55 protein-coding genes (2 of these 55 only partly in view) are annotated in these 55,890 nt (G+C 70.7%); 29 read left to right on the top strand and 26 right to left on the bottom strand.

What is annotated here, in order from left to right:
• Positions 1-270, bottom strand: partial view of an ATP-dependent Clp protease adapter ClpS gene (clpS, locus tag KBO27_RS23050; protein ID WP_132625503.1) — the 5' portion only. The gene continues 24 nt to the left of window position 1, outside the view; 270 of the gene's 294 nt are visible here — the first part of the coding sequence; its start codon is at positions 268-270; its stop codon lies beyond the left edge, outside the window.
• A gap of 108 nt (positions 271-378) precedes the next feature.
• Between clpS and KBO27_RS23045 the strand changes: the two genes are divergently transcribed.
• The 8 genes from KBO27_RS23045 (at position 379) to KBO27_RS23010 (ending at position 8,798) form a co-directional block, all read left to right on the top strand.
• Complete coding sequence (locus tag KBO27_RS23045; protein ID WP_372448867.1) at positions 379-1,671, top strand: nicotinate phosphoribosyltransferase; 1,293 nt, start codon at positions 379-381, stop codon at positions 1,669-1,671.
• 45 nt (positions 1,672-1,716) lie between these two features.
• Positions 1,717-2,289 carry an isochorismatase family protein gene (locus KBO27_RS23040; protein ID WP_210971958.1) on the top strand — a complete coding sequence of 191 codons (573 nt, stop codon included), beginning with the start codon at positions 1,717-1,719 and terminating at the stop codon, positions 2,287-2,289.
• A gap of 203 nt (positions 2,290-2,492) precedes the next feature.
• A complete protein-coding gene (locus KBO27_RS23035) occupies positions 2,493-4,472 on the top strand; it encodes an ATP-dependent DNA helicase (RefSeq protein WP_210972049.1) in 1,980 nt (659 codons plus the stop codon).
• Positions 4,473-4,564: 92 nt separating this feature from the next.
• Positions 4,565-5,143, top strand: a complete 579-nt coding sequence (locus KBO27_RS23030; RefSeq protein ID WP_307870558.1) for a biotin transporter BioY — start codon at positions 4,565-4,567, stop codon at positions 5,141-5,143.
• Entirely contained in the window at positions 5,115-6,419 is a 1,305-nt protein-coding gene (locus KBO27_RS23025; protein WP_210971957.1) for a class I adenylate-forming enzyme family protein, read from the top strand. The genes KBO27_RS23030 and KBO27_RS23025 overlap by 29 nt, the downstream gene beginning before the upstream one ends.
• A gap of 5 nt (positions 6,420-6,424) precedes the next feature.
• Positions 6,425-7,525: a thiolase family protein gene (locus KBO27_RS23020; protein WP_372448870.1), complete on the top strand. Its 1,101-nt coding sequence runs from the start codon at positions 6,425-6,427 to the stop codon at positions 7,523-7,525.
• Complete coding sequence (locus tag KBO27_RS23015; RefSeq protein ID WP_210971955.1) at positions 7,522-8,196, top strand: energy-coupling factor ABC transporter ATP-binding protein; 675 nt, start codon at positions 7,522-7,524, stop codon at positions 8,194-8,196. The genes KBO27_RS23020 and KBO27_RS23015 overlap by 4 nt, the downstream gene beginning before the upstream one ends.
• On the top strand, positions 8,193-8,798 hold the full coding sequence (locus KBO27_RS23010; protein ID WP_210971954.1) for an energy-coupling factor transporter transmembrane component T family protein: 606 nt from the start codon (positions 8,193-8,195) through the stop codon (positions 8,796-8,798). The genes KBO27_RS23015 and KBO27_RS23010 overlap by 4 nt, the downstream gene beginning before the upstream one ends.
• Before the next feature lie 202 nt (positions 8,799-9,000).
• Here KBO27_RS23010 and KBO27_RS23005 read toward each other — a convergent pair whose 3' ends face one another.
• From KBO27_RS23005 to ctaD, 3 genes are all read right to left on the bottom strand, one after another.
• Positions 9,001-9,783, bottom strand: coding sequence for an aminoacyl-tRNA hydrolase (locus KBO27_RS23005; protein WP_307870557.1), 783 nt, complete (start codon positions 9,781-9,783; stop codon positions 9,001-9,003).
• Positions 9,784-9,822: 39 nt separating this feature from the next.
• Positions 9,823-11,049 carry a phosphoserine phosphatase SerB gene (gene serB, locus KBO27_RS23000; RefSeq protein ID WP_210971953.1) on the bottom strand — a complete coding sequence of 409 codons (1,227 nt, stop codon included), beginning with the start codon at positions 11,047-11,049 and terminating at the stop codon, positions 9,823-9,825.
• A 338-nt stretch (positions 11,050-11,387) separates the two neighbouring features.
• The gene (ctaD, locus tag KBO27_RS22995) at positions 11,388-13,178 is read right to left on the bottom strand and encodes an aa3-type cytochrome oxidase subunit I (protein ID WP_307870556.1); all 1,791 of its coding nucleotides are present in this window, start codon (positions 13,176-13,178) and stop codon (positions 11,388-11,390) included.
• 367 nt (positions 13,179-13,545) lie between these two features.
• On the opposite strand from ctaD, the gene KBO27_RS22990 reads away from it, so the two are divergent.
• Together KBO27_RS22990 and KBO27_RS22985 are read left to right on the top strand one after the other, a co-directional pair.
• On the top strand, positions 13,546-14,079 hold the full coding sequence (locus KBO27_RS22990; RefSeq protein WP_210971952.1) for a DUF305 domain-containing protein: 534 nt from the start codon (positions 13,546-13,548) through the stop codon (positions 14,077-14,079).
• A 145-nt stretch (positions 14,080-14,224) separates the two neighbouring features.
• Entirely contained in the window at positions 14,225-15,097 is an 873-nt protein-coding gene (locus tag KBO27_RS22985) for an SDR family oxidoreductase (protein ID WP_210971951.1), read from the top strand.
• A gap of 265 nt (positions 15,098-15,362) precedes the next feature.
• Here KBO27_RS22985 and KBO27_RS22980 read toward each other — a convergent pair whose 3' ends face one another.
• From KBO27_RS22980 to KBO27_RS22955, 6 genes are all read right to left on the bottom strand, one after another.
• Entirely contained in the window at positions 15,363-16,025 is a 663-nt protein-coding gene (locus tag KBO27_RS22980; RefSeq protein ID WP_246537812.1) for a VanZ family protein, read from the bottom strand.
• An 878-nt stretch (positions 16,026-16,903) separates the two neighbouring features.
• Positions 16,904-17,647 carry a succinate dehydrogenase/fumarate reductase iron-sulfur subunit gene (locus KBO27_RS22975; protein WP_210971949.1) on the bottom strand — a complete coding sequence of 248 codons (744 nt, stop codon included), beginning with the start codon at positions 17,645-17,647 and terminating at the stop codon, positions 16,904-16,906.
• Positions 17,647-19,566 carry a fumarate reductase/succinate dehydrogenase flavoprotein subunit gene (locus tag KBO27_RS22970; protein ID WP_307870555.1) on the bottom strand — a complete coding sequence of 640 codons (1,920 nt, stop codon included), beginning with the start codon at positions 19,564-19,566 and terminating at the stop codon, positions 17,647-17,649. The genes KBO27_RS22975 and KBO27_RS22970 overlap by 1 nt, the downstream gene beginning before the upstream one ends.
• Before the next feature lie 211 nt (positions 19,567-19,777).
• Entirely contained in the window at positions 19,778-20,578 is an 801-nt protein-coding gene (sdhC, locus tag KBO27_RS22965; RefSeq protein WP_210971947.1) for a succinate dehydrogenase subunit SdhC, read from the bottom strand.
• A gap of 140 nt (positions 20,579-20,718) precedes the next feature.
• The gene (locus tag KBO27_RS22960) at positions 20,719-21,009 is read right to left on the bottom strand and encodes an Rv0250c family protein (RefSeq protein WP_210971946.1); all 291 of its coding nucleotides are present in this window, start codon (positions 21,007-21,009) and stop codon (positions 20,719-20,721) included.
• 115 nt (positions 21,010-21,124) lie between these two features.
• Complete coding sequence (locus tag KBO27_RS22955; RefSeq protein WP_210971945.1) at positions 21,125-22,936, bottom strand: hypothetical protein; 1,812 nt, start codon at positions 22,934-22,936, stop codon at positions 21,125-21,127.
• A gap of 234 nt (positions 22,937-23,170) precedes the next feature.
• Between KBO27_RS22955 and KBO27_RS22950 the strand changes: the two genes are divergently transcribed.
• The 4 genes from KBO27_RS22950 to KBO27_RS22935 all read left to right on the top strand — a co-directional run bounded on the left by KBO27_RS22950 (position 23,171) and on the right by KBO27_RS22935 (position 27,905).
• Positions 23,171-25,429: a xanthine dehydrogenase family protein molybdopterin-binding subunit gene (locus KBO27_RS22950; RefSeq protein WP_210971944.1), complete on the top strand. Its 2,259-nt coding sequence runs from the start codon at positions 23,171-23,173 to the stop codon at positions 25,427-25,429.
• Between the two features lie 56 nt (positions 25,430-25,485).
• Positions 25,486-25,959, top strand: coding sequence for a (2Fe-2S)-binding protein (locus tag KBO27_RS22945; protein ID WP_210971943.1), 474 nt, complete (start codon positions 25,486-25,488; stop codon positions 25,957-25,959).
• Positions 25,956-26,777: an FAD binding domain-containing protein gene (locus KBO27_RS22940; protein ID WP_210971942.1), complete on the top strand. Its 822-nt coding sequence runs from the start codon at positions 25,956-25,958 to the stop codon at positions 26,775-26,777. Before KBO27_RS22945 ends, KBO27_RS22940 begins: the two co-directional genes overlap by 4 nt.
• 264 nt (positions 26,778-27,041) lie before the next feature.
• Entirely contained in the window at positions 27,042-27,905 is an 864-nt protein-coding gene (locus tag KBO27_RS22935) for a DUF72 domain-containing protein (protein WP_307870554.1), read from the top strand.
• 39 nt (positions 27,906-27,944) lie between these two features.
• Here the strand turns inward: KBO27_RS22935 and KBO27_RS22930 are convergent, their stop codons facing one another.
• Together KBO27_RS22930 and KBO27_RS22925 are read right to left on the bottom strand one after the other, a co-directional pair.
• Complete coding sequence (locus KBO27_RS22930; protein ID WP_210971940.1) at positions 27,945-28,676, bottom strand: protein phosphatase 2C domain-containing protein; 732 nt, start codon at positions 28,674-28,676, stop codon at positions 27,945-27,947.
• Complete coding sequence (locus KBO27_RS22925; RefSeq protein ID WP_210971939.1) at positions 28,677-29,129, bottom strand: MarR family winged helix-turn-helix transcriptional regulator; 453 nt, start codon at positions 29,127-29,129, stop codon at positions 28,677-28,679. It lies immediately after the preceding gene.
• A 144-nt stretch (positions 29,130-29,273) separates the two neighbouring features.
• Between KBO27_RS22925 and KBO27_RS22920 the strand changes: the two genes are divergently transcribed.
• A complete protein-coding gene (locus KBO27_RS22920) occupies positions 29,274-30,461 on the top strand; it encodes an MFS transporter (RefSeq protein WP_210971938.1) in 1,188 nt (395 codons plus the stop codon).
• Between the two features lie 48 nt (positions 30,462-30,509).
• Here KBO27_RS22920 and KBO27_RS22915 read toward each other — a convergent pair whose 3' ends face one another.
• On the bottom strand, positions 30,510-30,956 hold the full coding sequence (locus KBO27_RS22915) for a hypothetical protein (RefSeq protein WP_210971937.1): 447 nt from the start codon (positions 30,954-30,956) through the stop codon (positions 30,510-30,512).
• A 228-nt stretch (positions 30,957-31,184) separates the two neighbouring features.
• Between KBO27_RS22915 and KBO27_RS22910 the strand changes: the two genes are divergently transcribed.
• The 7 genes from KBO27_RS22910 to KBO27_RS22880 all read left to right on the top strand — a co-directional run bounded on the left by KBO27_RS22910 (position 31,185) and on the right by KBO27_RS22880 (position 38,791).
• Positions 31,185-31,940 (top strand): SDR family oxidoreductase, encoded by a 756-nt coding sequence (locus tag KBO27_RS22910; protein ID WP_210971936.1) that lies wholly within the window; start codon positions 31,185-31,187, stop codon positions 31,938-31,940.
• A gap of 141 nt (positions 31,941-32,081) precedes the next feature.
• Positions 32,082-32,960: a LysR family transcriptional regulator gene (locus tag KBO27_RS22905; RefSeq protein WP_210971935.1), complete on the top strand. Its 879-nt coding sequence runs from the start codon at positions 32,082-32,084 to the stop codon at positions 32,958-32,960.
• A 182-nt stretch (positions 32,961-33,142) separates the two neighbouring features.
• Positions 33,143-34,807: a sodium:solute symporter family protein gene (locus KBO27_RS22900; RefSeq protein ID WP_210971934.1), complete on the top strand. Its 1,665-nt coding sequence runs from the start codon at positions 33,143-33,145 to the stop codon at positions 34,805-34,807.
• Between the two features lie 9 nt (positions 34,808-34,816).
• Entirely contained in the window at positions 34,817-35,116 is a 300-nt protein-coding gene (locus KBO27_RS22895) for a hypothetical protein (RefSeq protein WP_132673046.1), read from the top strand.
• 125 nt (positions 35,117-35,241) lie between these two features.
• A complete protein-coding gene (locus KBO27_RS22890; protein ID WP_210971933.1) occupies positions 35,242-36,600 on the top strand; it encodes a GntP family permease in 1,359 nt (452 codons plus the stop codon).
• Between the two features lie 26 nt (positions 36,601-36,626).
• Positions 36,627-37,847, top strand: a complete 1,221-nt coding sequence (locus KBO27_RS22885) for a CaiB/BaiF CoA transferase family protein (RefSeq protein WP_210971932.1) — start codon at positions 36,627-36,629, stop codon at positions 37,845-37,847.
• Entirely contained in the window at positions 37,844-38,791 is a 948-nt protein-coding gene (locus KBO27_RS22880) for a hydroxymethylglutaryl-CoA lyase (RefSeq protein WP_210971931.1), read from the top strand. Before KBO27_RS22885 ends, KBO27_RS22880 begins: the two co-directional genes overlap by 4 nt.
• Positions 38,792-38,795: 4 nt before the next feature.
• Here the strand turns inward: KBO27_RS22880 and KBO27_RS22875 are convergent, their stop codons facing one another.
• The gene (locus KBO27_RS22875) at positions 38,796-39,581 is read right to left on the bottom strand and encodes an IclR family transcriptional regulator (RefSeq protein WP_210971930.1); all 786 of its coding nucleotides are present in this window, start codon (positions 39,579-39,581) and stop codon (positions 38,796-38,798) included.
• A gap of 131 nt (positions 39,582-39,712) precedes the next feature.
• Between KBO27_RS22875 and KBO27_RS22870 the strand changes: the two genes are divergently transcribed.
• The gene (locus KBO27_RS22870; protein WP_210971929.1) at positions 39,713-40,060 is read left to right on the top strand and encodes a hypothetical protein; all 348 of its coding nucleotides are present in this window, start codon (positions 39,713-39,715) and stop codon (positions 40,058-40,060) included.
• A 6-nt stretch (positions 40,061-40,066) separates the two neighbouring features.
• Here the strand turns inward: KBO27_RS22870 and KBO27_RS22865 are convergent, their stop codons facing one another.
• A complete protein-coding gene (locus tag KBO27_RS22865) occupies positions 40,067-41,557 on the bottom strand; it encodes a potassium/proton antiporter (RefSeq protein ID WP_372448869.1) in 1,491 nt (496 codons plus the stop codon).
• 254 nt (positions 41,558-41,811) lie between these two features.
• Here KBO27_RS22865 and KBO27_RS22860 point away from each other — a divergent pair, with 254 nt between their 5' ends.
• A complete protein-coding gene (locus KBO27_RS22860; protein ID WP_210972046.1) occupies positions 41,812-43,104 on the top strand; it encodes an acyl-CoA dehydrogenase family protein in 1,293 nt (430 codons plus the stop codon).
• Between the two features lie 31 nt (positions 43,105-43,135).
• Positions 43,136-44,344 carry an acyl-CoA dehydrogenase family protein gene (locus tag KBO27_RS22855; protein WP_210971927.1) on the top strand — a complete coding sequence of 403 codons (1,209 nt, stop codon included), beginning with the start codon at positions 43,136-43,138 and terminating at the stop codon, positions 44,342-44,344.
• 276 nt (positions 44,345-44,620) lie between these two features.
• Here KBO27_RS22855 and KBO27_RS22850 read toward each other — a convergent pair whose 3' ends face one another.
• Together KBO27_RS22850 and KBO27_RS22845 are read right to left on the bottom strand one after the other, a co-directional pair.
• A complete protein-coding gene (locus KBO27_RS22850) occupies positions 44,621-45,538 on the bottom strand; it encodes an alpha/beta hydrolase (RefSeq protein ID WP_210971926.1) in 918 nt (305 codons plus the stop codon).
• Between the two features lie 166 nt (positions 45,539-45,704).
• Entirely contained in the window at positions 45,705-46,736 is a 1,032-nt protein-coding gene (locus tag KBO27_RS22845; protein WP_210971925.1) for an NAD(P)-dependent alcohol dehydrogenase, read from the bottom strand.
• 94 nt (positions 46,737-46,830) lie between these two features.
• Between KBO27_RS22845 and KBO27_RS22840 the strand changes: the two genes are divergently transcribed.
• The 4 genes from KBO27_RS22840 (at position 46,831) to KBO27_RS22825 (ending at position 49,025) form a co-directional block, all read left to right on the top strand.
• Positions 46,831-47,415 (top strand): TetR/AcrR family transcriptional regulator, encoded by a 585-nt coding sequence (locus KBO27_RS22840; protein WP_210971924.1) that lies wholly within the window; start codon positions 46,831-46,833, stop codon positions 47,413-47,415.
• A 77-nt stretch (positions 47,416-47,492) separates the two neighbouring features.
• Positions 47,493-47,939, top strand: coding sequence for a hypothetical protein (locus KBO27_RS22835; protein WP_210971923.1), 447 nt, complete (start codon positions 47,493-47,495; stop codon positions 47,937-47,939).
• A gap of 66 nt (positions 47,940-48,005) precedes the next feature.
• A complete protein-coding gene (locus KBO27_RS22830) occupies positions 48,006-48,794 on the top strand; it encodes an ion transporter (protein WP_210971922.1) in 789 nt (262 codons plus the stop codon).
• 39 nt (positions 48,795-48,833) lie between these two features.
• Positions 48,834-49,025: a hypothetical protein gene (locus tag KBO27_RS22825; protein ID WP_210971921.1), complete on the top strand. Its 192-nt coding sequence runs from the start codon at positions 48,834-48,836 to the stop codon at positions 49,023-49,025.
• Here KBO27_RS22825 and KBO27_RS22820 read toward each other — a convergent pair.
• The 9 genes from KBO27_RS22820 to KBO27_RS34680 all read right to left on the bottom strand — a co-directional run.
• The gene (locus KBO27_RS22820) at positions 48,949-49,893 is read right to left on the bottom strand and encodes a LysR family transcriptional regulator (protein WP_210971920.1); all 945 of its coding nucleotides are present in this window, start codon (positions 49,891-49,893) and stop codon (positions 48,949-48,951) included. The two genes, KBO27_RS22825 and KBO27_RS22820, sit on opposite strands and share 77 nt — an antisense overlap.
• 31 nt (positions 49,894-49,924) lie before the next feature.
• The gene (locus KBO27_RS22815) at positions 49,925-51,064 is read right to left on the bottom strand and encodes a WXG100 family type VII secretion target (RefSeq protein WP_210971919.1); all 1,140 of its coding nucleotides are present in this window, start codon (positions 51,062-51,064) and stop codon (positions 49,925-49,927) included.
• The gene (locus tag KBO27_RS22810; RefSeq protein ID WP_210971918.1) at positions 51,061-51,369 is read right to left on the bottom strand and encodes a type VII secretion target; all 309 of its coding nucleotides are present in this window, start codon (positions 51,367-51,369) and stop codon (positions 51,061-51,063) included. Before KBO27_RS22810 ends, KBO27_RS22815 begins: the two co-directional genes overlap by 4 nt.
• Positions 51,369-51,770 (bottom strand): YbaB/EbfC family nucleoid-associated protein, encoded by a 402-nt coding sequence (locus KBO27_RS22805; RefSeq protein ID WP_210971917.1) that lies wholly within the window; start codon positions 51,768-51,770, stop codon positions 51,369-51,371. Before KBO27_RS22805 ends, KBO27_RS22810 begins: the two co-directional genes overlap by 1 nt.
• Positions 51,771-51,788: 18 nt before the next feature.
• A complete protein-coding gene (locus KBO27_RS22800; RefSeq protein ID WP_210971916.1) occupies positions 51,789-52,604 on the bottom strand; it encodes an ESX secretion-associated protein EspG in 816 nt (271 codons plus the stop codon).
• Complete coding sequence (locus KBO27_RS22795) at positions 52,601-52,927, bottom strand: hypothetical protein (RefSeq protein WP_210971915.1); 327 nt, start codon at positions 52,925-52,927, stop codon at positions 52,601-52,603. The genes KBO27_RS22800 and KBO27_RS22795 overlap by 4 nt, the downstream gene beginning before the upstream one ends.
• A gap of 15 nt (positions 52,928-52,942) precedes the next feature.
• Positions 52,943-54,061 carry a hypothetical protein gene (locus KBO27_RS22790; RefSeq protein ID WP_210971914.1) on the bottom strand — a complete coding sequence of 373 codons (1,119 nt, stop codon included), beginning with the start codon at positions 54,059-54,061 and terminating at the stop codon, positions 52,943-52,945.
• Positions 54,062-54,179: 118 nt separating this feature from the next.
• On the bottom strand, positions 54,180-54,404 hold the full coding sequence (locus tag KBO27_RS22785; protein ID WP_210971913.1) for a hypothetical protein: 225 nt from the start codon (positions 54,402-54,404) through the stop codon (positions 54,180-54,182).
• Between the two features lie 23 nt (positions 54,405-54,427).
• On the bottom strand, positions 54,428-55,890 hold the 3' portion of the coding sequence (locus tag KBO27_RS34680) for a LuxR family transcriptional regulator (protein ID WP_210971912.1). It continues 1,021 nt past the right edge of the window; only the last 1,463 of its 2,484 coding nucleotides appear in the window; its start codon lies beyond the right edge, outside the window; its stop codon occupies positions 54,428-54,430.

Raw genomic sequence — 55,890 nt, 5'->3', positions numbered from 1 at the left:
CCACAAGCCGGCGGAATGCAGCTTCGCCACATCGCCCTCGACCTTCTCCTTGGAACCCGAGGAAACCACCGCCTTGCCCTTGTGGTGCACGTCCAGCATCAACTTCGTAGCGTGATCCCGGGAGTACCCGAAGATCTTCTGGAGCACGTAGGTCACATAGGACATGAGGTTGACCGGGTCGTTCCAGACCACGGTCACCCACGGCTTGTCCGTCGTGCCTTCGGCGTCCTGCTCGAGTTGCGCGCGCTCGATTTCAGCGGGCGAGGTCATGCCCCCATCGTCGCACGACCCCCTCACCACCGTGCCCACCGCACGAACAAATCGTGACGAGCCTTCGGGGTTCACCGCACCGATCCCCCACAGGCACCACGTAATCTCATGCTCATGAGCTCTAGCACCGCGCTGCTGACCGACCACTACGAGTTGACGATGTTGGCCAGCGCTCTGCGTGACGGGACCGCGCACCGCGAGTGCACGTTCGAGGTGTTCACCCGGCGGCTGCCCAACGGGCGCCGCTACGGCGTGACCGGGGGCATCGGCCGGGTGCTGGACGCGGTGCAGAACTTCCGGTTCGGCGAAGCCGAGATCGCCCAGCTCGCCGAGCACGGCGTGGTCGACGACCTCACCTTGGAGTGGCTGCGCGACTACCGGTTCAGCGGGCAGATCGACGGCTACCCGGAGGGCGAGCTGTTCTTCCCCGGCTCGCCGCTGCTGACGGTGCGCGGCACCTTCGCCGAGGCCGTCGTGCTGGAAACCGTGGTGCTGTCGATCCTCAACCACGACAGCGCCATCGCCGCCGCTGCCGCGCGCATGGTCTCGGCCGCCAACGGGCGGCGGATCATCGAGATGGGCTCGCGCCGCACGCACGAGGAATCCGCGGTCTCGGCGGCGCGCATCGCCTACCTGGCCGGGTTCACCGCCACCTCCAACCTGGAGGCCGGGCGCCGCTACGGCATCCCCACCACGGGCACGGCCGCGCACGCCTTCACGCTGCTGCACGACTCGGAGCAGTCGGCGTTCGAGTCGCAGATCGCCGCGCTGGGCACCGGCACCACGCTGCTGGTCGACACCTACGACATCAGCCGGGGCATCGACCTGGCCGTGCAGACCGCCGGGACCGGCCTGGGCGCGGTGCGCATCGACTCCGGTGACGTGGGCGTGCTGGCCCGCCAGGCCCGCGAGCAGCTCGACCGCCTCGGCGCCACCAACACCCGGGTCGTGGTCTCCGGCGACCTCGACGAGTACGCCATCGCCTCGCTGCGCGCCGAGCCCGTGGACGGCTACGGCGTCGGAACGTCGCTGGTCACCGGCTCGGGGGCGCCCACGGCCGAGATGGTCTACAAGCTGGTGGAGGTCGACGGCCGGCCGGTGGCCAAGCGCAGCTCGCACAAGGAGTCGCGCGGTGGCCGCAAGGCCGCGATCCGCCGCTACAAGGAGACCGGCACCGCAGTCGAGGAGGTCGTCTACGGTGTCGAGGCCGAGCCGGCGCTCGGATCGCACGACCGCCACCTGCAGATCCCGCTGATCCGCGACGGCAAGCTCGCCGACGACCTGCCGACGCTGGAGCAGGACCGCGAACGGCTGCGCCGCGCCCTGGTGACCTTGCCGTGGGAGGGCCTGAAGCTGTCCAACGGCGAACCCGCCATCCCCACGACCTTCCTCGGGGCCTGACATTACGAAAGAATCGGGCATCGAATCCGCAGGAGGTGAGGCGCGATGAGCAGGGCTTTGATCATCGTGGACGTGCAGAACGACTTCTGCGAGGGCGGAGCGCTCGCCGTCGCCGGGGGCGCCGGGGTCGCGGCCGCGATCTCGGAGTTCCTGGCCGACTCCGAGCACGAGCACGTCGTGGCCACCCGCGACTACCACGTCGACCCGGGAACCCACTTCAGCGACGACCCCGACTTCGTGCGCTCCTGGCCGAGGCACTGCGTGGCGGGCACGGCGGGCGCCGCGTTCCACCCGGAACTGGACGTCAGCCCGGTGACCGCGGTGTTCTCCAAGGGCCAGTACAGCGACGGCTACTCGGGTTTCGAGGGCGTGGACCGCACCGACCTGGACCTGCTGACCTGGCTGCGGGAGCGGAACGTGCACCAGGTCGACGTCGTCGGCATCGCCACCGACCACTGCGTCCGGGCCACCGCGCTCGACGCGCTGAAGGCGGGCCTGGGCACCACCGTTCACCTCCAGCTCACCGCCGGCGTGTCGCGCGCGACCGTCGAGCAGGCCCTCGACGAGCTCGGCGGAGCAGGCGCGAACCTCCTGGGAGACCCCGTGGTGGTCTCCTGACTCGTCGCGTCGGGGGTCGGCGGTAGATTTCCCGGGTGCCCACCTCTGTCCCGCGATGGTCCGACCCGGTCGCGTTCGAGTCCGATGACGCCGACGAGCTCCCACCGGAGATCGTCGCCGACCTGGAGCGCGCGAACCGGGCCGGCTCCGAAGAGCTGCCGCTGGGCAGAGCCCGGAAGGACATCCCCGACCTCGCGACCCTGATGGAGGTCGCCGTGGCGGCCGTCGGCGGCGTGCCGCGCGAAGGTCAGGCGCAGATGGCCGAGGCCGTGGAGCACACCATCACCACCGGTGAGCACCTCGCCGTGCAGGCGGGGACCGGCACCGGCAAGTCGCTGGCCTACCTGGTCCCGGCGATCCGGCACGCGGTGGCCGACGGCACGACCGTGGTCGTGTCGACCGCGACGATCGCGCTGCAGCGCCAGCTGGTCGACCGCGACCTGCCTCGGCTGTCGGACGCGCTGGCCGAAACCCTGGGCCGCAAGCCGACGTTCGCGATCCTCAAGGGACGTCGCAACTACCTGTGCCTGAACCGCATCCACGGCAACGCGCCGTCGGAGCCGGACGAGGACGCGCTGTTCGACGCCTTCGCCGCCTCCGCGCTGGAACGCCAGGTGCAGCGGGTGCAGGAGTGGGCGACCGAGACCGAGACCGGTGACCGCGACGAGCTGGTGCCGGGCGTGACCGATCAGGCGTGGCGGCAGCTGTCGGTCACCGCGAAGGAATGCCTGGGCGTGCACCGCTGCCCGGTCGGCACCGACTGCTTCGCCGAGCGCGCCCGCGCCACGGCCGGACGCGCGGACATCGTGGTCACCAACCACGCGCTGCTGGCCATCGACGCCCTCGACGACCGCCCGGTGCTGCCCGAGCACGACGTGGTGCTGGTCGACGAGGCCCACGACCTGGTGGACCGGGTCACCTCCGCCGCCACCGGCGAGCTCACCGCGAGCGCGGTGAAGCTGGCCGCACGCCGCTGCGGCCGGGCCATCGACGAGGAGACCGCCGACCGCCTCGACGAGGCCGCCGAAGGACTGGAACTGGTCCTCGAAGACTCCGCGCAGGGCCGGTTGGAGGAGCTTCCCGAAGCCCTCGGCCGCGCGGTCACCGTGGTCCGCGATTCCGCGTGGGCGTGCATCTCGGCGCTGGGCCCGGAGCGCAAGGAGGACGTCGAGGGCAGCACCGCCCGCAAGCTCGCGCACGCGCTCACCGAGGACGTGCACGACACGGCGGTCCGGTTGCTGGAGGCCTTCGACGAGGCGCAGCAGCACGACGTCGTGTGGGTCTCCCACGAGCCGAACCGGCCCAAGGCGGTGCGGGTGGCGCCGATCGGCGTCGGCGGCCTGCTGCGCGACCGGCTGTTCGGCCAGCGCACGACGGTGCTGACCTCGGCGACGCTGTCGCTGGGCGGTTCGTTCGACACGCTGGCCCGCCAGTGGGGCCTGCCGCCGCAGCAGCAGGTCGAGTCCGCGGCCGGGATGGCCACCGCGAAGGAGGCGCCCTCGGACGGCGGCACGCTGAAGTGGACCGGGATGGACGTCGGTTCGCCGTTCGAGCACCAGCGCAGCGGCATCCTCTACATCGCCCGCCACCTGCCCCCGCCGGGTCGCGACGGGCTCCCGCCGCAGGTCCTCGACGAGATCACCGAGCTCGTGCAGGCCGCGGGCGGTCGCACGCTGGGCCTGTTCTCGTCCCGCCGCGCCGCCGAGCAGGCGGGCGAGGAGCTGCGCAAGCGGCTGTCCACGCCGGTGCTCTGCCAGGGCGACGACACCACGGCGCTGCTGGTCAAGCGCTTCGCCGAGGCCCCGGAGACCTCGCTGTTCGGGACCCTGTCGCTGTGGCAGGGCGTGGACGTGCCGGGTGACTCGCTGCAACTGGTGATCATGGACCGCATCCCGTTCCCCCGGCCCGACGACCCGCTGGCCTCGGCCCGCCAGCAGCGGATCTCCGAGCACGGCGGCAACGGGTTCCTCACCGTCGCCGGGACGCACGCGGCGCTGCTGCTGGCCCAGGGCGCCGGCCGGCTGCTGCGCTCGCCGAACGACCGGGGCGTCATCGCGGTCCTGGACCCTCGCCTGGCCACCGCCCGCTACGGCGGTTTCCTCCGGGCGTCGCTCCCGCCGTTCTGGACCACCCACGACCCCGACGTGGTCCGGGGCGCGCTCAAGCGCCTCACCTCGGGCTGACCGAGCGGGTAAAACTGCCCACAGTCGCTCCCTGCGCGCGCTCGACTGCGGGTACTTTCATCCGGTCCCCCTCGACCCCTGGGAGCGCTGCCGTGTCCGAACGCCCGTCCTCGCCGGCCGCGAACCTCGCGCGCACCGTGGTGTTCGCCGCCTTCATCGCCGTGCTCGGGATCTTCCCCGGCTTCTACCTCGCCGGTGCCGCGGTGCCGGTCGTCCTGCAGAACGCCGGACCGCTGCTGGCGGGCAGCATCCTCGGCGCCCGGCGCGGCACCGCGTCGGTGCTGCTGTTCGTGGCGCTGACCGCGATCGGCCTGCCGCTGCTGTCCGGTGGGCGCGGCGGCATCGCCCCGTTCCTGGGCCCGAGCGGCGGTTTCCTGCTGGGCTGGATCCTGTCCGCGCTGGTCGTGGGCCTGATCGTGCAGCGCGCGGCGAAGCCGGGGCTCCCGGTGCTGCTGCTGGCGAACCTCGCGGGCGTGGCCGCCGACTACCTGATCGGCATCCCCTACTGGGGCCTGATGATCGGTGATCTGCCGTCGGCGGCGGTGCAGTCGCTGGTGTTCCTGCCCGGCGACGCGGTGAAGCTGGTGGCCGTGTCACTGGTGGCGGTGGCCGTCCACCGGGCGGTCCCGCAGGCGCTGACGGGTGCGGCGCGGCAGCCGGCCGAGGGCTGACGTGCTGCCGATCCTCGGGCGCGAACCCACCTCGCGAGTCGGTGACCTGACCGGCCCGGAGCTGGCCGAGGCCGCGCACCGGGTCGCGCGACGGCTTCCGCCGGGCTCGCGGGTGGCGATCTCCGGCTCGGACGAGACGGCCCGGCTGATCCACTTCCTGGGCGCTGACCTGGCCGGATGCGCGTCGCTGCTGGTCGACCCGGACTGGCCGGACCTCGACGCGGTGCTGGACGACGCTCGCCCGGACGTGTTCCTCGACGCCGACGCGCCGCTCGGCGAGGACCTGGGCACCGAGGTGCCGGTGGGCGACGAGTCGACGTGGTTCTACCTGCCCACGTCCTCGGGGACCACGGGCCGCCCGAAGGTGCTGGCCCGGTCCCGGGGTTCGTGGCTGCGCAGCTTCCCCGCCCTCGGACTGCCGCTGGAGCCGTCCGACCGGGTGCTGATCCCCGGGCCGCTGTGCTCGTCGCTGTTCCTGTTCGGCGCCCTGCACGCCCTCAGCGGCGGCGCCGACCTGCGCCTGCTGGGCCGCTGGTCGGCGTCGGCGGCCGCCGAGGCCACCCGCGACGCGACCGTCGTCCACCTGGTCCCGGCCCAGCTCTCGGCGCTGCTGGCCGTGCTGGAGCACGATCCGCTGCTGCGGTCGCGGTGCGCGCTGCGGGTGGTGGTGTGCGGTGGCGCGAAGCTCGATCCCTCGTTGGCGGAGCGCCTGGCGAAGGCGCTTCCGGGCTGCCGGCTGGTCGAGTACTACGGTTCGGCCGAGCAGTCGCTGATCGCGGTCCGCCACGACGAGCGCCTGATGCCGGTGGTCGACGTCGGGGTCCTCGACGGGCGCCTGCTGGTCCGCTCCGACCTCGCCTTCGAGGGCTACCTGAAACGCGGCGAGCTCGTCCCCGCCTCCACCGACTGGACCGGTGACCAGGCCGTTCAGCATCCCGACGGCTCGCTGGAGGTCCTGGGGCGCGCGGGCGCGGTGATCGACACCGGTGCCCGGTTGGTCGCGGTCGAGGCCGTGGAGTCGGTCCTCCGGGAGGTCGACGGCGTGCTGGACGTGGTCGTCGCCGCCACCCCGCATCCGCGCTTCGGATCGCTGATCACCGCGGTCGTCGAGGGCGACGCGCGGCTGCCCGACCTGCGCGCCCACGCCCGGAGGAAGCTGCACCCCGCCGAGCGCCCGCGCCGCTGGCTGACCGCCCGCGCGCTCCCGCGCACGGCCTCCGGCAAGCCCGCCCGCGCGGTGATCGCCGAGCGGCTCAGCAGCGGGGAGCAGCTGTGAACCCGGTGATCATCGCGGCCCGCCGCTCCCCCATCGGCGAATCGGGCGGTCTCCTCCGCAACGTCGAGGCCGACCGGCTCGCGGCCCCGGTGCTGCGCGCGGTCATCGACGACGCCGGGATCGAGCGCGTCGACGACGTGCTGCTGGGCAACGTCCTCGGGCCCGGTGGCAATCCCGCCCGGGTGGCCGCGCTGCGCGCCGGGCTCGGCGAGACGACCCCGGGCATGACGATCGACCGCCAGTGCGCCAGCGGGCTCTCGGCCATCACCACCGCCGCCTCGATGGTCTCCGGCGACGAGTTCTTCCTGGCAGGAGGCGTCGAGAGCCCGTCGACGGCACCGTGGCGGGCGTGGCGCCCGAGGAACGCGACGGAGCCGCCGCGCTTCTACCAGCGCGCCCCGTTCGCCCCCGCCGACATCGGCGATCCCGACATGGGACCGGCCGCCGACCTGGTCGCCGCCGAAGCCGGCATCGGCCGGGAGCGACAGGACGCCTTCGCCGCCCGCAGCCACGCGCGCGCAGTCGCGGCCCAGGACGCCGGTCGCTTCGACGCCGAGCTGGTGCCGATCGGCTCGGCGACCGGCGACGAACGCCCCCGCCGGGGCTTCACCCCGGAGCGCCTGGCCCGGTTCCGCCCGGCCTTCACCCCCGACGGGACGGCGACGGCCGCGAACTCCTGCGGCATCAGCGACGGTGCCGCGGCGGTGCTGGTCACCAGCGAGGAGCAGCGCGCGAAACTGGGGGTGCCGGGGCTGCGGCTGGTCGGCTGGCGGACCTCGGGCGTGGACCCGAACCGGCTCGGGCTGGGCGCGGTGCCCGCGATGCGCGCGCTGTGCGAGCGGCGCACCCCGGAGGTCGTCGAGTTCAACGAGGCGTTCGCCGGTCAGGCCCTGGCGTGCCTGGACGCGGCCGGCCTCGACGACGAGCTGGCCGGACCGGACGGCGGCGCGATCGCGCTCGGGCACCCGTGGGGCGCGTCGGGCGCAGTGCTCGTGGTCCGGTTGTTCAGCCGGATGGTCCGGCAGGACGGGCCGCGGATCGGCATGGCCGCGCTGTCCTCCGGAGGCGGGCTGGGCGTGGCGACGATGTGGGAGCGAGTGGGTTGATCGAGTTCGAAGGCGTCGGGCACAGCTACGACGGGCGCGCGGTGCTGGACGGCGTGGACCTGCGGCTGCCCGAGCGGCGGGTGGCGTTCGTCGGCGCCAACGGTTCCGGCAAGTCCACGCTCGCCCGGATGGTCAACGGCCTGGTGCGCCCGAGCCGGGGCCGGGTGCTCGTCGACGGTCTCGACGTGGCCCGCAACGGCCGCGAGGTCCGGCGCCGCGTCGGGTTCGTCTTCACCCACCCCGACAGCCAGATCGTCATGCCGACCGCCGGTGAGGACGTCGCGTTCTCGCTGCGCAAGCAGGGCCTGTCCAAGGCGGAGCGGCAGCAGCGCGCGGTCGAGATGCTGGCCCGGCACGGGCTGGAGGGCTACGCCGAGCACCCCGCGCACCAGCTCTCCGGCGGGCAGAAGCAGCTGCTCGCGCTGTGCTCGATGCTGGTGCTGGAACCCGACGTCCTGGTCTGCGACGAGCCCACGACCCTGCTGGACCTGCGCAACAAGCGGCACTTCGCCGAGGTGCTGTCCGGGCTGGAGCAGCAGGTCGTGCTGGTCACCCACGACCTCGACCTGCTCGCCGGTTTCGACCGCGTCATCGTCCTGGACGGGGGGCGGGTCGTCGCCGACGACGTCCCGGAGAAGGCCGTCGGCTTCTACCGGGAGCTGATCGGGTGAACCCGCTGGGCCTCTACGAGCCGGGGACCAGCCCGCTCCACCGCTTCGGCGCGGGCTGGAAGCTGCTGGCGCTGCTGGTCTTCGCGATCGTCACGTTCGTCCTGAGCGCCCCGGTGCCGCTGGTGGTGTGCGTGCTGGCGGCGGTCGGCGGCTACGCGGTCGGGCGGATCCCGCTGCGCCGGGTCTGGCAGATCGGCCGGTTCCTGATCCCGCTGGTCGCGATCGTCTTCGCCCTCCAGTGGTGGATGCTCGACCTCGCCCGCGCCGAGACGATCAGCCTCCGGCTGCTGGCCACTCTCGCCGCGGCGAACCTGTTCACCCTGGTCACCAGGGTCGACGACCTGGTCACCTCGGTGGAACGAGCGCTGGGCCCGTTCGCCCGGTTCGGCGTGCGCCCGGAACGTGTCGGGCTCCTGGTGGGCCTGACGGTCCAAGCCATCGCAGCCCTGTCCACAATCGCCACCCAGGTCCGCGAAGCCCAGCGGGCGAGGGGCGCCGACCGCTCCCTCCCGGCCTTCGCCATCCCCTTCCTCGTCAGAACCCTCCGCCACGCCGACGACCTCGGCGAAGCCCTAGCAGCCCGAGGCCTCGGCGACGACTGACCGCCCCTCCCGCCCCGAGCCGGGATTCGAATTTCGCGCGAAATTCGAGCCCGAACTTCGCCGCTCGAATTTCGCGCGAAATTCGAATCCCTCACCCGAACGGGTTTACCTCGCGAGCGTGATCCGCTCAGAAGCGGTCTTGTCGACCGAGGAGATCGATGCTCCGCTGACCAGGAGGAAGTTCGACAGGGGCTGCACCCGGTCACACCGGCCACTGGGCGAGGACGGTGACCGTGCCGGGGTCGACTTCGGTGAAGCCCGCGTCTCTGACCATGGCGACTCGGGATTTGCGCCAGGCCGTCTCGGGGTCGTCTCCCGGGTGCAGGTCGGCCCAGGTCTCGGGGGACGCCTGGCGGACGGCGCAGGGGTAGCCGTCGGCCGCCCAGCGCTCCAGGTCCGCGTCGAGGCCCTCGCCGTGCAGCTGAGCCGCCAGGATCATCGTGGCGTGACCGACCTGAGCTGCGGATTTTCCCGCGCTCATGGGGACGTCGGGGTTGAGCCACAGGACCGGGACGCCGGACCGGATCGGGCCGGGCTCGTCGGGTTCGAGCTCGCTGCCCGAGATCTGCAGGCGGCTGAGCTCCTTGGGCATGTCCGCGACCCGCATCGGCAGCAGGGCGCGGACCTCGGCCCCGTCGACCTCGACGGTGATGCCGGGCAGCGCCTGCACCGCCTCCCAGTGCGCGCCCCGGGCGCGGCGGGTGACCTTGCGGATGCGACCGGAGATCCAGCCGTGCATCGCCTCGTGCCACTCCCCCTCGGGAGCGCAGCGCTCGTCGAGGCAGACGGCGAGCGCGGCAGCGGCGGCGGCCTCCAGCAGCGCCGTGCGGGCCGGAGGTTCGCGGCGTTCGATGCGCAGCACCATCGGCATCAGCACGACGTCGTCGGGATCCTCGTCCGAGGTGTCGGCGGTGGCTTCGCCCGGCAGCGCGAGCCACTGGGCGTAGCGGGAGAGGAGCGGGTCGAGCACGGATAGGGGCAACACGATCTGCTCAACTCCCGCCACGCCGCAGGTGTTCCGGAATCACTGGTCGAGTGGCACCCGTCGCAGGACGCCGTCCTCGGCGTCGGCGGACTCGATCTCGGCGCGCGTCACGCCCAGCACGAACAGCACCGTGTCCAGGAACGGGTAGGACAGCGCGGTGTCGGCGACCTCGCGCAGCGCCGGCTTGGCGTTGAACGCGACGCCGAGCCCGGCGGCGGTGAGCATGTCGATGTCGTTGGCGCCGTCACCGACGGCCACGCACTGCGCGGCGGGCACGCCGAAGGACTCGGCGAACTGGCGGAGCGCCTTGGCCTTGCCGGGCCGGTCGACGATCTCGCCGATGACCCGGCCGGTGAGCTTGCCGTCGACGACCTCCAGCTCGTTGGCCGCGCTGAAGTCCATCCCCAGCTCGTCCACCAGCTGGTCGATGATCTGCGTGAACCCGCCGGAGACGACCCCGGTGTGGAAGCCGAGCCTGCGCAGCGTGCGGATCGTGGTCCGCGCACCGGGCGTGAGCTCCAGCTCGGCGGCCACCTCGTCGAGGACGGTGGCGGGCAGCCCTTCCAGGACCGCGACCCGCTGGCGCAGCGACTCGGCGAAGTCCAGCTCGCCGCGCATGGCGCGCTCGGTGACCTCGCGGACCTGGTCCTCGCAGCCGGCGCGGCGGGCGAGCATCTCGATGACCTCGCCCTGGATGAGCGTGGAGTCGACGTCGAAGACCACCAGCCGCTTGGCGCGGCGGGACAGGCCGGTGCGCTCGACCGCGAGGTCGACGCCGGTGCTGGCGGCCAGGGCGGCCATCGCCTCGGTGAGCTCGCCGTCGTCCTCCGCGTCCGGGGCCGTGACCTGCAGTTCGAGCCCGGTCACCGGGTAGTCGGCGACGCGGCGGATGGAGTCGATGTTGACGTTGATCTCGGCCAGGGCCCGGGACACGTCGCCGAAGTTGCGGGCGGTCACCGGCTGCCCGAGCACGACGACGGCGTGCGTGGAGCCGAGCTTGGCCGCGTCGATGTCCTCCGCGCCGATCTCGACGTCGACGACCATGCCGACCGTCGCCATCGCCTGTTCGACGGCCTCCTGCAGCCTCTCCGGATCGATCTCGGTGGACACCAGCACGCCCAGCACGAGGCGACCGCGGATCACCACCTGCTCCACGTCGACGATGTCCACGCCGTGGCGTGTCAGGGCGGCGAAGAGCACGGACGTGACACCGGGCTTGTCCTTGCCGGTAACGGTGATCAACACAGTGGTCGCATGAGAGCTCACGACTGCGAAAGTTCCTCTCTAACCGAGAAAGGTGGACGTGGTGTCGTACTGGGAGGCGGCGTCGGCCGCTGCTTCAGGTGTGGGACTCAGCCCGCACCGCCGCGGGTTCTCAGACGTTCTCCGGGGAGGACGCCGCGACGCCGTGTATTGGCATACATCAGGAGTGGCGCCCGGACCCGGAGGACGTCTGAGGTTCCGCTACCCGCACCGCCAAGCAAACCTCCCCCGAACAACACCAAAAAACGCAACGAGCCCCGGCAGGCACTTGGCCCGCCGGGGCTCGCCGTCGAGCTAGCCCCACCCTGGCACAACCGTGCCGTTCGGGGCTATCGACGAAATCACTTCTCGGTGGTGTCGTCCCGGTCCGAGTCGTCCTTGGTCTTGGGCGGCTGAGTCAGGGTGGCGGTACCGCCAGAGCCTTCCTCGTGCTTGTGCGCCAAGGTCTTGCCGGTGAGGGACAGGTGAGCCTCGAGCCGCATCCGCTCGGAGATGTGCGGGTAGTGCAGCTCGAACGCCGGACGCTCGGAGCGGATCCGCGGCAGCTCCTTGAAGTTGTGCCGCGGCGGCGGGCAGGAGGTCGCCCACTCCAGCGAGTTGCCGTAGCCCCACGGGTCGTCGACCTCGGCGACCTCGCCGTACCGGTAGCTCTTGAAGACGTTGTAGATGAACGGGAGCATCGAGGCGCCCAGGATGAACGCGCCGATGGTGGAGACGGTGTTCAGCGCGGTGAAGCCGTCGGACTCCAGGTAGTCGGCGTACCGGCGCGGCATGCCCTCGTTGCCCAGCCAGTGCTGGACCAGGAACGTGCCGTGGAAGCCGATGAAGGTCAACCAGAAGTGCAGCTTGCCGAGTCGCTCGTCCATCATCCGGCCCGTCATCTTCGGGAACCAGAAGTAGATGCCAGCGAAGGTGGCGAACACGATCGTGCCGTAGAGCACGTAGTGGAAGTGCGCGACCACGAAGTAGGTGTCCGACACGTGGAAGTCGATCGGCGGCATGGCCAGCAGGACGCCGGTGAGACCACCGAAGAGGAAGGTGACCAGGAAGCCGACGCTGAAGATCATCGGCGTCTCGAAGGTCAGCTGCCCCTTCCACATGGTGCCGATCCAGTTGAAGAACTTCACACCGGTCGGGATCGCGATCAGGAACGTGGTGAACGCGAAGAACGGCAGCAGCACGGCGCCGGTGGCGTACATGTGGTGCGCCCACACGACGATCGACAGCGCGGCGATGCCCAGGGTCGCGTAGACCAGGCCCGAGTAGCCGAACAGCGGCTTGCGGCTGAACACCGGGAAGATCTCCGAGACGATGCCGAAGAACGGCAGCGCGACGATGTAGACCTCGGGGTGGCCGAAGAACCAGAACAGGTGCTGCCACAGGATGACGCCGCCGTTGGCCGGGTCGAAGACGTGGGCGCCCAGGTGGCGGTCGGCCATGAGGCCGAACAGCGCGGCGGTCAGGATCGGGAACGCCATCAGGATCAGCACGCTGGTGACCATGATGTTCCAGGTGAAGATCGGCATCCGGAACATCGTCATGCCCGGCGCGCGCAGGCAGACCACGGTGGTCAGCATGTTGACCGCACCGAGGATCGTGCCCAGACCGGAGACGGCCAGACCGGCGATCCACATGTCGGCGCCGTGTCCCGGCGAGTGCAGCGCGTCCGACAGCGGGGTGTAGGCGAACCAACCGAAGTCGGCCGCACCACCCGGCAGCAGGAAGCCGCTGACGACCATGAGGCCGCCGAACAGGTAGAGCCAGTAACCGAACGCGTTCAGCCGCGGGAACGCGACGTCCGGCGAACCGATCTGCAGCGGAAGGATGTAGTTCGCGAAGCCGAACAGGATCGGGGTCGCGTACAGCAGCAGCATGATCGTGCCGTGCATGGTGAACAGCTGGTTGTACTGCTCCTGCGACAGGAACTGAAGTCCCGGAACGGCCAGCTCGCCGCGGATCAGCATCGCCATGAGGCCGCCGGCCATGAAGAACGCGATCGAGGTGACCAGGTAGAGGATGCCGATCTGCTTGTGGTCCGTGGTGCGGAACATCCGCGCCAGGAACGACCCCTTAACCGTTTTGCGCACCGGATAGGGGCGCGTGGCGATCGGCTGTGGCGCGACGGCCGTCACGGTGCCTCCTGCACTCCCTTTGAAGCCTTCTCGGACCCGGACGGATCCGCCCCGACCCGGGTTGGGTCGGTGACCGCATGCGACGCCCGGCAGGAGCCCTGCCGGGGAGCCGGTCGCAATGCCGCCGACTGCGGATACTAGTCCCGGGGTCCGGCCGGAGTTCGGCCGGGCCGTAGCCACCCTATTCATCGCGCCCTCGATCGTCACCCGCGGTGAGATCCATCAGACACACGGCGACCAGGAAGACGTCGGGCGAACCGCCCAGGAGGCGGACAGATAACCTACGGGGCAACAGGTCCGGCAGCCCGCCTGCGTTCGCACAGGGCAGCCCTGGGACGACGTCCACCAGATCCTGGAGGGGAAGCACGTGCGGAAGAGCACGATCATCGGCGCTGTGCTGGTCGGCGGTATCGCACTCGCGGGCTGCACACCGGCCGAGTACGACAGCGACCAGCCGCCGGCCCCGGGCACCCCGCCCGCCGACGCACCGAAGATGGCCGGCCAGGCCTCGACCGGTGAGCACGGCGCGAGCGGCCCGGCCGCTCAGCTGCTGAGCAACCGCCAGCAGGTGCTGGCGCTGGCCGAGCTGGGCGTCACCAAGGCGTCCAGCCCGCAGGCCAAGGAGGTCGCGGCGGAGCTCCAGAAGTCGGCGGCCGAGCAGATCACCGAGCTCGGTCAGCACGCGGGCGGCGCCGGGCAGACCGCCTCGGCCGACGCCTCGCTGTCGGCCCTGAGCGGTCCGGCCTTCGACGCGCAGTGGAAGCAGAAGGTGCTGACCCTGGTCAACGAGTCCGCGACGCTGGCCAAGTCGGCTCAGAGCGACCCCGCGCTCTCCGAGCTCGCCACGGAGCTCGCGACCGAGCAGCAGGAGATCACCGCGAAGCTCAACGCGCTGGCCTGAGCCTCCGCCTCGTTCCCGAGAAGGCACCCGCGATGCGTCGCGGGTGCCTTTTTCTTCGGGTCTTCCCGCCGCAACCTACCGGGAGTAAGCTACCGCAAGTAAGCTACTGCGGAGTAGATAAGCGGGCTGACTCGAGGGAGAGCAGATGCCGAACGTGTCCGGCAAGGTCGTCCTGATCACGGGAGGCGCCAGGGGTATCGGCGCCGAGACCGCGCGCGAGCTCGCCAAGCGCGGCGCCAAGCTCGCCCTGGTCGGCCTGGAGCCCGAAGAACTGGCCGAGGTCACCACCGAGCTCGGCGAAGGCCACTTCTGGGCCGAGGCGGACGTCACCGACCCCGACGCGCTGCAGGCCGCCGTCGACGCCGCCACCGCGAAGTTCGGCCGCATCGACGCCGCCATCGCCAACGCGGGCATCGCGCCGCTGGGCAGCATCCGGGAGAGCGACCCGCGCGGCTTCCTCAAGACCATGGACGTCAACGTCAACGGCGTGTTCCACACCGCCCGCGCGGTGATGCCGGAGCTGGCCGCGAGCAAGGGCTACCTGCTGGTGGTGTCCTCCCTGTCGGCGTTCGCCCCGATCGGCGGCATGACCGCCTACACCGCGAGCAAGGCCGCGTCCGAGGCGTTCGCGTCGGCGCTGCGCATGGAGGTGCTGCACCTGGGCGTGTCGGTGGGCTCGGCGCACCCGTCGTGGATCGACACCGACCTGGTGCGCGAGGTCGCCGGTGACCTCAAGACCTTCACCGAGATGCGCAAGCGCCTGCCGTGGCCGATGCGCGCGATCACCACCCCGGACGCGTGCGCGCGAGCCTTCGCCAACGCCGTCGAGCGCCGCAAGCGCCGCGTCTACGTCCCGCGCGGCGTCATGCTCATGCACTGGCTGCGCAACCTGCCCGGCTCGGCGCTGGTGGAGCTCTTCATGCGACGCCAGCTGATCAAGCTGATCCCCCAGCTGGAGCAGGAAGTCCGAGACCTCGGCCGCTACATGAGCGAGCGGAACCAGAAGCTCAACGCCTAGTGGTTTGCGTGGAGTGATCGTGCGCAAGCGGCGCAGCCGCGAGGCGTGGGAACCACCCTCGCAACCTGCACCGCCGCGGGTTCTGACACGTCTTCTGGCGAGTACGCCGCGACGCCGTGTATTGGACATACATCAGGAGTGGCGCACGGAGTCCAGAAGGCGTGTCAGGTTCCGCTACCCGCACCGCTGAGCAAAACGACCACTGCCCGCGCGACCGCTGGGCCGGTGGTCGGGAGTGCGACGGGAGAAGTCCCGACCACCGGGGTCAGCGGATGCGTTGCAGCGGGCGCTGCTGCTGCGGCGGGCCTGCCAGGCGCGGCGGTTGGTGGAAGGCGTCCTGGCCCGCGAGCGCCGGGCGCTTGGTGAGCACCGGCTGCTGCGGCAGGACCGGACGTCGGCGCGGGAGGCTCTGACGGCTCTGGGCTGCCGCCTGGCGGCACTGCCGCTCGTGCTCTATGCGGGCGATGAGCAGCCAGACCGTCGGATCGGCGTCGCCGGTGGGCCGGTGCTGCGGTCGGCTCGTGGGGCTGATCCAGTACGGCAGCCGCACGAGCATGCCGCCGAGCACGGCACCGACGGTGTTGCAGACGATGTCATCGGTGGAGCACACGCGGCCGCTGATCGCGACGAACTGGATCGCCTCGATCGAGGACGAGCACAGCAGGCCGCCGAGCGCGATCTTGGCCAGGTTGTCGAACCACGGAACCCGTTGCGGCACCAGCACGCTCAGCGGCAGCAGCAGCACGAGGTTGCCTGCCAGCTGGATCCACGGCTGCGAGTCGCCGGGCGCGGCGGCCAGCGCCTCCGAGACGTCGTTGCCGATGTCGGGCCGGAAGGGCTCCAGGGTCGGCACCTGAGGCGTGAAGACCAGGTACCCCACGACCAGCGCCGAGTAGGCGAGGGCGCCGTCGATCAACGGCTGCCGCATCACGAACGGCTCGGTTGAATAGCCGCGAAGCAATCCTGATCCGAATCCGACGGCGACCGCGATCAAGAGCAGTGTCGTCACCACCGGAACGAATCCGTCGAATGCCACGAGAATCTGCTGCACGTCCGCCGCACTTCCTCTGGCAGCCAGCGCCAGAACCACTAGGAACTCGGTTAATCCGCAACGGATCTCCCGAATACCTGGAAACCGTTGGGAATTGTCATTTCCAGCGGTCGGCGCTGACCGAAATCTTCTGGGGGTCTGCATCGGCCGGTGGCGGCCGGACGCCGCCTCGGGGTTTCGCGACGTCCGGCCGCCGGCCCCTGCCACCGAGCCGGCGACAGGGCGGGGATTCGCGAGGTGGGAGGCCATTCGGCGGAATGCTGGGCCCTCGTCGGGGTACGGGTCCCATCCGCTGTCCGGCCGACCTCGACGCGGTCCCCGCGACTGGTCGGTTGATGTCCATCTGAATCGACTCCGTTCGCAATGGAACGTAACCGGCGAGGCCCGTCGAACGACAGCCATGGCAAGAAGACGCCATAGCCTCAAGAGCTCTCCACAATGGACGCGAACCGACCGATGAAACCGCCGCGAACTGCGATTCTCCAGAAGCAGGACGAGATACCCGCGTGATCGGCTCGAAATTTCACAGCTTTGCCAGCGCGCCGATATTCGTGAATTCCGCGTAACCGCACGTGAACACGACGATGAGTACCGTGAATAACGGGGAATCCCCGGGTGAACCACCAGCACAGCGCGAACCCGGACAGCGCCCGCCGGCTCAACCTACACGGCCGGATCCCTCCGGCGCAGCGACTCCCGCCGAAACCGAGAACGGCCCACCGATGTTCACCGGTGGGCCGTTTCGGAGTCGAAGATCACTCCTTCTTCTTGCGGAAGAACCTCAGGATCGGGTCGTAGCGGTGGTCGGCGACCCGCTCCTTGAGCGGGATGAGGGCGTTGTCGGTGATGTGGATGTTCTCCGGGCACACCTCGGAGCAGCACTTGGTGATGTTGCACATCCCGAGACCGTGGTCTCCCCTGGCCTGCTCGGAACGATCCCGGGCCTCGTCGAGCGGGTGCATCTCCAGTTCGGCGACGCGCATCAGGAAGCGGGGACCGGAGAAGGACTCCTTGTTCTCCTCGTGGTCGCGGATGACGTGGCAGGTGTCCTGGCAGAGGAAGCACTCGATGCACTTGCGGAACTCCTGCGAGCGCTGCACGTCGACCTGCTGCATCCGGTACTCGCCGGGTTCGAGGTCGGCGGGCGGCGTGAACGCCGGGACCTCGCGGGCCTTGGTGTAGTTGTAGGACACGTCCGTCACCAGGTCCTTGACCAGCGGGAAGGTGCGCAACGGGGTGATCGTGATGGTCTCGGCCTCGGTGAAGGTGGACATCCGGGTCATGCACAGCAGCCGCGGCCGCCCGTTGATCTCCGCCGAGCACGAGCCGCACTTGCCCGCCTTGCAGTTCCAGCGGACCGCCATGTCCGGCGCCTGGGTCGCCTGCAGGCGGTGGACGATGTCGAGGACGACCTCGCCCTCGTTGACCTCGACGGTGTAGTCCTGCAGCTCGCCGTCGTCGGCGCCGCGCCACACCCGGAAGTGCGCCTGGTACCCCATCACAGCTCCTTCGCGTGGACGTCCGAGAGTTCGTCCTCGGCGTAGTACTTGCGCAGTTCCTCCGGCTTGAACAGCTCCAGGAGGTCCGGCCGCATCGGCACCTGCTGCTGCTCGGTGACCTCGACGCCGTTCTCCGACTGCCGGCAGACCAGCAGCTTCCGGCGCCACCGGGCTTCCATCGTCGGGTGGTCGTCGCGGGTGTGGCCGCCCCGGCTCTCGGTGCGCAGCAGGGCGGCGCGGGCGACGCATTCGCTGACCAGCAGCATGTTGCGCAGGTCGATGGCCAGGTGCCAGCCGGGGTTGAACTGCCGGTTGCCCTCCACTTCGAGGTGTTCGGCCCGTCCCACGAGCTCGCGCAGCCGGTCCAGCGCTTCGCGCATCTCCTCGCCCCGCCGGATGATGCCGACGAGGTCGTTCATCGCCTGCTGCAACTCCGAGTGCAGCGCGTAGGGGTTCTCGCTCCGCCCGTCGACGGGGTTGAACGGATCGGCGGCGCGCACCGCCGCAGCGTCCACATCGGACGGCCTGATCGACGGTCGTGCCGAGAGCCCCTGCACGTACCCGGCGGCGCCCGCTCCCGCGCGGCGGCCGAAGACCAGCAGGTCCGACAACGAGTTGCCGCCCAACCGGTTCGAGCCGTGCATGCCACCGGCGACCTCACCCGCGGCGAACAGGCCGGGCACCCGGGAGGCCGCGGTGTCGGGCTCGACCTCGACCCCGCCCATCACGTAGTGGCAGGTCGGTCCGACCTCCATGGACTCGGCGGTGATGTCCACATCGGCCAGTTCCTTGAACTGGTGGTGCATCGACGGCAGTCGCTTGGTGATGGTCTCGGCGGGCAAACGCGTTGCCACGTCGAGGAAGACGCCGCCGTGCTCGGAACCCCGGCCTTCCTTGACCTCGTTGTTGATGGCGCGCGCGACCTCGTCGCGCGGCAGCAGCTCGGGCGGTCTGCGGTTGTTGTCCGGGTCGTCGTACCAGCGGTCCGCCTCGGCCTCGCTGTCGGCGTAGTTGTCCTTGAACACCTCGGGGATGTAGTCGAACATGAACCGGCGGCCCTCGGAGTTGCGCAGCACACCGCCGTCACCGCGCACTGATTCGGTGACCAGGATGCCCTTCACGCTCGGCGGCCACACCATGCCGGTCGGGTGGAACTGCACGAACTCCATGTTGATCAGCGACGCCCCGGCGCGCAGGGCCAGCGCGTGCCCGTCGCCGGTGTACTCCCAGGAGTTCGAGGTGACCTTGAACGACTTGCCGATGCCGCCGGTGGCGAGGATGACCGCGGGCGCGTCGAAGAGCACGTAGCGCCCGGACTCCCGCCAGTAGCCGAACGCCCCGGACACAGCGCCTGCGCCCTGCGGGCCACCCGCACCCGAGGAATCCTTGAGCAGCTCGGTGACCGTGCACTCCTGGAAGACCTTGATGCGCGCTTCGTAGTCGCCGAACTCCGCGTGGTCCTCCTGCTGCAACGAGACGATCTTCTGCTGCAGCGTGCGGATCAGCTCCAGGCCGGTCCGGTCGCCGACGTGCGCGAGCCTCGGGTACTCGTGGCCGCCGAAGTTGCGCTGGCTGATCCGGCCGTCCGGGGTCCGGTCGAACAGCGCCCCGTAGGTCTCCAGCTCCCACACCCGCTGCGGTGCCTCGCGCGCGTGCAGCTCGGCCATCCGCCAGTTGTTCAGGAACTTCCCGCCGCGCATGGTGTCGCGGAAGTGCACCTGCCAGTCGTCGCGGGAGTTGACGTTGCCCATCGAGGCGGCGATGCCGCCCTCGGCCATCACCGTGTGCGCCTTGCCGAACAGGGACTTGCACACCACGGCGGTCCGCAGCCCCGCCGAACGCGTCTCGATCGCCGCGCGCAGACCCGCGCCACCGGCGCCGATCACGACCACGTCGTACTCGTGCCGTTCGATCTCCACATTCAGTCCTTCAGCATTCGTTGGGAAGCGGCGGAGCCGCTCTCTCTTTCGCCGACCACCCTCGCCACCCGCACCGCCGGGGGTTCTGAGCGCGTTCCTGGCGAGGACGGCTCCGACGCTGTGAATCGGCATTCATGAGGAGGAGATCCCGCAGCCAGGGACGCGCTCAGGTTCCCCCACCTGCACCGCAACGCAGATCACCCCGACAACCTCAGTTGAACAGTCTCGGATCAGTGATGGTTCCGGCCGCCACCAGCATCACGTACAGGTCGACCAGGGCGACCGAGGCCAGCGAGCACCAGGCCAGCAGCATGTGCTTGCCGTTGAGCCAGGTGATCTTGGTCCAGAGCCAGTAGCGCACCGGGTGCTTGGAGAAGTGGTTGAGGCGTCCGCCGATGAGGTGGCGGCAGGAGTGGCAGGACAACGTGTAGGACCACAGCAGCACCACGTTGACCACCATCAGCAGCGTGCCCAGCCCGACCCCGACACCGCCGTCGGTGCCCTTGAAGGCGATCACGGTGTCGTAGGTGAGCACCGCCGCGACCAGCATCGCCGCGTAGAAGAAGTACCGGTGCACGTTCTGCATGATCAGCGGGAACCGGGTCTCGCCGGTGTAGCGGCCGTGCGGCTCGCCGACCGCGCAGGCCGGCGGCGACGCCCAGAACGCCCGGTAGTACGCCTTGCGGTAGTAGTAGCAGGTCAGCCGGAACCCGAGCACGAACGGCAGCACGAAGATCGGCGGCGGAATCAGCCATCCCAGGTCCGGGAACGGTTGGCCGAAGTGGCTCGACCCCGGCACGCACGCCGCGGACAGGCACGGCGAGAAGAACGGCGCCAGGTAGTTGTGCTCCGGTACCCAGTACCACTGGTTCATGAACGTGCGGACCAGGCCGTAGACCACGAAGGCCATCAGGCCGAGGAAGGTCATCAGCGGTGGGAGCCACCAGCGGTCCGTGCGCAGCGTGCGCGCGGAGATGCGGGCCCGGCCTGTGGAGCTAGCGAGTGCGGACATTCGTCGACCTCGTTGTCAGGAGTCGTCCGACGTGCTCAGCATGAGGCCGCTCATTGTGGATCAGGTCGCACCGCGCCAGGTAGTCCCCCAAAGGGCGCAACTTCGCCCCCTGGGGATGCGCGACTCGCCTTGCTCGGCGATCAGTGCCGGAACTGGCCTCCGAGTCCTTCGTCGTCGGCGTCCTGCCACAGCGACGGGTCGTAGGGGGTGTCCGGAACGATCACCACGTCGTCGCGGGCGTCGTCGCCGGTCCGCGGGGTGGGGACCACGGCGGACAGCTCGCCGGCGTCGATGTCGAGCCGCTCGATGTCGTTGTGGATCCGGCGCACCACCGCGGCGTCGCCGTAGCGCTGCCGCAGCGCTCCTGCGCTGCTCCGCAGCTGCGCCAGCACCCGCTGGAACTCGGCCAGTTCGGTCGTCGTCGGGGCCATCGCGAACACCTCTCGCGCCTAGGTGGTGGTACCTCCGCCTAGACTCTGCCCGCCACGGCCAAATGTGACAAGTACCACATCAGACGATCACCCGGCCCGTACCCCGAACGGGCCACTACGGCGATTCGCTCGCGAGGCCCGACGCGGCCCGAGTTCGTTCGGCGCACGGCGGGCCCGAGATGGCCCGGCCGATGCGCTGACCGCCCCAGCCCAGGGCCAGGACGTAGGCCAGCGAGAGGCCCGCCACCACCGCCGAAGCGGCGGGCCAGAGCCAGTCCGGGACGCTGGGAGCCGCTTCGCGGCGCAGCAGCTGGTACTCCGGCAGCGCGTCGCGGGTGAAGTGCGACGGCGCCGGGACGCCGGGCTTGTTCCGCGCGTGGTCGGCGGGCAGGTACACGGGCATCGCGAGGATCGCGCGGCCGGAGTGCAGCCGGATGATCGTCTTCCACGGCCCCTCCAGCGGCATCGCCTGGTTGGTGCGGAAGAGACCGGGCTCCACCTCGGTGAGCCGGTCGACGTGCAGCGAACCGCCGTGCCAGCCGGTGATGGTCAGCCAGGTCGGGTGCTTGGCGATCGGGGCGGGCTCGATGCGCACCACGGCCTGCTTCGTGCGCTCGTCGACGGCCACGCTGGCGCGCACGCCGTCCGGCGAGGTGCCGACCAGCCCGTTGACGACGGCGACCGCGATCCCGGTGACCGCCAGTCCGAACAGGGCGTTGCGCGTGCGCGCGGGCGGCAGCTCACCGCGCAGCGCCCGCACCAGCAGCGCGCCGAGCAGGCCGCCGCAGACGCCGCCGGTCAGCGACATCAGCACGCCTTCCGGCAGCATGTCCGGCGACCACGGCAGCCGGTAGGCCGCGGCGGTCCACAGGTATTCGCTGGTGTAGCCGATGGTTCCGATCAGGAGTCCGGAGAACACGCCCAGCGCCAGCGGTCGCCGGGCCAGGGCGATCGCGGCCAGCTCCACGCACAGCGCCTCGACCACGTACATCGGGATCGCCGCGACCGGTCCTTCGAGCACCGGCCCGACGAGCAGGGTGATGCCGCCGCGGGTGAGCACGAACAGCGCGACCGCGAGCATCGCGCCGCCGGGCCCGACCCACAGCCGCGCGGCGACCAGCGCGCACCCGGCGGAGACAGCGATCAGCAGCGGCTGGAAGACCATCCGGAACTGCGGGACGCCGAAGTCCCACTCCGCCTGGAAGACCGACAGCCCGACCAGCAGCGCCCCGCAGAGCAGGCCGCGTCGGACGTAGAGGGCGCGCATCGTCTCGGCGCGGCCGGTGCGCACGAACCTGCCCTCGCGCTCCAGCAGCGTCATGGCCACCAGCGACAGCGAGACGCCGCCGATGACCATCAGCCGCGCGGGCCCCCACAGCGTGACGTCCTGGCCGAAGAGCCGCTGCCACACGGCGTCGAGCGGGAATCCCAGCAGCGAGAAGAAACCGGCGAGACCCAGCAGGAGTCCGCTGGTGGGCGCTTCCCAGCACTTGGTGATGCGCAGGGCGGCGCGGCCCGGGTGCTCGCCGACGGGCAGCACCATCGCGAGCGTGCCGGCGACGCAGAGACCGAAGATCCCGAACAGGATCGGGTAGTGCGCGATGTTGGACAGCGGTCCGGATCCGCGGCCCTGCGTGATGCGCAGCGCGATGTCCCAGTAGAGGCCGAGCAGCGTCACCAGCAGCGAGGTCAGCGCCAACCGCAGCGGGAGCGCGGCCCAGCCGGGTAGTCCTCGGAACAGCCAGGAGTGCTCGGATCGTTCGGCGAGGCGGGCGAGCACCGTGATCTTCCCGGTGCGGTGGCCGTATCCCAGCACGATCAGCAGTGCGGCCAGCAGCCCGGCACTTCCCGCGGCGATGAGGATCTGGACCAGGTTCGCGCCGTCCGTCGGGGCAGGGCCCGACAGCTGCTGGATGAACGAGGTCATGCCGTGATCGAACACTAAACCTTCGACAATGTCAGGCCGTACTGTGACATTCAACGTTGTCAGAGTGCCGGTTCACCCGAACGGTGGAATCTTTGGGTGAACCTTCCACCCCGCAGAATCCACGACACGCCGACTTCTTCAAGCGTCAAGTCTTGTGGCTCCCAGTCCGGAGCACAAGACTCTCGGTCGGTTCCCGAACTATTGTGATCTGATCCTGTTGACTGCGAGGCAGCTTTGAGCATTCTCGGCACCCGGGTCCAACGTGTCGAAGACCCACGCCTTCTCACAGTCGGCGGCACCTACGTGGACGACCTGCGTGAACCCGCCCTGCAGGGCGCACTGCACGTCCTCTTCGTCCGCAGCCCGCTGGCGAACGCCACCATCACCGAAGTGGACGTCGAGGAAGCCAAGTCGGCTCCCGGCGTGCACGGGGTCTTCACGGCCGACGACGTCGACCTCCCGCCGTACCCCTCGGGCGGCAGCCTCTCCGGCCCCACCCCGCCCGGCATGGACCGACCCCACCTGGCCAAGGGCGTGGTCCGCTACGTCGGCGAGCCGGTCGTGGCGGTCGTCGCCGAAACCCTGGGCCAGGCCCAGGACGCGGCCGAAATGGTCTCGATCGACTACGACCCGCTCGACGCGTTGATCGACCTCGACGAGGCGCTGGCCGACGAGAAGCTGGTGTTCCCGGAAGCGGGCACCAACGTCATCGGCACCGCCGGTGAACTCGACGACTCGCTGTTCGCCGACTGCGAGGTCGTCGTCAGCAAGCAGATCCTCAACCAGCGCGTCGCCGCGGCCTCGCTGGAAGGCCGTTCGGCGGCCTGCGCGTGGGAGGGCGAGAAGGTCACCTTCTGGCTGTCCAACCAGAACGCGCAGTCCTGCCGCGACGAGCTGATGGCCAACCTCGGCCTGCCGCAGGAGAAGCTGCGGGTGATCACGCCCGACGTCGGTGGCGGTTTCGGTGCCAAGATCGGCTCCGAGCAGGAGGCCGCGCTGCTGTCGCTGGTGTCCAAGCAGGTCGGCAAGCCGGTCAAGTGGGTGGAGACCCGCAGCGAGAACCTGGTGGCGATGACCCACGGCCGCGCGCAGCGGCACGTGGTCACCATCGGCGGCCGGCGCGACGGAACGGTCCAGGCCTACCGGCTGGAGATCGTGCAGGACGTGGGCGCCTACCCGCGGATGGGCGCGTTCCTGCCGGTTTTCACGCAGATGATGGCCAGCGGCGTCTACGACATCCCCAAGGTCGAGTCGCGGGCGCAGACGGTCGTCACCAACACCACGCCGATCGGCGCCTACCGCGGTGCCGGACGCCCGGAGGCCACCGCCGCGATCGAGCGCGCGATCGACCTGTTCGCCGCCGAGATCGGTGCCGACCCGGCCGACGTGCGACGCGCGAACCTGGTGAAGCCGGAGCAGTTCCCGTACCAGACGCCGGGCGGGATGCTCTACGACTCCGGCGAGTACATCAAGGGCCTCGACTCGGTCCTGGACGCCGCCGACTACGCCTCGCTGCGCGAGGAGCAGGCCAAGCGGCGCGCGGACGGCGCCACCAAGCAGCTGGGCATCGGCCTGGCCAGCTACGTGGAGATCACCGCGCCGAACAACACCGAGGGCGAGACCGGGCACGTCGAGATCCGCCCGGACGGCAGCGCTCTGGTGCTCACCGGCAGTTCGGCGCACGGCCAGGGCCACTGGACGACGTTCGCGATGCTGGTGTCCGAGCAGCTGGGCATCGACCTGGACAAGATCGAGGTCGTGCACGGCGACACCGACCTGATCCCCAAGGGCGTCGGGACGATGGGCTCGCGATCGCTGCAGCTGGGCGGCACCGCGGTGCACCGCGCCGCCGTCGACGTCAAGGACAAGGCCCGCAAGCTGGCCGCCGAGATGATCGAGAGCGACGAGGCCGACATCGAGCTCACCGACGGCACGTGGCAGGTGCGCGGCGCCCCCAACGTCACGGTGTCGTGGGCCGAACTGGCGCAGAAGGCCGAGGACGGCCTGGCCGCCGACGTGCACTTCGTGGAGGACCGGCCGACGTTCCCGTTCGGCAGCCACCTCGCGGTGGTCGAGGTCGACGTGGAGACCGGCAAGGTCGACTACCTGCGGCACATCACGGTCGACGACGCCGGCGTGATCGTCAATCCGATCCTCACCGAGGGCCAGCGGCACGGCGGCATCGCGCAGGGCGCGGCGCAGGCGCTGCTGGAGGAGGTCTCCTACGACTCCGACGGAAACCCGCAGAACGCCAGCTTCGCCGACTACGCGATCATCACCGCCGCCGAGCTGCCGAGCTTCGAGCTGCTGACGATGGAAACGCCCACCACGCTGAACCCGCTGGGCGCCAAGGGGATCGGCGAGGCCGGGACCATCGGCGCCACCCCCGCGGTGCAGAACGCGGTGGTGGACGCCTTGTCCCACCTGGGTGTTCGGCACATCGACATGCCGACCACGCCCGAACGGGTGTGGCAGTCCATCAACCAGGCATAGACAACCCGCTGATCTTGTTCAGGTAGTGCACCTGAGAAGCGTTGAGGAGTTCCTTCGTGCAAGTTTCGATCAACGTCAACGGCGAGCAGCGGAGCCACGAGGTCGAGGACCGCACCCTGCTCGTCCAGTACCTGCGCGACGACTGCGAGCTGACCGGCACCAACGTCGGCTGCGACACCACGTCCTGCGGCGCGTGCACGGTGCTGCTCGACGGCGAGTCGGTCAAGTCCTGCACCGTGCTCGCCGCGCAGGCCGAGGGCAGTGAGGTCACCACCATCGAGGGCCTGTCGGACGGCGAGCAGCTGCACCCGATGCAGCGCGCGTTCCAGACCCACCACGGCCTGCAGTGCGGTTACTGCACGCCCGGCATGGTGATGGCCTCGGTGTCGCTGGTCGAGGAGAACCCGGACCCGACCGAGGCCGAGGTCCGGTCCGGTCTGGAGGGCAACCTCTGCCGCTGCACCGGTTACCACAACATCGTTCAAGCCGTGCTCGACGCGGCCAAGGAGAAGCAGGGGGCCGCGGAATGATTCCTGCCGCCTTCACCTACAAGCGCGCCACCACGGTCGACGAGGCGCTGAACCTGCTCGCCGAGCACGGCGACGACGCGAAGCTGCTGGCCGGCGGGCATTCGCTGCTGCCGCTGATGAAGCTGCGGCTGGCGGTGCCGGAGGTCGTCATCGACGTCGGCGGCCTGCGCGACCTGTCCTACATCCGCGAGGAGGGTTCGCAGATCCGCATCGGTGCCCTGACCAGGCACCACGACATCGAGCACTCGGACCTGCTCAAGCGCGAGACCCCGCTGCTGGCCCACGCCGCGGGCACCATCGGCGACCCGCAGGTCCGCCACCGCGGCACCATCGGCGGTTCGCTGGTCCACGGCGACCCGGCCTCGGACCTGCCTGCAGTCGCGCTCGCGCTGGACGCGGTCCTGGTCGCCCAGGGCCCGTCGGGCACCCGCGAGATCGCGATCACGGACTTCTTCACCGACTTCTTCGAGACCTCGCTCGGCGAGGACGAGCTGCTGGTGGAGATCCGGATCGAGAAGAACTCCGCGCAGGGCTGGGACTTCCAGAAGTTCACCAAGCGCGCCATCGACTGGGCGGTCGTCGGCGTGGCCGTCGCGGGCCCCCGCGTCGCCCTGGTCAACATGGGCCCCACCCCGATGCGCGCGGCAGGCGTCGAGGAAGCACTGGCCTCGGGCGCCAACCCCGCCGAAGCAGCGGAACGCGCGGCCGAGAACACCTCTCCCCCGGACCAGCCCACGGCCAGCGCGGACTACCGCCGCCACCTGGCCAAGGTCCTCGTCCGAAGAGCCCTCGAAGCCGCAGACACCCGAGCAGGCTGACCACCACCCCGAAGGGCGCCTCCGAAACCCACCGGAGGCGCCCTTCGGCGTCTGCGCACAACATGTGCGCCCACACCGCCTCACCTCGCCCACGGATGACCGGATTACGCCGGTAATCCGGTACCCGAATACGGCCGTAATCCGGGTTGGTGGTGACCGGGAGGTCCGGGTGTTCGGGATCGCTCTGGGGGTCGGCTTGGTCGAAGGATGTTGACTCGCTGCGGAAATCCGGCTTCGGGTCCGGGTGCGGGTTAGCGTGGGGTGGTGGGTGGTCGGGTTCGGGTCGGGACTTCCGGGTGGGTGTACGGGCCTTGGCGGGGGCCGTTCTACCCGGAGGGGTTGCGGCGTGCCGACGAGCTGGGGTTCCTGGCCGCGCGGATGAGCAGCGTGGAGCTCAACGGGTCGTTCTACTCGTTGCAGCGGCCCGAGAGCTACCGGCGGTGGGCCGAGCAGACTCCTGACGACTTCGTGTTCTCGGTGAAGGGCAGCCGATACATCACCCACATGAAGCGGCTGCGCGGTGTCGAGACGGCGTTGGCGAACTTCCTGGCCTCCGGCGTGCTGGCGCTGGGCGGCAAGCTCGGCCCGATGCTGTGGCAGCTGCCCCCGTCGCTGCGCTTCGAGCAGGAGCGGTTGGTGGAGTTCTTCTCGCTGCTTCCGCGCAGCACCGCGCAGGCGGCCGACCTCGCCGCGCGGCACGACGAGCGGTTGGACGGCCGGGCGCTCACCGAGACCGACGCGGACCGGCCGATGCGCCACGCCCTGGAAGTCCGGCACTCCAGCTTCGCCACCGCCGAGTCCGTCGCACTGCTGCGGGAGCACGACATCGCCCTGGTGGTGGCCGATGCGGCCGGGAGCTGGCCGCATCTGGAAGACGTCACGAGCGACTTCGTCTACCTGCGATTCCACGGCGCCGAGGAGCTCTACGCCAGCGGCTACGGCGACGACGACCTCGCCCGCTGGGCGCGGTTGATCGACGCCTGGCGCCGGGGCGACTCACCCACCACCCACCACACCATCGCCGACCCGGCCCCGGCGGCCGAAACTCGCGACGTCTACGCCTATTTCGACAACGACATCAAGGCCCACGCTCCGCACGACGCCATCGCCCTCACCGCCCTCCTCTGACGCACCGACACCCCTCCCCCGCCGGGATGACCGGGTGGGTCAGGGCGTCCAGTGGATGACTGTGGCGTCGTCGTGGTGCTTGGCTCTTCTCGGTGGAGTGCCGTCGGTTTCGGCTTGGCGGACCTCGGCGAGGAGGCTGGCCGGGCCTTCTGCGTCGAGGAGGTCGAGGAGGCCGGGCCAGTCGGTGAGGGCGAAGTGGTCGACGTGGCGGGAGGCCCCGTCGGTGAGCAGCGCCGCCCTGCGGAACGGGGGTGTCGTGCCGGTGACGGCGTGGTGGGCGGCTTCGGGAACCGTTGAGGCGACCCAGAACCCGTCCCGGGAGTTGCGGAGGTCGGCCACCGCTTCGCGGGTGTAGCTGGGGAGGCGGTCGATGCGCCCGTCGACGATCGGGCGGACCTCGCCGTCGACGTCGAGGACCAGCGGGCTGTCGGCCAGGACCAGGTGTTCCGCCTGGTCGCGGAGCCTCAGCAGCGTCACCGTCGAGGACGGGCTGTTCGGGTTGGTGAGGTCGCAGGTGTCGGCGTGGGCCCGGCGGACGCGGTCGATCGCCTCGGCCAGGACGTCGGTGAGCGCGTCATCGCTGGTCGTGAGCAGTTCGGCGAGCGCCCCGCCGAGACGCCGGACGAGCCAGACGACGTCGTGCACGCAGCCGCTGTCGACGCCGGCCGGAGCGGTGGCGCCGTCGAGGACGAACGCCCAGTCGGGACCGATCGCGAAGTGATCCTCGTTGCGGTGGCCCGGGGCCGCGATGGTCGCCGCCGTCGCGGGCATCTACTCGCCGCGCTGCGGTAGCCGGTGCAACGCCTCGACCAGCGGAGCGAGCTCGGGGACCTGCTCGGCCTCCGCGAGCGCCCTCTCCAGGATCTCGTCGTGGGTGGGCCTGGCCTTGTCCAGCAGCGCGCGACCGTCGTCGGTGAGCTCGGTGTAGATGCCGCGGCGGTCGTCGCGGCACAGCACCCGGGTCAGCAGCATCCGGTCTTCGAGTCTGCTGACCAGGCGCGTCGTGGCGCTGCCGCTGAGAGCCGTGGCGCGGCCGAGCTGCTGCATCCGCATGTGCCAGCCGTCCTGCCTGCTCAGCGCGTCGAGCACGGTGTACTCGACCACCGACAGGCCGTGGTCGGCCTGCAGCGCCTTCTCCAGCGCGGTCTCGATCCTGCCGTGCAGGGCTGCGAGCGTGCGCCAGCCGCGCGCCCGGATCTCCACCGCGTCGTCGGCGATCCCCACTGCACACCTCCCTGCCGGTGACGTCCGCCTCGTCCCCACTGTAGCCGTTTGCGCCGATATAGCGCGCGTGCAACTATTTATGACGCGCATGCAACTACCTGCGCACGCTATCTACCCACACATGCACTTAAGGAGCGTACGGGGATGCCCGTTGCACTCGTGGCCCTCGCACTCGGCGGGTTCGGCATCGGCCTGACCGAGTTCGTCATCATGGGCCTGCTCCCGGAGGTGGCAGGCGACTTCGACGTCAGCATCCCGGTCGCCGGCTACCTGATCTCCGGGTACGCGCTGGCCGTGGCGGTCGGGGCGATCTTCCTGACCGCCGCCGTCACCAGCCTTCCGCGCAAGAAGGTCCTGGTCTCGCTGATGTTCCTGTTCATCGCGGGCAACCTGCTCTCGGCCGTCGCCCCGGTCTACGAGCTGATGCTGGCCGGCCGGATCCTCGCCGCGCTGACCCACGGCACCTTCTTCGGCATCGGCTCGGTGGTCGCCGCCGCGCTGGTCCCGCCGAACCGCAAGGCCGGCGCTGTCGCCATCATGTTCACCGGCCTGACCACCGCGAACGTCCTGGGCGTCCCGCTGGGCACGTTCCTGGGGCAGGCGCTGGGGTGGCGCTCGACCTTCTGGGCGATCACCGCGATCGGACTGGTCGCGCTGGTCGGCATCCAGCTGCTGGTGCCGGGCGCGAAGGTCGACGCCGACGTGGCCCCGACGCGGCTGCGGGCCGAGCTCACCGCGCTGCGACACCCGCAGGTGTGGTGGACCGTGGCGATCACGATCCTGGCCTTCGGCGGCATGTTCGGCGCCTTCACCTACATCGCGCCGCTGGTCACCGAGGTCTCCGGCTTCGCGGCGGGCACCGTGCCGTGGCTGATGCTCGTGTTCGGCGTGGGCCTGTTCGCGGGCAACCTGTTCGGCGCGCGGATGGCCGACCGCAACCTCGACGCGACGATGCTGGTGCTGCTGATCGGCCTGACCGTCGTGATGGCGGCCTTCGGGCTCCTCGCCGGGTTCAAGGTGATCACCGTCGTGGCGATCCTGCTGATGGGCGGCTTCGGCTTCGGCACCGTGCCGCCGCTGCAGACCCGGGTGATGACCTACGGAGGCGACGCGCCGACGATGGCCTCGGCCATCAACATCGCGGCGTTCAACGTGGGCAACGCGCTCGGCGCGTGGCTCGGCGGCCTGACCATCGCGGCCGGGCTCGGCTTCACCTCACCGCTGTGGGTCGGCGCCGCGCTGGCCGCCGTCAGCGTCGTCCTGATGGCCACCGCAGCGGCGACCAAGCCGGAAAGGCGCTCGGACACCGCGATTCCGACCCCGGTCGGCTGATCCGCGCCGGTGGCGCCGCTTCGCCCGCGGCGCCACCGGCGGACCGGATCAGTAGTCGTCTTCGGGGAAGAACATCTCCTCGAGGTGGTCGGCCGTCTCGGCGACGAAGTTCAGCGGGTCGACGAACTCGTTGATGTCGAGGTTGAGCAGCGGGACGGCGTGCCGGAGCACGACGTGCTCGCCGATGACCACCGCGCCGCACACCACCGAGGTCTGGCCCAGCTCGTCGAGGAGCTTGTGCAGGTCGACCTGGTCGGCTCGGCCGATCACCGAGACCACCTGGACCCAGTCCTCGGAATCGTCGAGCCGCTCGCGGGCGACGATGACGATCTGGCTGCGGTCGTCCTCGTACTCGACGAGGATCCGGATCTCCTCCTCGCTGGACTCGATGATCCGGTACTCGGGTTCTTCCTCCAGCTCCTCGTCGTCATCGTCCTCCGGAGCCGGCCGGTACTCCGTGCGGATGAACGTGCTCAGGTCTTCCCAGGTCGCCACGTGGCCCTCCCAGCAACGGCGCGCGCATGTCGCGGCGAAGTGTAGGGGATCTTCCGCGGCCTCAGGGAGGTTTCGCCGACGGTGATCGAAAAACGGTCCGACGGGCTCCGCCTACGACGATGACCTGCGACTACCCAAGTCCTTTGTGGGCTCACCAGTTGTTCGTGTTTCCCCTCCGGCCGACCCGCTCCTAGCGTCGGGATCGGGAGTCGATGACGAGGAGGGACGATGGTTTCGAACGGTGTGCGGGACGCGGTCGTGCTGGTCGGCGGAGGCGCGAAGAACCTCGGCGGCCTGCTGTCGCGGACGCTCGCGGAGGACGGCGCGAAGATCGTCGTGCACTACCACAGCGAGTCCTCGGCGCCCGACGCCGAGAAGACCGTGCGCGCGGTGCAGGAAGCCGGCAGCCAGGCCGTCGCGGTGCAGGCCGACCTGACCGCGGTCGCCGACGTGCGGCGGCTCTTCGACACGGCGGTGGACACCTTCGGCGGTCTCGACATCGCGGTGAACACGACGGGGATGGTGCTGCGGAAGCCGATCCTGGAGACCTCGGAGGAGGAGTTCGACCGGATGTTCGCGGTCAACGCGAAGGCCGGCTACTTCTTCATCCAGGAGGCCGGACGGCGCCTCAACGACGGCGGCAAGATCATCAGCCTGGGAACGTCGCTGCTGGCGGCCTTCACCGACGGCTACTCCACCTACGCCGGCGGCAAGGCTCCGCTGGAGCACTTCACCCGGGCCGCCGCCAAGGAGTTCGCCGATCGCGGGATCTCGGTGAACGTGGTCGCGCCGGGCCCGATGGACACCCCGTTCTTCTACCCGCAGGAGACGCCGGAGCGCGTCGAGTTCCACAAGTCCCAGGCGCTGGGCGGTCAGCTGACCAAGATCGAGGACATCGTCCCGATCATCCGGCACCTGGCCACCGAGGGCTGGTGGTTCACCGGGCAGACGCTGTTCCCCAACGGCGGCTACACCACTCGCTGACCGAGGGCGAGCGGGAGCCGGCGTGGACGCGGAGGGGGCGTCCACGCCGGCTCATCGGGGCAACGGCCTGCGCACGTCGTCGACCTGGGGATACGGTCGGCACGTGCGCTGCAACCCGATTCGCTCGGCGGTCCGATCCCGATGACGCTCGACCTGAACAAGCTCGGTCACCTCATCGCGGTCGCGGAAGAGGGCGGCTTCACGCGGGCGGCACGACGCCTGCACCTGTCCCAGCAAGCGCTGTCCACCTCGATCCGCGCGCTGGAGCGCGAAGTGGGCGTGGAGCTGCTCGACCGCGCCGGTGCGAAGCTGACCGTCCTGCCCGCCGGTGAGGCGCTGATCGCCGACGCGAGGCTGCTGCACGGCGCCGCCCGGTCGGCGCTGCTGCGCGCCCGGCGGATCGGGCGCGGCGAGGCCGACGTGCTGCGGATCGGCCACACCCCCGCGGTCACCGGGGACGAGGTGACCGCGCTGCTGCACCGGGTGCACGACGTGCAGCCCGAGCTGTCCACGCAGGTCAACCAGCGCTACCCGGGCGAGCTCACCGACGGGCTGGTGGCCGGGGAGCTCGACCTCGGGCTGTGCCGCGGCATGACGCCCGACCGCGGGCTGGTCGCCACCACGCTGGCGCAGCACCGGCTCCGGGTGGCGGTGGCCGCCGATCACCGGCTCGCGCGGCGCGATTCGGTCGAGCTCTGGGAGCTCGCCGACGAGACGATCGTGGTGTGGGGCCTGCCGGGACGTTCCGGCTACACCGACCTGCTGATCGAGTGCTGCCGCCAGGCCGGTTTCGAACCGGACATCCGGCGCAATCCCATCCAGGGCACGCCTCCGGTCACCGCGGTGCAGGGCACCGGCGATCTCGCGCTGGTCACCGCGGCCGCGGGACCGGCCGCGGGCGGCACCGTCCGGGTGCTCGACCTGCTCCCGCCCACATTCGTGCCGCTGCACGCGCTGTGGCCGCAGCACACCAATTCGCCTGCGCGCGAAGACTTCCTGGCCGCCGCCACCGAGGCGTGACGCCCGCATCGGTTCCACTGTGGATCTTGTGAAAGTTTCGGCGCCACAAGGCTTCACGTCCGATCGGACCATCAAACCGCACTGCGAACGGATGATTGACCGGACGTTCACCACTCCCGTACCGTCCCGAACGATGTCCGACTGGTCGAACATCGTTCGCGACAACGACGGAGATGGGAACCATGGCACTGGCAGCGGACGACCTCAGGTTGTCGATGAACTGGATGGACACGCTCATCCTGGTCATCTACTTCGCCGTGGTCCTCGGCATCGCGCTGGCCGCGCGCCGCAGCGTCAGCAACAGCCTTGACTTCTTCCTGGCAGGCAGGGCGCTGCCAGCGTGGGTCACGGGCTTGGCGTTCGTCTCGGCCAACCTCGGAGCAACCGAGATCCTGGGCATGGCCGCCAACGGCGCGCAGTACGGCGCCTACACGGTGCACTGGTACTGGATCGGCGCGATCCCGGCCATGGTGTTCCTCGGCCTGGTGATGATGCCCTTCTACTACAACTCGAAGGTGCGCAGCGTTCCCGAGTTCCTGCTGCTGCGGTTCAGCCGCTCGTCACACCTGCTCAGCGCGGTCATCTTCGCGGTCGCCTCGGTGCTGATCGCCGGGGTGAACCTCTACGCGCTGGCGATCGTGCTCAAGGCGCTGCTGGGCTGGCCGCTGCCGATCTCGATCCTGCTGGCCGGGATCTTCGTGCTCGCCTACATCGTCATCGGCGGGCTGTCCTCGGCGATCTACAACGAGGTGCTGCAGTTCTTCGTGATCGTCGCCGCGCTGATCCCGCTGACCGTGCTCGGCCTGGTCCGGGTCGGCGGCATCGACGGGCTGATCGAGAAGGTCACCTCGCAGCAGGGCGAGATGTTCCTGTCCACCTGGGCCGGAACGGGTTTCGGCGAGACCAACCCGCTGGGCACCAACTGGCTGACCATCACCCTCGGCCTCGGTTTCGCGATCTCCTTCGGCTACTGGACGACGAACTTCGCCGAGGTGCAGCGATCCCTGTCGGCCAAGAACCTCTCGGCCGCGCGCAGGACCCCGCTGATCGCGGCGTTCCCGAAGATCTTCATCCCGCTGATCGTGGTGCTGCCGGGCATCATCGCGATGGTCATCGAGCCGACGATCGGCAAGACCGGTGGTTACGACTACAACGACGCGATCCCGATCCTGATGCGCGACCTGCTGCCCAACGGCGTGCTCGGACTCGCGGTCACGGGCCTGATGGCCTCGTTCATGGCGGGCATGGCGGCCAACGTGTCGAGCTTCAACACGGTGTTCACCACCGACATCTGGCGCGCCTACATCAAGCCGCACATGCCCGACGGGCACTACCTGAAGGTGGGCCGGGCGATCACCGCGATCGGCGTGGTCATCGGCATGGGCACGGCGTTCCTGGCGGCGTCGTTCAGCAACATCATGAACTACATGCAGACGTTGTTCGCGTTCTTCAACGTCCCGCTGTTCGCGACGTTCATCCTGGCCCTGTTCTGGAAGCGGATGACCGCCAAGGCCGGGTTCTGGGGCCTGCTGCTGGGAACCGCGGCACCGATCGCGTTCTACTTCTCCTACCAGGCCGGCATCGTGGAGATGGGCTCCGACCAGGACGCGAACATGACGGCATCGATGATCGCCTTCGCGGTCGACCTGCTGGTCAGCGTCCCGATCGCGCTGGCGACCAAGCCGAAGCCCGCCGCCGAGCTCGAAGGGCTGGTCTACAGCCGGGCCTCCGCCCGGGACAAGGGAGTCGTGGCCGCCGGTGACGACGCGTGGTACCGCAAGCCGGCCGTTCTCGGCTGGAGCGCGCTGATCCTGTCCGCCCTCTGCTACATCCCGTTCACCCTCTAGGAGCCCGCGATGGCCGAGAAACCGCGCGAAGAAACCGAGATCGCCCACCACGCAGCCGAGATCGACGACCTGGAGCGCAAGTCAGGCACGGCGTCGCAGCTCTTCGACGTCCGAACGGTGATCGGCGGCCTGTTCCTCGTCTACGGCCTGCTCATCAGCGCCGCCGGGATCTCCCCCGACGCCGCCGAGCTCGACAAGGCGCAGGGCATCAACATCAACCTGTGGACCGGGTTGTCGATGCTGGTCGTCGGCGCGCTGTTCATCCTCTGGCTGCGGCTGCGACCGCTGCAGGCGCCGTCGAAGGAGTAGCCGACCGCGAGACCGAGGCCGTCACCGTCCTCGCCCGACCGTTGACTCTCATCGTGGGTTGATGTTCATAATGTGAGCCGCTGCTCGTCAGCGCAGTGCAACGGCGCACGACGGAACGGACCCACATGTCAGACACGGCAATCCTGATCAACACGGGCGTGGCGGTGGCGGCCATCGTGCTGCTCATCGTCAGGTTCAAGCTCAACCCGGTGATCGCGCTGGTCCTGGGCGCCTGCTACCTGGGGCTCTCCACCGGACTCGGCGTGGAGAAGACGGTCGACGCGATCACCACCGGGTTCGGCGACATCATGGCCGAGATCGGCCTGCTGGTCGCCTTCGGCGTGCTGATCGGCGCCGTGCTGCGCGATCTGCGGGCCATCGACCGGCTGGTGGAGCTGCTGCTGCGCAGCTTCGGCCCCGACCGGTTGCCGCACGCGATGGGACTGACCATCGCGACCTTCCTGCAGTCCATCTTCCTGGACGTGCTGCTGATCATCTCCGCGCCGCTGGCCAGGGCGATCGCCCCGAAGCTCGGCCGCTACGGCACCGCGAGGATGGCCACCGCCCTGGCCATCTCGCTGGAGTGCGGCATCGTGTTCACCGTTCCCGGGGTCGGCGCGCTGGCGCTCGCCGGGCTGCTGCACGTGCCGCTGGGCACCTACCTGCTCTACGGGCTGGTCGTGATCATCCCGACCGTGGCGATCTCGATCTCGCTGATGACCTTCGTGCTCACCCGGGGCTGGTGGAAGCCCGAGCTCGACGAGCTGCCCGCCACCACCCCGGACGAGCCGGTCCGCACCGAAGGACCCGGAGCGATGGTCGCGCCGGAGACCGGAAAGCAGGCGCCGCTGCTGCTGGCGTTCGGCCCGCTGCTGGCCGCCCTGCTGCTCATCGCCGCCGGTGCCCTCGCCGACGCGGTGGACCTGCACAACCCCGTGCTGGCGCTGCTGTCGGACCCGGTCGTCGCCCTGCTGCTCGGCCTGGTCGGCACCTGCCTGGTCGGCCACCGCCACCTGGGCCAGTCCGCGCTGGACGCCTCGCTGAGCCGCGGATTGCGGGACAGCGGCCAGATCCTGCTGCTCAACGGCGTCGGCGGCTGCCTCGCCGGAGTCATCGACCAGGCCGGTCTCGGCGACATCCTGGGCAAGTTCTTCTCCGCCAACACCTTCGCCCCGCTGCTCGTGGTCTGGCTGATGGCCGCGGTCCTGCACGTGGCGGTCGGCTCGGTGACCATCTCGGCGATCACCGCCGCCGGTCTGCTCGCTCCGCTGGCTCCCGTCCTGGGCGTCAACCCGGTGCTCATCGCGCTGGCCGCGGGAGCCGGTTCGCTGTTCATGGTGCACCTGACCAGCAACACCTTCTGGTTGCTGCAGTCGTTGCTCGGCCAGACGACCCGGGGCGCCCTCAAGACCTGCTCGGTCGGCGTGTCCGTCGCCTCGGTGGTGGCCATGGGACCCGTCCTGGCGCTCAGCCTCGTTCTGTAGAACCACCTTTCGCGAAGAGGGAAGCAATGGGCAACGACAGCACCCGGTATCCGCTGGAGGGCGTGCGCGTCCTCGAACTGGGCAACTACATCGCCGCGCCGACGGCCGGCCGGATGTTGGCCGACTTCGGCGCCGAAGTGATCAAGGTCGAGCGGCCGGGCACCGGCGACGAGCTGCGCGGCTGGCGGCTGCACGGCGGCTCCACGTCGATGTTCTTCCACACCATCAACCGGAACAAGAAGTCCGTGGTCCTGGACCTGCGCAGCGACGAGGGAAGAGCGACGGTTCTGGAGCTGGTCCGGCACTGCGACGTGGTCCTGGAGAACTTCCGCCCCGGCACGCTGGAGAAGTGGGGTCTGGGACCGGAGGCGCTGGAAGCCGCCAACCCCGACGTGGTGCTGGCCCGCATCTCCGGGTTCGGCCAGACCGGGCCGCACTCGCAGCGACCGGGGTTCGCCGCGGTCGCCGAGGCCATGGGCGGCATGCGGGAGCTCGTCGGCGAGGCCGACCGGCCGCCCTCGCGGGTCGGGGTGTCCATCGGGGACTCCATCGCCGGGCTGCACGCGGCCTTCGGGATCGTCGTCTCGCTGCTGGAGCGCAGGTCGGGCCGCGGAACCGGAACGCCGCTGGCCGACCGGGTCGTCGACATCGCCCTGCACGAGGCGGTCTTCTCGATGATGGAGTCGCTGGTCCCCGACCACCTCGCCCACGGGGTGCGGCGGCAGCGCGTCGGCGGCCGGATGGAGGGCATCGCGCCCACCAACGCCTACCCGTGCGGTGACGGCAGCAGCGTGGTCATCGCGGGCAACGGCGATTCCATCTTCCGCCGCTACATGCAGGCGATCGGACGTCCCGACCTGGCCGAAGACCCGGACCTGGCGACCAACGCCGGGCGCTGGGCGCGCCGCGACGAGCTGGACCGGGCCATCGGCGACTGGACCTCGGCCCGCTCCCGCGACGACGTGCTGGCCGCCCTGGACGAGGCGGGCGTGCCGGCGGGCCCGATCTACACCGCGGCCGACATCTGCGAGGACGAGCAGTACCGGGCGCGGGACATGATCCAGGACATGCGGGTGGACACCGGCGGCGACGAGCCGGTCGACGTCGGCTTCCCCGGGGTCGTGCCGGTCATCGGCCGCACCTCGCTGCCGCTGCGCACGCCCGGCCCCGAGCTCGGTGAGCACACCGCGGAGGTGCTCGGTTCGCTGCTGGGCACGACGTCCGAGAACACCGAGGAGCGGAGATGACGCACGGATTCCGGCCCCAGGCCACCCTGCGGGACGTGACGCTGCGGGACGGCCTGCAGCTCACCGGCAAGCAGCTGTCCACCGAGCGCAAGGTCTCGATCGTCCGGGAGCTGCTGGCCCTGGGCGTGCCGAGCGTCGAGGTCGGTTCGCTGGCCCGCCCCGACCTCGTCCCCTCGATGGCCAACACGCTGGAGGTCGTCGAGGCGCTCACCGCCGAGGAGCGGGCGCACTGCTGGGTGTGGGTGGCGACGCCGCGCCACGTGGAGCGGGCCGCCGCTGCCGGGGCCGTCAACTTCCAGTACTGCCTGTCGGCCTCGGACGCGCACAACCGGGCCAACATCGGACGGTCCACTGAGGACAGCATGGCCGCGATGCCGCGCGCCGTGGAGCTGAGCCGGGAGGCGGGCGGCCGGATCCAGCTGTGCATCGCCACCGCGTTCACCTGCCCCTTCGACGGCTACGTGCCCGAGCAGCGGGTGCTGGACATCGCCGCCGATCCGCGCGCTGACGGCGCCGCCGACGTCGTCCTGGCCGACACCCTGGGACAGGCCGTTCCCGCGCAGGTCAGCAGCCTGATCACGCAGGTCGCCGAGCGCACCCCGCAGCGCCGGATCGTCTACCACGGGCACGACACGTGGGGGCTGGGCGTGGCCAACACGCTCGCCGCCGTCCAGGCCGGGGCCGACGAGGTCGACGGGGCGCTGGGCGGTCTCGGCGGCTGCCCGTTCGCGCCCGGTGCCAGCGGCAACGCCGCCACCGAGGACCTGCTGTTCGCGCTGCGCCCGGACTGGCTGAGCACCGAGGTCTTCGCCCGGCTGGTCGCGCTGTCCGGAGGAGTGCTCGACGAGCTCGGCGAGCCCAACCGCTCCCGCGCCGCGCAGGGCTCCCGGTCCAGCGCCACCGCGTTCCCGTGGGCGCTGGGGACGGAGGAGAGCTGCCGGTGAGAGGTCAGCGCGGGAGCCGACCGCCGAGCGCGCGCGTGATGCGCTCGGCGTGCTCGATCACCACGTCGACCCACGCCTCGCACCGCTCGTAGGGCATCCGCAGCGTCGGTCCGTGCACCATCACCGCGCCCAGGAGTTCGGCGCTCGCGTCGAAAACCGGTGCGGCCAGGCCGGAAGCGCCGTCGACCCGCTCGCCGACCGTGATCGCGTAACCGTCGGCCGCGGTCTTCTTGATGAGCCGGGCGAGCTCGTCCCGGTCGGTCACGGTGCTCTCGGTCAGCTGCGGAAGCTCTTCGGCCAGCGCGCGCTCGGCCGATGCGGGCCCCCACGCGAGCAGGACCCGGCCCGCCGAACCGACCGTGATCGGCGCGATGCTGCCGACCGAGACCTCCCGGCGCAGCGCGTGGCGGGTCTCGGCGACCGCCACGCACACCCGGTGCGTTCCCTCGGCGCGGAAGAAGCACGCGGTCTCGCCGGTGATGTCGCGGAGGTCCTTGAGGACCGGGTTCACCACGCCCAGCACGTCCAGGTCCTTGCCGGCCGCCGCTCCCCAGTAGGCCATCCGGACGCCGATGCGGAACCGGTCCTCCGCGCGGTCCAGGAACCCGTGCGCGACGAGGTTGGTCACCAGCCGCTGCACCGTGGACTGCGGCAACCCGGTGCTCTGCTGGATCTCCCGCAGGGTCAGCTCGGGACGGCTCAGCGTGAAGGCGTTGAGGATCTCGGCGATCTTGCCCAAGACCAGCAGCGGCCGCTGCGCCGCACCGCCCGAATCGCGTTCCTCCGGCATGTCCCGAAGATACGGCAGACGCGGTCGCTCGTTCCGGGAAGACCGGACGCGCGGTTGGTGCTTTCGGTTGATCTCGGTTTCCCGGCCGTCGATCACCGGGTACCGCCTCGGGCGAGGGAAGGAGACGTCCGATGACATCGTTGCTGACGTTCCTGATCGCCGGAATCCTCCTGGTCGCCGTGGACGGGCACCTGCTGCGCCGCAGCGGGACCGCCTACCTCCGCGAGCTCGGGGACAACGCGGGGCCGCTGAACCAGCTGGTGACCGTCGTGTTCCACCTGGCGACGCTCGGCCTGGTCGCGCTCATCGCGATCCTGCCGATGGACCTGGGCGGCGAGCCCAAGACGGTGGTCGGCCGGATCGGCGTGCTGCTGCTGGTGCTGGCCGCGGCGCACGCCCTGACGATCTGGACCTTCGGCCGCATCCGCGCTCGCCACGAGTCCGAAGTGCTCACGGCCGAAGTCGCGCGGCGGAGCTGAACGGCGTCAGGCCGGGTCGCCGCGCTCGCCGAACCAGTGGGCGAGGCGACCTCGGCGGCTGACCGCGCGGAGCCTGTTCTCGGTGGCCTGGCGCTGGGCGACCGTGGTGACGATGAACAGCTCGTCGCCGGTTTCGATGCCGGTCTCAGGGCTGGGGACGAAGGTGTGCCGGTCCCGGATGATCAGGGTGACGACGCCGGGCTCCGGCAACCGGAGCTCGCGGACCGTGACCGCGTGCATGGCCGAGTCCGGCGGCACCGACATCGACAGCAGCTCCGCGTCGAGGACGTCCAGCGGGGCTGCCTCGACCTGGACCTCCCGCGTCGCCTCGCGCGGCAGGATGCCCAGCCACCGGGCCAACGGCCGCAGGCTCGGGCCCTGCACGACGGTGAACACCATGACCAGCACGAACACGATGTCCAGCAACCGCTGGCTGTTCGGGACGCCCTGCACGACGGGGAAGGTGGCGAGCACGATCGGCACCGCGCCGCGCAGGCCCGCCCAGGACAGGAACGCCTGCTCCCGCAACGGCACCCGGAACCAGATCAGCGACAGCACCACCGCCAGCGGTCGCGCGAGCAGCAGGAGCACCAGCCCGACGACCAGCGCCGGGATGATCTCCACCGTCAGGCTGCTGGGCGTGACCAGCAGGCCGAGCAGCACGAACAGCCCGATCTGGGCGAGCCAGGCGAGCCCTTCGGCGAACGACCGGGTCGCCGAGCGGTGCGGGAGCCCGCTGTTGGCCAGCACCACCCCGCACAGGTAGGCGGCGATGAATCCGCTGGCGTGCACGGCGCCGGACCCGGCGAAGGCGACGAACCCGAGCCCGAACGAGGCCAGCGGGTACAGCCCGGACGCGGGCAGGGCGATGCGCGGCAGCACCACGGCGCCCAGGAAGCCGACGCCGAGCCCGAGCAGCGTTCCAACGCCCAGCTGGTACCCGAGGCTCGCCACGACGTGGCCCGGCGAGAACACCAGCGGGGTCACGCTGAACAGCAGCACCAGGATCACCGTGGGCGCGTCGTTGAATCCCGACTCGGCCTCCAGCAGTCCGGCCACGCGCCGGGGCAGCGGCAGCACCCGCAGCACCGAGAACACCGCCGCCGAGTCCGTCGAGGACACGATCGCGCCGAGCAGCAGCGCCAGCTGCCAGTCGAAGCCCAGCAGGAAGTGCGCCCCCGCGGCGGTGACGACGAGGCTGATTCCGATGCCGACGGTGGCCAGGATTCCGGCGGGTGCCACGAGTTTTCGCACGTCCGACCACTTCGTGGTCAGACCGCCTTCGACGAGGATCACCGCCAGCGCCGTCGTGCCCAGGTTGCGGGCCAGCTCGGCGTCGTCGAAGTCGATGCCGAGCCCGTCCTCGCCGAGCACCACGCCCAGCGCGAGGAACAGCAGCAGGCTGGGCAGTCCCGCCCCGCGCGCGACGCGGGTGCCCACGACACCCGCCAGCAGCACCAAGGCACCGGCGAGCAGCGCCCAGTACAGCTGCTCCAACGACATGTGACCCCCGCTACACAATCGGCCAGTGATACTAGTCAATCGCTTCACCGGCCACCGGAAACGGGCTCCTCAACCATCCCCGGCGCGCGAAAGCAAGCAAGCCGTGATCGACCTCTCTGGCGCGATGACACCGGGGCACGTTATTTTACTCGCCAGTAGGTAATGCCCGGCCGAAGCCGGCCGATTGGAGACGCACCGTGTCAAACGCCCATCGGGGACAGGCTGGCGGCGCCCGGAAGCGCGACGCCATGGGCCTCGGCCTCGCTGCCCTGACCAAGATCGCCAGCGCGCCGATCATCGACAAGTTCGGGCTGCGCAAGCAGTTCGAGACCCTGGTGCAGTCCGGCACCAGGACCGGCTTCAAGGCCGCAGGCGCCGCGACCAGGTCCTTCAAGAAGATCCAGGGCCACAACAAGCCCGCGCGGCTGACCCCCGCCCCGGCCAAGGACCTCTTCGACCTCGAACCCGACGAAGAGCAGTCGCTCATCGCCGAGACGGTCCGGGAGTTCGCCGCCGAGCAGCTGCGGCCCGTCGCCGTGGACGCCGACGCCGAGCTCGCCCCGCCGGCCGACCTGCTGGAGCGCTCCGCCGAGCTGGGGCTCAGCGCGGTCGGCATCCCCGAGTCCCTCGGCGGCATCGGCACCGAACGCTCCGCGGTCACCAACGTGCTGGTCACCGAAGCCCTCGCGCACGGCGACATGGGCCTGGCCATCTCGGTGCTCGCGCCCTCGGCCGTCTCGACCGCGCTCACGCTGTGGGGCGACGAGGACCAACAGGCCACCTACCTGCCCGCCTTCGCCGGCGAGAACGTGCCCGCCGCCGCGCTGGCGCTGCAGGAGCACGTCGCGCTCGGCGACCCGCTCAAGCCCAGCACCACCGCCAAGCGCACGCCGAAGGGCTACCAGCTCACCGGCGTGAAGTCGCTGGTCCCGCGCGCCGCGCAGGCCGAGCTGTTCATCATCTCGGCGAACCTCGACGGAAGCCCCGCGCTGTTCCTCGTGGAGTCCTCCACCTCCGGGCTGTCCGTCGAAGCCGAACCGGCCATGGGCCTGCGCTCGGCGGCGACCGGCAAGGTGCACCTGGACCAGGTCGACGTCCCGGTGACGGCGCTGCTCGGCGAGGGCAAGCTCGACGTGTTCACCGACCTCGTCCGGCTCTCCCGGCTGGCCTGGGCCGCGCTCGCGGCCGGCACCGGCAAGGCCGTGCTCGACTACGTCATCCCCTACGTCAACGAGCGCACCGCGTTCGGCGAGCCGATCAGCCACCGCCAGGCCGTGGCCTTCAGCGTCGCCGACATCGGCATCGAGCTGGAGAGCATCCGGCTGACCACGCTGCGCGCCGCCGCGCGCGCCGAGCAGGGCAAGCCGTTCGCCCGCGAAGCCGCCCTGGCCCGGAAGCTGGCCACCGACAAGGGAATGCTCATCGGCAACGCGGGTGTGCAGCTGCTCGGCGGCCACGGCTACACCAAGGAACACCCCGTGGAGCGCTGGTACCGCGACCTGCGGGCCATCGGCGTGATGGAAGGCGCGGTCCTCGTCTGAGGACCTTCGAGACGCGAAGGACTCTATTCTCATGATCAATCTTGAGGTCCCGAAGAAGGCGACCGCGCTGGTCAACCAGGCGTACCAGGCCGCTTCCGAGGTGTTCCGCCCGATCTCGCGCAAGTACGACCGCGCCGAGCACTCCTACCCCAAGGAGCTCGACACCCTCGCCGCGCTGCTGGACGGGCTGAACTCCTCCGGTGAGGGCGGCGCGGGCGCGGCCGGCGTGCGCAAGAGCGGCGACGACGCCGCCAAGGGCAACCGCAACGGCGCCAACCTGAACCTGGTGCTGGGCACCATGGAGATGTGCTGGGGCGACGTGGCGATGCTGCTGGCCATGCCGCGCCAGGGCCTGGGCAACGCGGCGATCGCCTCGGTCGCCAACGAGGAGCAGGCCAAGCGCTTCGCGCAGGTGTGGGCGGCGATGGCCATCACCGAGCCGCACACCGGCTCCGACTCGGCCAACATCACCACCACCGCCGAGCGCGACGGCGACGAGTACGTCCTCAACGGCGAGAAGATCTTCGTCACCGCCGGTGGACGCGCCGACACCGTGGTCGTGTGGGCGACGCTGGACAAGTCCCTCGGCCGCGCGGCGATCAAGTCGTTCGTGGTGGAGAAGACCCGTTCGGGCATCAAGGTGGAGCGCCTGGAGCACAAGCTCGGCATCAAGGCCTCCGACACCGCCGTCATCCGGCTGGACAACTGCCGGGTGCCGAAGGAGAACCTGCTCGGCTCGCCGGAGATCGACACCAAGTCCGGGTTCGCCGGGGTCATGCAGACCTTCGACAACACCCGGCCGCTGGTCGCCGCGATGGCCATCGGCGTCGCGCGGGCCGCGCTGGAGGAGACCGCGAAGGTCCTCGCCGAGGCGGGCGTGACGGTCGACTACGACCGCCCGGCCAACTCCCAGCACGCAGCCGCGGCTGCGTACCTGCAGCTGGAGGCCGACTACGAAGCCGCGTACCTGCTGACGCTGCAGGCCGCGTGGATGGCCGACAACCGCAAGCCGAACTCGTTGCAGGCCTCGATGGCCAAGGCCAAGGCCGGCCGCTCGGTCGTCGACATCACCCTGCGCTGCGTCGAGCTCTGCGGCACCGTCGGCTACACCGAGGAGTCGCTGCTGGAGAAGTGGGCCCGCGACTCGAAGATCCTCGACATCTTCGAAGGCACCCAGCAGATCCAGCAGCTCATCGTCGCCCGCCGCCTCCTCGGCAAGTCCAGCGCCGAACTCAAGTAACCCACCCCCGCAACCCGTCCCCCGCCACGGGAGGGACGGATTACGGCGGTATTCGGGCACCGGATTACGGCGGTATTCAGGGTCCGACCCGGATTACGGCCGTTCTCGGGACCCCGATTACGGCGGTATTCGGGGTCCGGTTGCGGCGGTGGTCCCGTGTTCTCCTGATTACGGCCGTATTCCGGGTCCTGATTACGGCGGTAATCCGGGTCGCCCTCGGCGGTCGGTCACCTTCGGCGGGTCCGGAGGGGCGGGAGCCGACCGGGGTTCTTCGGGTCAGGCGTGGTCTTCGAGGGTGTTGCCCACGAGGGAGTAGAGGGTTTCGGCCAGGCGGGTCAGGCCTGGTTCTTCCGCCGGGTAGTGGCCGCAGTCGTCCAGCATGACCACCGTGGTCGGGCCTTCGACCCGGTCGAGGAAGCGGAGGCTGAGCTCCGGTGGGGTCCAGTCGTCGGCTGCCGGGTGAGCGAGGACGAGCGGGATCGAGCCGAAGCTCTCCGGCGGGGTGTGGCGGTAGCGGACGAAGCTGGTGAGCAGGCCGATCGGGATCTTGGCGCCGCCACCTCGCGGGTCGGCCGCGCACAGCGCGGCGAGCTTCGGGTCGCGGCTGATCTTGCGCTCGTCGGCGAGCCATCGCATCGGCACCCGGACACCACCCGCGACCCGTTCCAGCACCGCTAGACAGGCCGGCGGGATCGACCCGAGCGGACTGCGGGCGGCCCGACGACGGGCCTCGGCATCAGCCGGATCGAGCAGGCAGGTCGCGACCACCGACGACACCTGACCGGTGCGGGCCGCGACCTCGTAGGCCAGCATCCCGCCCATGCTCGCGCCGAGCAGCACCAGCGGCCGGTCATCGCGTCGCCGCTCGGCGAGGACGAGCTCGCACAGCAGCTCCACCCAGTCGCCGTAGCGGATCCGGTGCGGGCGCGGCACGACGGTGTTGCCGTAGGGCGGCAGGTCGGCGAGCAGCAGGTCGGCCATGCCCGCGATCGGCGCGCACACCGGCCACAGCGCCCCCGAATGACCGGCGGCGCCGTGGATCACCATCACCCGCGCGGACGCCTCCGGAGCCGCGACCCGCGCGATGTGCACGCGACCGTCCCGCCAGTGCCACCAGGTCGACGTCGGCTCCACTTCGGAGGCACGCCGCCGGTAGGAATCCGGCAGGAAGCGGGCGTAGCTCTCGCTGTCCACCTCACCAGAGTGAGCGCGAAACCCCTCGCGGACAACTCACCCACGGTCGCGCCGGCTTCCGCAGCTGCGCCGGAAACGTCCGGAACGGTCAGCAGGTGCCGGTGAACGACCCCCGAATCGCGATCAGCTGCGGCGCGAACGGCAGTCGTCTGCAGTGCGCGGAACTTCAGTCCAGATCGGACATGTCGAGGACGAAGCGGTGGCGGACGTCGTTGCGGCTCAGGCGCTCCATGGCCTCGTTGACCTGCGATGACGGCAGGACCTCGACGTCGGCGGTGATGTCGTGCTCGGCGCAGAAGTCGAGCATCTCCCGGGTCGCCGGGCGTCCGCCGCTGCCGGCCGAGGTGAGCCTCTTGCGGCCGATCAGCAGGTCCATCGCGTCCACTGAGACCGGACCGAGGTAACCGACCTGCGCGAGCGCGCCGTCCATCGCCACCAGCCGCAGGTAGGGACCGAGGTCGTGCGCTGCGGAGATGGTGTCGATGATGACGTCGAACCGCTCCCGCGACGCGGCCATCCGCGCCTCGTCGGTGGAGACGAGCAGCTCCCGCGCGCCGAGCCGCAGGGCGTCGTCGAGCTTGCCGGGCGTCCGGCTGATGACCGCGACCTCGGCGCCCAGCGCGACCGCGAGCTTCACCGCCAGATGCCCGAGACCGCCGAGACCGGCGACGGCCACCCGCGTTCCGCTGCCGACACCGAGGGACCGCAGCGGTTCCCACACCGTGATCCCGGCGCACAGCAGCGGCGCGGCGGCGGCCGCGTCGAGTCCGGCGGGCAGGGCGTGGGCGAAGGCTTCCCGGACCACGTACTCGCGGGCGTAGCCGCCGAGCGTGGTCGTCCCGTCGTGGCGGTCGGTCCCGCCGTAGGTCAGGGTCGGGAACTCGTGGCAGAAGTTCTCCTGCCCCGCGAGGCACATCGCGCACTCGCCGCAGGAGTCGACGATGTTGCCGACCGCGACCGGGTCTCCGGCGGCGAACCGGGTCACGTCCGCGCCGACCTCGGTGACGGTCCCGGTGAACTCGTGACCCGGCACGACCGGGCCTCGCGCCGTGTTGATGCTGTGCAGATCGGTGTGGCAGACCCCGCAGTGGTCGACCCGCACCGCGATGTCGTCGGCGCGCAGGTCGCGCCGCTGGAGGGACACCCGGTGCAGCTTCTCCCCGGGCCGGTCCGCTCGCCATCCTGCCGTGGTCCTCATCGGAACTCCCCCAAACAGACTGTTCTGTCTATTCCAAGCTAGACCCGATCCGGGAGGAAAGCAAACCAACTGTTCTGTTTGCTATCGTGCTGGGATGGTCGCCAAGCCCCTGACCTCGCGCGGAGCCGCCACCCGGGACCGGATCGTCGAGGTCGCCACCCAGGAGTTCGCCGAGCACGGCATCGCAGGCGCGCGCATCGAGCGGATCGTGGCCACCGCGCGCACCAACAAGGCCCAGCTCTACGGCTACTTCGGCAACAAGGAGGCCCTGTTCGACGCGATCTTCACGGCATCCCTGGACCGGATCGTCAACGCCGTGCCGATCAGCGCAGACCTCGCCGACTGGGCCGTGCGCCTCTACGACGACTACCTGCTGCGCCCCGACCTCATCCGGCTGGCCACCTGGTCGCGCATGGAGCGGCGCCCCACCGGCCCCCTGCTGGCCGACGCCGATCAGCGCAACGACCACAAGCTCCGCGCCATCGCCGAGGCCCAGGCCGCCGGCCAGGTCGTCCCCGGCGACCCGTTCGACGTGATGGCGCTGGTCATCTCGATGTCCATGGCCTGGTCGCCGGTCAGCAACGTCTACGCCGCCTCCGCCGACGAACCCGAGGAGGACCACCGGCGCCGCCGCGAACTCCTCCGCGACACCGTCCGCCGCGCGGTGATGACCAGCTGACCGCGCGAAAGGCGTCAGGGCCGATGCCGGGGATCCACCGGAGGCGCCGGACTCGCGCACGGCGTTGACTGATCGGCATGAACGCACCAGCTTCGGTCCGCCGCGCCACCACCGCCTGGACGATCGCCGTGGCCTGCGGCGTGGTCGAGTCGGGCCTGGCGGTGCTGCGGGCCACCAGCGAGGACGCGCTCGGTTCCGACGTGGCGTCCCAGCTCGCGATCCGGTTGCCGGTGTTCGCGATCGCGGGCGTGCTGGTCTTCCACTTCGCGCGCGGCAGGCGTTGGGCGCGAACCGCGCTGACGGTGATGCTCAGCGTTCTCGGCCTGGCCTCGATGGTCGTGCCCGCCGCGCTCGAGATCTCCGGCGGAAGCGCGCTGATGGGCGCGCTCGGCGGCGACGGGCCGTTCGCGTGGTCGTTCCTGCTGGTCAGACTGATCCACATCGGCGGAGTCGTGGCCGCGACCGCGCTGATGTTCCAGCCGAGCGCGAATCGCCACTTCGCCCGAGAACCGATGCGGGTCTGACGCGCGACCCCCGCCACCGGCGCGGGTGCTCGGGTCGTGGCGGGAACGTGAGACACAATCACGACCATGACCAGCGCAACCGCGGCACCCCGCCGGACGTCCACGCTGGACATCGCCATGCTCGTGCTCGCGGTGTTCTCGCTCGGGCTGCTCTGCTACGCCACGTTCTTCGACACGACGCACGAGACCGCGCACGCGGTGTTCGTCATCGACACGGCGATCTGCGGCGTCTTCTTCGTCGAGTTCCTGTGGCGGTGGCGCGAGAACTCGTGGAACCGGCGGTTCCCGCTGCAGAGCTGGTACGAGATCCTCGGCATGATCCCGGTCGCGCACCCCGCGCTGCGCGGGTTCCGGCTGCTGCGCGTGGTCGTGCTGCTGATGCGCCTGGCCCGCACCGCCGACCGGGCGTTCGGCGAACGCATCACGCAGCGGGTGATCGAGCGGTTCTCCCGGCCGATCGTGCTGGCCATCAAGAAACCGATCACGGTCGCGGTCCTCGACGAGGTCGTCAAGGTCGTCGAAACCGGCCACTACCCCGAGAACATCGCGCGTTCGCTCGGCGAGCACCGCGAGGTGCTGCGCGAGATCGTCACCGAGAAGCTCAAGAACGACGAGCAGGTGGGCCGGATCAAGCACCTCCCGTTCCACGACGAGATCGTCAAGTCCATCGTGGACACCACGATCCGGGTCATCCTCGACGTCCTCAACGACGAGCGCACCGATCGCTTCTTCACCGAGGTCGTCCGCGAGAACCGCGACCAGATCCGCCGCTCGGTCCAGCTCGGCCTCCACGAGTCCGAGCCCGAACCGCCCGCGGAACCCAGCTCCTACAGAGCTCAATACCAGCGGAAATGAGCGTTGGACCAGCTGGTTCGACCGGCCAAGACTGGTGGCATGCGCAGTGGTCGTGAGTACCTCGGAGACGTCAGCCCCTCACCGGTGCCCGACGTGACGCGGCTGCTGCGCGTCGTCGGCGCGCACGCGTTCGCGCTGGCGGGGCTCGCCGCGCTCATCGGCTGGGTCTCGCTCGCGATGTGCCTGGCGCTGGCCGGTTCCGGCTTGGTGCTCGCTCCGCGCCGCTGGTGAGGCGCTCGCTGGTGAGGTGGGCCAGCAGCGCCCGCGCGGCGGGGTTCGACAGCTCGGGGCCGCGCCCGGCGAGGTAGAGGGTGCGCCCGAAGTCGACCTTCTCGATCCGCGCGAAGGGCAGACCGGCGCGCTCGGCCACCGACTGCGGCACGATCGTCACGCCCAGTCCCGCCGTCACCAGATCGAGCAGCAGCGGCAGGTGGGTGGCCTCGCAGACCGGGTTGTGCCGCACGCCCGCGTCGGCGAACCGGTTGCCGACCAGCGTCCGGATCGAGCTCCCGACGAAGTCCACGAACGGCTCGTCGGCCAGGTCGTCGAGCCGGACGCGCCGCCGGTTCGCGAGCCGGTGCCCGGGGTAGGTGACCAGGACGAGCCGCTGCTTCCACCGCACGTAGCAGGTCAGGTCCTTCGGCGGGGTCCCGTTGGTGGCCAGGTAGGCGAGGTCGAGCTCGCCGGCATCGATGGCCGCGAGCATGTCGGGGGCCTTGCCGTCGCGCACGTGGATCCGGATCCCCGGGTGCCGCGCCTGGAAGACCCCCAGCTCGCGGGGCAGGTCGACGACCGACAGCGCCTGGATGGTGCCGATGGACACGCGACCCCGGTCCATCCCGGAGACCGCCGCGACCTCACCGCGCGCCGCCGCGACGTCGTCGACCAGCCGGTTCGCGACCGGCAGCAGCGCCCGCCCGGCCTCGGTCAGCACGACCCGGCGCGTGGTGCGCTCGAACAGCGCCGCGCCGAGCTCGTCCTCCAGCCTGCGGACCGAGGCGCTCAGCGCCGACTGCACGATGTGCACCTGCTGCGCGGCCGCGGTGAAGCTCCCGCACCGCGCCACCGCCAGGAAGTGCTCGACCTGCCTCAACTCCACCCAGCGACGGTATCGCTGAATCGGCGCGGAGTCAGCGACCGGACTGGCCGTACCGGGGGTCGTCCCGTTCCGGGAGGTCGAGCTCGCCCGACAGCCGCGCGGACAGCGACGAGGTGCGCTCGGGTTCGGAGTCCTGCTGCTTGCGCTGCGGGGCGATCGGCGGCATGAAGCCACCGGCACCGGTGGGCGGGATCCCCGCGGCGGCCGGATTCGCGCCTCCTGCAACGGGGATCCCCGGAACCGGTCCGGCCTGCGCCGCACCTCCGGGGCTCGGGGTCATCTGCGGCGCACCCGCGCCGCCGGGCATCGAGGCCGCGCTGGTCAGCCCGGGCGAACTCGACGCGCCGGTGCCGGCGGGAACCGAAGCCGACCCTCCCGCCGCGGCGGCGGAATCGCCGGGGGCGGTCGATCCGGCGGTGACCTGCTGCGCCTGGTCGGCGATCTTCGAGACGACGCCGCCGATGGCCCCGACCACCTTCATGACCTCGTCGACGTGCCCCAGCAGGCCCTGAGCGCTGGTGAGCAGGTTGCCCATGTGACCCGAGATCCGGACGCCGCACTCGGTCGCGATCTGCACGACCTGCGGTACGGCCGCCGCGATGCTCCCGCCGAAGGTGGCCTGCGCTGCGGCGATGGCCTGGTTCATGATGAGGACGATCCGGCCGACCGCCTCGTTGACCAGGACCGTCACCTCGTTGGCGGTCTTGACGACCGCTTCGCCCATGCCCGCCAGGGCTTCGCCGAGCCCGGTGCTCGCCTCGCCGATGCCCTGCAGCCCGCCGACGAGCTCGGCCGCGGTCTTGAGGTACTCGGTGGCGGCAGCACCGGACCAGCCGCTGGTCTCCGGACCCGCCGCCTGACCGTACGAGTCGGAGATCGAGGCGACGCCGCTCCCGGTGTCCCGCAGGCTCTGCGCGCTGGAGGCCACCGCGCCCGGATCGCCCGCGAGCTGCTGCAACGGCTCCCCCAGGAACGGCACCAGGTCGGCCAGGAAACCGAATCCGGACCCGGCCAGCGCCGACAGCGGGTCGCTCGTGCCGCCGGCGGGTTCGGAACCGTAGTCACCGGAGTCCCAGCCACCGCCGCGCACCGCGTCGTTGGTGGAGCGCACGTCGGCGACGAACCGCATGGTTCCCGCCGACCCCAGCGGGAGGCTCAGGTCCACGCTCATCGGACCTCCCCTCCGCGCAGCGCGGCGACGCCCTCGTCATCGGCGCGCTGGTAGTCCTCGGCGCTGCCGGCCAGGCCCCGGCTCACGCTGTCCAGCGCTCCGGACGCGTCCGAAACCGCTTGGGCGGCCCGGGAGATGGCGTCGCCGAGCCCGAGGGTGGCGAACTCCAGGAACGTGCCGAGCGCGTTGCTCGCGGGACCGCCGGTCATGGCACCGGCCGCGGTCGACAGGCCGTCGGACAGGCCCGCCACGGTTCCGGCGTGGGCGCGGATCTGCTCGTGGTCGACGTGGAATTCGGTGCTCATCAGACGATCACCCTTGGGTTGTCGAAGAAGTCGTCGTCGTCCTGCGGCCCCGGCTCACCGGTGTCGACGGGCATGTTGTCCCGCACGAAGTCCAGGGCCGGGCCGTCGCCGAGGTAGCCGGTCATGATCTCCATGACGTGGGTGCCCACCGTCCGCTGCGCCTGCTGCGTGGTCGCGAGGATGAGCTGGGCGAGCTTCTCGGCCTCCATCGCGCGGGCCGCCGGGGTCAGCCGGATGTCCACCAGCGCACCGCTGGGCCCGACCTGCACCGAGACCTCCCCGCGCGGCGAGGAAGCCGTGCCGCTGACCTGCCCGAGCGCGGCACCGGCGGCCTTCGCGTCGGCCGCCGCGCGCGCCAGCGTCGCGTCGTAGTCCGCGAGCCACTGCTGTGCTGAGTTCACCGTGATTCCTCTCGAAGGTCAGCGCTGTTCGCGAGCGATCGCGACCAGGTCCGCCAGCGCCGCGCGCACGACCGCTGGTCGCAGCGGGTTGATGCTCACCCAACCGCCGTCGGTCCGGCTCACCCGCAGCCGCCCGTGCGGACCGTCCAACCAGGACAGTTCCTGCCCCTGGCGCCGGTGCCCGCCGCCGGTGCGCCGGGTGGCGCCGAGCTGGCCGCGACCGGTGAGCGCCGGGAGCACGCTGACCAGCCGGTCCAGCGCCCCGGGATCGCCGCCGCAGTCCCGGACGAGTTCGCGGAAGCGCCGTCGCTTGGTGCTGTCGTCGTCGATGCGGTCGAGCTCGGCGACGTCGTCGACCACGCGTTGCGGGAGGTTGATCGGCATCGACCTCGCCGGTTCCCGCTCCGGCACGAGCGCGAAGAGCTCGTCGACCAGCGCGTTCGCGGGGATGCGGCGGATCCGCACGGTACCGGCGGGATCGTCGTCCAGCGGCTGCTCGAAGATCAGCGCCGAGGAGCGGTAGACCATCGCCAGGACACCCGTGGCCCCGGATTCGGCGACCACCACCAGGTCGACGGTGCCCCGGTGCTGCCGGAGCGCGTCGAGGAGTTCGGCGGCGGCTCCCGCCGGACCGTCCTCATCGGCGAGCCCGCGCGCCCGCAGGGTGTGCCCTGCCGCGGCGAACAGCACCTCCCGCTCCCCTGCGATGCGCCCGAACGACGGGATGCGCAGCGGGAACGGCCATCTCACCCCGGCGTGGGTGGCGAGCAGGTCGAGCTCGATCTGTCCGAAGTGGATCCCGTCGCTTCGCGGACGGGTGAGCGCGGTCGTCATGTCGCCGTCCCCTCGGTGCCGCGCAGCGCGTCCGCGGCGGCGGTGTCGGTGTTCTCGTAGCCGGTGGCGGTCTCGTGCAGGGCGCTGTGGAAGTCGCCGAGCTCGGTGTGCGCCGCGGTGATCTCGTGCGTCAGCCCGGACTCGCCGGCGCTCTGCCGCAGCCGCATCGCCAGGTGCAGGGCCGGTGGCGCGGTGCCCAGCATCGGCATCCGCTCGGCCAGCTGCCGCGCGGAGGTCACCAGGCGCTCGGTCTGCTCCCCGACCCTGGACAGCTCGCCGACCTGCGCGGTGAGGTTCTCGGTGGTGACTCGGTATCCGCTCAACGGTCCACTCCCGCCTCAGCCGATGACCGGCGCGCTGGCCGGTCGGTCGTCGTCGAAAAGTCCCTGGTCGATGGTGGGCAGCTTGTTCTCGTGCACCTGCTCGTCGTCGTCAGAACCGGCGGCTCCTCGTGCGGGTGCCGCCCCGTTCGCGCCGGCACCGGAAGTGCCGAGACCGCCGAACACGCCCCTCGCGCCGACCAGTCCGAGTCCCGCGCCCGCGCGGCCCGCTCCGCCCAGCGGATCGGCGCCGCCGACCAACTTCGCCCACGGCGATCCGCCGCCGGTGGCCGCTCCACCCGCACCGGAGAACCCGGCCGCCGAGGTGGACGCGGGCGCCGACCCCCAGTCGGCGCCCTGCGCTCCGGCCGGAGCGATCGCGGCACTGCTGCGGCGCAACGCGGCCTCGTACTGCGACATGACGTGCACCGCCTCCGCCTTCTTCTCGGCGGCGTTGGCGGAGGCCAGGAACATGCTGGTCCCTCCTGCGGCGGCGGCACCGACGGCCGCGCCGATCATGGCGCCGGGCACCGCGCCGACCCCTCCGGCAGCGGCACCGATGACACCGCCGACCACCGCACCCGCGCCCGCCCCGGCGACGCCGGTGCCCATCACGGCTCCGGTCGCGTCCCCGGGAGGCGGCGGCATCGAGTTCCGGGCGGAAGCCAGCGCGTCGCCCGCGTTCTGGGCGGCGTGGGACACGGTGCTCGCCCGCTCCCCGACGCCGGACGTTCGGTCACCGATCCGCCCGAGCCTGCTGGTGGCCGCGTCGGCGGACTCGCTGGTCCAGTGCGTGCCCATCTCCGCGCGGTGCCGCTGCATCGCATCGGCGTGACCGGCGAGTTCGGTGCTGTGCCTGCCCCATTCGTCGGCGACACCGGTGACGTCGGCGACGTCGGCGTTCTCCCACACCATCGCGTACAACTGCTCGTGGGTGTAGGCGTTCCAGTTGGTGCCCTCGGGCGGGATCGGCGAGCCGAAGTAGCCCTCCCACACGTTGGTGAGGGTGCGCACGACGGGTTGTCCCAGCTCGCCGACCGGCCCGGCCTCCTCGAGCACGGACGTGGTCGCCCTCGCCAAGTCCTGCACCCCAGCGGACGCCGCGGCGACGACGTTCACCTCTCCGGATTCGGTCATGTCCGGTTCTGCCTTCCTCTGATCGGCCGGTACCCGCGGCCGAAGTCGCGGCGCTGGAAGGCCAAACGCGCCCGCTGCCCCCATGCCAGCGGCGCTCCTCCAGCGCGGTACCGAAAGATCACCAGAAGGCGACGTCCGAAACATCGGTGATGTTGCTGATGTTCGGGCCGGGGAGCTGGAATGCGGCGCAGCCGCTGCTCCAGGTGCGGGACTCAACCGGCACCGCCGCGGGTTCGTCAGCGGCTTCGTGGCGAGCACGCCGCGACGCCGTGTAGTGGGCATACATCAGGAGTGGCGCGCGGAGAACACGGAGCCGCTCAGGTTCCGCCACCCGCACCGCCAAGCAAGATGAGCCTGGAACAGCCCTCAAGAGCGGTCGCGGTACTTGACGGCCAGTTCGAGGCGGGAGGAGCAGTCGAGCTTGCGCAGGATGCGCGAGACGTGGGAGTCGACGGTGCGCACGGACAGGATCAGCCGCTCGGCGACCTCGCGGTTGGTCAGCCCTTGGGCGACGAGCTCGACCACCCGCATCTCGGCGCCGGTGAGGCTGTCCCAGCCGTGCTTGGGACGTCCGCGCGGGCCGGACGCGCCCAGCTGCACCCCGTAGGAGCGCAGGTGAGCGGCGGTGCGGTCGATCTCCCGGTGGGCCGCCATCGCGGCGAACCCGTCGATCGCGCTCTGGTAGGCGGCTTTGGCGGCGTCGGACCTGCCGGAGGCGGCCAGCGCCACCGCCGCGTCCTGCGCGGCCTGGGCGGCGGCCAGCGGAGTGCTGTTGTCGGCGAAGTCCTGCGCGGCGGCGAGCAGCCGGTCCACGTCGCGGTCGACCAGGCCCGTGCAGTAGCCGATCCTGCTGTCGTCCTCGTCGCTCCACTCCCGCATCCGGTCGATGAGGCGGTGGGCGAGGTCCCGCTCACCCCCGGCGACGGCGATGCGCACCAGCGGGACGCAGACCGGGGCGACGGAGCGGTCGTGGCGCATCCCGACGTCGTGGTCGACCACGTCGCGCACGACGTCCACCGCCCGCTTGAGGTCGCCGTCGACGCCGGCCAGCACGGCGCGGGTGACCATCATCAAGGACTCGTAGAACATCGCCACGCCGTACAGGTCGGCCTCGTCGGCGAGTTCGGCGTGCACGCGCGCGGTCGGCAGGTCCCCGCGGTTCAGCAGGATCGTGGCCGCGACCGCGTGCAGCGGTCCCGCCATGCCGTGCTGGTGCGGAAGCGCCAGCCCTGCCTCGACTTCGGCCAGCGCCCGGTCCCACTCGCCGAAGTTGAGCGCCGTCACCGCGGCGATGGTGTGCGTCCACGGCAGGAAGCCCAGGCCGAGTTCGCGGGCGACCGGCCGCGCCTGCTCGATGGTCTCGGTGACGGCGGGGTCGTGTTCGAGGTTCTGCAGCACCGCGCGCAGCAACCGGGACATCAGCCACTGCGCGCGGTCGTAGGCGGAGATCTCCAGCAGCACCGACGCGCGGTCCAGCTGCTCACCGGCCGCGGCGTAGTCGCGGAGCAGGCACTGCCCGATGGCGCGGACGTTGCACAGGTAGATCTCGACGAGCGGGTCGTCGGCCGCCGCCCGGCTCGCCCGGGACACCGCGCGTTGGGTGGCCTCCAGGTCTCCGGCCAGCAGGTGGGCGTAGGCATCGAGCGCGGCGAGCCGTGCGGGCAGTTCCCCTTCTCGCCGTTCGGTTTCCCACACCGCCAGTGCCGCTTCGGCGTCGAACTCACCGTTGGCGATGACGCCCAGCACGACGAGCAGCCGGTGCCGGAGGGTCTCGTCCGGATCGGCCAGCAGACCTTCGGAAGCGGCCCTGCGCGCCTGCTCGGTCCGGC

The sequence above is a fragment of the Saccharopolyspora endophytica genome, from assembly GCF_018070075.1.
GTDB classification, from domain to species: Bacteria; Actinomycetota; Actinomycetes; order Mycobacteriales; family Pseudonocardiaceae; genus Saccharopolyspora; species Saccharopolyspora endophytica.
The sequence above is the reverse complement of the archived record's forward strand: the minus strand, read 5'-3'. Positions and strand labels throughout refer to the sequence as shown.

What these genes read in the sequence shown, in the direction of transcription:
- KBO27_RS22955 (WP_210971945.1), bottom strand. Translation starts at nt 22,936, where the DNA reads ATGACCTCGTTCATCCAGCAGCTGTCGGGCCCTGCCCCGACGGACGGC.
- KBO27_RS22985 (WP_210971951.1), top strand. Translation starts at nt 14,225, where the DNA reads ATGCCGAACGTGTCCGGCAAGGTCGTCCTGATCACGGGAGGCGCCAGG.
- KBO27_RS22790 (WP_210971914.1), bottom strand. Translation starts at nt 54,061, where the DNA reads ATGACCGAATCCGGAGAGGTGAACGTCGTCGCCGCGGCGTCCGCTGGG.
- KBO27_RS22860 (WP_210972046.1), top strand. Translation starts at nt 41,812, where the DNA reads ATGGGCCTCGGCCTCGCTGCCCTGACCAAGATCGCCAGCGCGCCGATC.
- KBO27_RS22845 (WP_210971925.1), bottom strand. Translation starts at nt 46,736, where the DNA reads ATGAGGACCACGGCAGGATGGCGAGCGGACCGGCCCGGGGAGAAGCTG.
- KBO27_RS23040 (WP_210971958.1), top strand. Translation starts at nt 1,717, where the DNA reads ATGAGCAGGGCTTTGATCATCGTGGACGTGCAGAACGACTTCTGCGAG.
- KBO27_RS22825 (WP_210971921.1), top strand. Translation starts at nt 48,834, where the DNA reads ATGCGCAGTGGTCGTGAGTACCTCGGAGACGTCAGCCCCTCACCGGTG.
- KBO27_RS22835 (WP_210971923.1), top strand. Translation starts at nt 47,493, where the DNA reads ATGAACGCACCAGCTTCGGTCCGCCGCGCCACCACCGCCTGGACGATC.
- KBO27_RS22930 (WP_210971940.1), bottom strand. Translation starts at nt 28,676, where the DNA reads ATGCCCGCGACGGCGGCGACCATCGCGGCCCCGGGCCACCGCAACGAG.
- KBO27_RS22920 (WP_210971938.1), top strand. Translation starts at nt 29,274, where the DNA reads ATGCCCGTTGCACTCGTGGCCCTCGCACTCGGCGGGTTCGGCATCGGC.
- KBO27_RS22905 (WP_210971935.1), top strand. Translation starts at nt 32,082, where the DNA reads ATGACGCTCGACCTGAACAAGCTCGGTCACCTCATCGCGGTCGCGGAA.
- KBO27_RS22900 (WP_210971934.1), top strand. Translation starts at nt 33,143, where the DNA reads ATGGCACTGGCAGCGGACGACCTCAGGTTGTCGATGAACTGGATGGAC.
- KBO27_RS22870 (WP_210971929.1), top strand. Translation starts at nt 39,713, where the DNA reads ATGACATCGTTGCTGACGTTCCTGATCGCCGGAATCCTCCTGGTCGCC.
- KBO27_RS22840 (WP_210971924.1), top strand. Translation starts at nt 46,831, where the DNA reads ATGGTCGCCAAGCCCCTGACCTCGCGCGGAGCCGCCACCCGGGACCGG.
- KBO27_RS22940 (WP_210971942.1), top strand. Translation starts at nt 25,956, where the DNA reads ATGATTCCTGCCGCCTTCACCTACAAGCGCGCCACCACGGTCGACGAG.
- KBO27_RS22830 (WP_210971922.1), top strand. Translation starts at nt 48,006, where the DNA reads ATGACCAGCGCAACCGCGGCACCCCGCCGGACGTCCACGCTGGACATC.
- KBO27_RS22815 (WP_210971919.1), bottom strand. Translation starts at nt 51,064, where the DNA reads ATGAGCGTGGACCTGAGCCTCCCGCTGGGGTCGGCGGGAACCATGCGG.
- KBO27_RS22890 (WP_210971933.1), top strand. Translation starts at nt 35,242, where the DNA reads ATGTCAGACACGGCAATCCTGATCAACACGGGCGTGGCGGTGGCGGCC.
- KBO27_RS22810 (WP_210971918.1), bottom strand. Translation starts at nt 51,369, where the DNA reads ATGAGCACCGAATTCCACGTCGACCACGAGCAGATCCGCGCCCACGCC.
- KBO27_RS22975 (WP_210971949.1), bottom strand. Translation starts at nt 17,647, where the DNA reads ATGGGGTACCAGGCGCACTTCCGGGTGTGGCGCGGCGCCGACGACGGC.
- sdhC (WP_210971947.1), bottom strand. Translation starts at nt 20,578, where the DNA reads ATGTCCGCACTCGCTAGCTCCACAGGCCGGGCCCGCATCTCCGCGCGC.
- KBO27_RS22910 (WP_210971936.1), top strand. Translation starts at nt 31,185, where the DNA reads ATGGTTTCGAACGGTGTGCGGGACGCGGTCGTGCTGGTCGGCGGAGGC.
- KBO27_RS22875 (WP_210971930.1), bottom strand. Translation starts at nt 39,581, where the DNA reads ATGCCGGAGGAACGCGATTCGGGCGGTGCGGCGCAGCGGCCGCTGCTG.
- KBO27_RS22880 (WP_210971931.1), top strand. Translation starts at nt 37,844, where the DNA reads ATGACGCACGGATTCCGGCCCCAGGCCACCCTGCGGGACGTGACGCTG.
- KBO27_RS23045 (WP_372448867.1), top strand. Translation starts at nt 379, where the DNA reads ATGCTCATGAGCTCTAGCACCGCGCTGCTGACCGACCACTACGAGTTG.
- KBO27_RS22855 (WP_210971927.1), top strand. Translation starts at nt 43,136, where the DNA reads ATGATCAATCTTGAGGTCCCGAAGAAGGCGACCGCGCTGGTCAACCAG.
- KBO27_RS23035 (WP_210972049.1), top strand. Translation starts at nt 2,493, where the DNA reads ATGGAGGTCGCCGTGGCGGCCGTCGGCGGCGTGCCGCGCGAAGGTCAG.
- KBO27_RS22960 (WP_210971946.1), bottom strand. Translation starts at nt 21,009, where the DNA reads ATGGCCCCGACGACGACCGAACTGGCCGAGTTCCAGCGGGTGCTGGCG.
- KBO27_RS22800 (WP_210971916.1), bottom strand. Translation starts at nt 52,604, where the DNA reads ATGACGACCGCGCTCACCCGTCCGCGAAGCGACGGGATCCACTTCGGA.
- KBO27_RS22885 (WP_210971932.1), top strand. Translation starts at nt 36,627, where the DNA reads ATGGGCAACGACAGCACCCGGTATCCGCTGGAGGGCGTGCGCGTCCTC.
- KBO27_RS22980 (WP_246537812.1), bottom strand. Translation starts at nt 16,025, where the DNA reads ATGCGGCAGCCGTTGATCGACGGCGCCCTCGCCTACTCGGCGCTGGTC.
- KBO27_RS22895 (WP_132673046.1), top strand. Translation starts at nt 34,817, where the DNA reads ATGGCCGAGAAACCGCGCGAAGAAACCGAGATCGCCCACCACGCAGCC.